This is a genomic window from Myroides injenensis M09-0166, assembly GCF_000246945.1.
GTDB lineage: Bacteria > Bacteroidota > Bacteroidia > Flavobacteriales > Flavobacteriaceae > Flavobacterium > Flavobacterium injenense.
The window spans coordinates 1-43,893 of sequence record NZ_BAEX01000018.1; the positions used below are offsets into that span (position 1 = coordinate 1).

At 31.6% G+C, this 43,893-nt stretch carries 35 protein-coding genes and 1 pseudogene; 19 read left to right on the plus strand and 17 right to left on the minus strand.

Going from position 1 to position 43,893, the window contains the following annotated elements; all coding sequences use genetic code 11:
- The first annotated feature begins 827 nt into the window (after window positions 1-827).
- Window positions 828-1,889 carry a phytase gene (locus tag RH98_RS04520; RefSeq protein ID WP_010250992.1) on the plus strand — a complete coding sequence of 354 codons (1,062 nt, stop codon included), beginning with the start codon at window positions 828-830 and terminating at the stop codon, window positions 1,887-1,889.
- 270 nt (window positions 1,890-2,159) lie between these two features.
- On the opposite strand, the gene RH98_RS04525 is transcribed toward RH98_RS04520, so the two are convergent.
- The 3 genes from RH98_RS04525 to RH98_RS04535 all read right to left on the minus strand — a co-directional run bounded on the left by RH98_RS04525 (window position 2,160) and on the right by RH98_RS04535 (window position 8,009).
- Window positions 2,160-3,632, minus strand: a complete 1,473-nt coding sequence (locus RH98_RS04525; RefSeq protein WP_010250994.1) for an efflux transporter outer membrane subunit — start codon at window positions 3,630-3,632, stop codon at window positions 2,160-2,162.
- A 10-nt stretch (window positions 3,633-3,642) separates the two neighbouring features.
- On the minus strand, window positions 3,643-6,792 hold the full coding sequence (locus RH98_RS04530; protein ID WP_026038742.1) for an efflux RND transporter permease subunit: 3,150 nt from the start codon (window positions 6,790-6,792) through the stop codon (window positions 3,643-3,645).
- 68 nt (window positions 6,793-6,860) lie between these two features.
- Window positions 6,861-8,009: an efflux RND transporter periplasmic adaptor subunit gene (locus RH98_RS04535; protein ID WP_010250999.1), complete on the minus strand. Its 1,149-nt coding sequence runs from the start codon at window positions 8,007-8,009 to the stop codon at window positions 6,861-6,863.
- A 321-nt stretch (window positions 8,010-8,330) separates the two neighbouring features.
- On the opposite strand from RH98_RS04535, the pseudogene RH98_RS04540 reads away from it, so the two are divergent.
- Window positions 8,331-9,869 (plus strand): annotated as a pseudogene (locus tag RH98_RS04540) (YifB family Mg chelatase-like AAA ATPase).
- Window positions 9,870-9,923: 54 nt separating this feature from the next.
- Here RH98_RS04540 and RH98_RS04545 read toward each other — a convergent pair.
- From RH98_RS04545 to RH98_RS04600, 12 genes are all read right to left on the minus strand, one after another.
- Window positions 9,924-10,691: a DUF2189 domain-containing protein gene (locus RH98_RS04545; RefSeq protein ID WP_010251001.1), complete on the minus strand. Its 768-nt coding sequence runs from the start codon at window positions 10,689-10,691 to the stop codon at window positions 9,924-9,926.
- Window positions 10,692-10,728: 37 nt separating this feature from the next.
- Window positions 10,729-11,583, minus strand: a complete 855-nt coding sequence (gene ypfJ, locus RH98_RS04550) for a KPN_02809 family neutral zinc metallopeptidase (protein ID WP_010251003.1) — start codon at window positions 11,581-11,583, stop codon at window positions 10,729-10,731.
- A gap of 114 nt (window positions 11,584-11,697) precedes the next feature.
- Window positions 11,698-12,414 carry a YebC/PmpR family DNA-binding transcriptional regulator gene (locus RH98_RS04555; RefSeq protein ID WP_010251005.1) on the minus strand — a complete coding sequence of 239 codons (717 nt, stop codon included), beginning with the start codon at window positions 12,412-12,414 and terminating at the stop codon, window positions 11,698-11,700.
- A gap of 99 nt (window positions 12,415-12,513) precedes the next feature.
- A complete protein-coding gene (gene gcvT, locus RH98_RS04560; RefSeq protein WP_010251007.1) occupies window positions 12,514-13,596 on the minus strand; it encodes a glycine cleavage system aminomethyltransferase GcvT in 1,083 nt (360 codons plus the stop codon).
- A 226-nt stretch (window positions 13,597-13,822) separates the two neighbouring features.
- Window positions 13,823-14,524 (minus strand): hypothetical protein, encoded by a 702-nt coding sequence (locus RH98_RS04565; protein ID WP_010251009.1) that lies wholly within the window; start codon window positions 14,522-14,524, stop codon window positions 13,823-13,825.
- A 5-nt stretch (window positions 14,525-14,529) separates the two neighbouring features.
- Window positions 14,530-15,216, minus strand: a complete 687-nt coding sequence (locus RH98_RS04570; protein ID WP_026038743.1) for a hypothetical protein — start codon at window positions 15,214-15,216, stop codon at window positions 14,530-14,532.
- Between the two features lie 31 nt (window positions 15,217-15,247).
- Complete coding sequence (locus RH98_RS04575) at window positions 15,248-15,925, minus strand: hypothetical protein (protein ID WP_010251014.1); 678 nt, start codon at window positions 15,923-15,925, stop codon at window positions 15,248-15,250.
- 22 nt (window positions 15,926-15,947) lie between these two features.
- Window positions 15,948-16,556 carry a hypothetical protein gene (locus RH98_RS04580; protein ID WP_010251016.1) on the minus strand — a complete coding sequence of 203 codons (609 nt, stop codon included), beginning with the start codon at window positions 16,554-16,556 and terminating at the stop codon, window positions 15,948-15,950.
- Between the two features lie 18 nt (window positions 16,557-16,574).
- The gene (locus RH98_RS04585) at window positions 16,575-17,276 is read right to left on the minus strand and encodes a hypothetical protein (RefSeq protein ID WP_010251019.1); all 702 of its coding nucleotides are present in this window, start codon (window positions 17,274-17,276) and stop codon (window positions 16,575-16,577) included.
- Window positions 17,277-17,296: 20 nt separating this feature from the next.
- The gene (locus RH98_RS04590; RefSeq protein WP_010251021.1) at window positions 17,297-17,632 is read right to left on the minus strand and encodes a PadR family transcriptional regulator; all 336 of its coding nucleotides are present in this window, start codon (window positions 17,630-17,632) and stop codon (window positions 17,297-17,299) included.
- Between the two features lie 488 nt (window positions 17,633-18,120).
- The gene (locus RH98_RS04595) at window positions 18,121-18,498 is read right to left on the minus strand and encodes a hypothetical protein (protein WP_141629418.1); all 378 of its coding nucleotides are present in this window, start codon (window positions 18,496-18,498) and stop codon (window positions 18,121-18,123) included.
- Window positions 18,499-18,642: 144 nt separating this feature from the next.
- Window positions 18,643-19,608, minus strand: coding sequence for a hypothetical protein (locus RH98_RS04600; protein ID WP_010251025.1), 966 nt, complete (start codon window positions 19,606-19,608; stop codon window positions 18,643-18,645).
- Window positions 19,609-19,961: 353 nt separating this feature from the next.
- Between RH98_RS04600 and RH98_RS04605 the strand changes: the two genes are divergently transcribed.
- The 7 genes from RH98_RS04605 (at window position 19,962) to RH98_RS04635 (ending at window position 29,334) form a co-directional block, all read left to right on the plus strand.
- Window positions 19,962-23,141 (plus strand): phage tail-like protein, encoded by a 3,180-nt coding sequence (locus RH98_RS04605; protein ID WP_141629419.1) that lies wholly within the window; start codon window positions 19,962-19,964, stop codon window positions 23,139-23,141.
- A gap of 173 nt (window positions 23,142-23,314) precedes the next feature.
- Window positions 23,315-24,547 (plus strand): peroxiredoxin family protein, encoded by a 1,233-nt coding sequence (locus tag RH98_RS04610; protein ID WP_010251029.1) that lies wholly within the window; start codon window positions 23,315-23,317, stop codon window positions 24,545-24,547.
- 177 nt (window positions 24,548-24,724) lie between these two features.
- Window positions 24,725-25,126 carry a DUF2262 domain-containing protein gene (locus RH98_RS04615; RefSeq protein ID WP_010251031.1) on the plus strand — a complete coding sequence of 134 codons (402 nt, stop codon included), beginning with the start codon at window positions 24,725-24,727 and terminating at the stop codon, window positions 25,124-25,126.
- A 190-nt stretch (window positions 25,127-25,316) separates the two neighbouring features.
- Entirely contained in the window at window positions 25,317-26,336 is a 1,020-nt protein-coding gene (locus RH98_RS04620; RefSeq protein WP_141629420.1) for a hypothetical protein, read from the plus strand.
- Between the two features lie 56 nt (window positions 26,337-26,392).
- The gene (locus RH98_RS04625) at window positions 26,393-26,989 is read left to right on the plus strand and encodes a porin family protein (RefSeq protein WP_010251035.1); all 597 of its coding nucleotides are present in this window, start codon (window positions 26,393-26,395) and stop codon (window positions 26,987-26,989) included.
- A gap of 228 nt (window positions 26,990-27,217) precedes the next feature.
- Window positions 27,218-27,814, plus strand: a complete 597-nt coding sequence (locus tag RH98_RS04630) for a porin family protein (protein WP_010251037.1) — start codon at window positions 27,218-27,220, stop codon at window positions 27,812-27,814.
- A 125-nt stretch (window positions 27,815-27,939) separates the two neighbouring features.
- Window positions 27,940-29,334 (plus strand): aminopeptidase P family protein, encoded by a 1,395-nt coding sequence (locus RH98_RS04635; RefSeq protein WP_026038744.1) that lies wholly within the window; start codon window positions 27,940-27,942, stop codon window positions 29,332-29,334.
- Between the two features lie 24 nt (window positions 29,335-29,358).
- Here the strand turns inward: RH98_RS04635 and RH98_RS04640 are convergent, their stop codons facing one another.
- The gene (locus RH98_RS04640; protein WP_010251042.1) at window positions 29,359-29,715 is read right to left on the minus strand and encodes a hypothetical protein; all 357 of its coding nucleotides are present in this window, start codon (window positions 29,713-29,715) and stop codon (window positions 29,359-29,361) included.
- Between the two features lie 252 nt (window positions 29,716-29,967).
- Here RH98_RS04640 and RH98_RS04645 point away from each other — a divergent pair, with 252 nt between their 5' ends.
- From RH98_RS04645 to hisIE, 10 genes are all read left to right on the plus strand, one after another.
- The gene (locus RH98_RS04645) at window positions 29,968-31,197 is read left to right on the plus strand and encodes a DUF6051 family protein (protein WP_010251044.1); all 1,230 of its coding nucleotides are present in this window, start codon (window positions 29,968-29,970) and stop codon (window positions 31,195-31,197) included.
- Between the two features lie 204 nt (window positions 31,198-31,401).
- Window positions 31,402-31,539, plus strand: a complete 138-nt coding sequence (locus tag RH98_RS15735) for a hypothetical protein (RefSeq protein ID WP_158427111.1) — start codon at window positions 31,402-31,404, stop codon at window positions 31,537-31,539.
- Window positions 31,540-32,387: 848 nt separating this feature from the next.
- The gene (hisG, locus tag RH98_RS04650) at window positions 32,388-33,245 is read left to right on the plus strand and encodes an ATP phosphoribosyltransferase (protein WP_010251046.1); all 858 of its coding nucleotides are present in this window, start codon (window positions 32,388-32,390) and stop codon (window positions 33,243-33,245) included.
- Window positions 33,246-33,258: 13 nt separating this feature from the next.
- Complete coding sequence (gene hisD / locus RH98_RS04655) at window positions 33,259-34,548, plus strand: histidinol dehydrogenase (RefSeq protein WP_010251048.1); 1,290 nt, start codon at window positions 33,259-33,261, stop codon at window positions 34,546-34,548.
- The gene (hisC, locus tag RH98_RS04660) at window positions 34,541-35,605 is read left to right on the plus strand and encodes a histidinol-phosphate transaminase (RefSeq protein ID WP_010251050.1); all 1,065 of its coding nucleotides are present in this window, start codon (window positions 34,541-34,543) and stop codon (window positions 35,603-35,605) included. Before hisD ends, hisC begins: the two co-directional genes overlap by 8 nt.
- Entirely contained in the window at window positions 35,577-36,668 is a 1,092-nt protein-coding gene (hisB, locus tag RH98_RS04665; protein ID WP_010251052.1) for a bifunctional histidinol-phosphatase/imidazoleglycerol-phosphate dehydratase HisB, read from the plus strand. The genes hisC and hisB overlap by 29 nt, the downstream gene beginning before the upstream one ends.
- Window positions 36,665-37,243: an imidazole glycerol phosphate synthase subunit HisH gene (gene hisH / locus RH98_RS04670; protein ID WP_010251054.1), complete on the plus strand. Its 579-nt coding sequence runs from the start codon at window positions 36,665-36,667 to the stop codon at window positions 37,241-37,243. The genes hisB and hisH overlap by 4 nt, the downstream gene beginning before the upstream one ends.
- Complete coding sequence (gene hisA / locus RH98_RS04675) at window positions 37,240-37,953, plus strand: 1-(5-phosphoribosyl)-5-[(5-phosphoribosylamino)methylideneamino]imidazole-4-carboxamide isomerase (protein WP_010251056.1); 714 nt, start codon at window positions 37,240-37,242, stop codon at window positions 37,951-37,953. The genes hisH and hisA overlap by 4 nt, the downstream gene beginning before the upstream one ends.
- Window positions 37,947-38,699 carry an imidazole glycerol phosphate synthase subunit HisF gene (gene hisF / locus RH98_RS04680; RefSeq protein ID WP_010251058.1) on the plus strand — a complete coding sequence of 251 codons (753 nt, stop codon included), beginning with the start codon at window positions 37,947-37,949 and terminating at the stop codon, window positions 38,697-38,699. Before hisA ends, hisF begins: the two co-directional genes overlap by 7 nt.
- Window positions 38,696-39,289 carry a bifunctional phosphoribosyl-AMP cyclohydrolase/phosphoribosyl-ATP diphosphatase HisIE gene (hisIE, locus tag RH98_RS04685; protein WP_010251060.1) on the plus strand — a complete coding sequence of 198 codons (594 nt, stop codon included), beginning with the start codon at window positions 38,696-38,698 and terminating at the stop codon, window positions 39,287-39,289. The genes hisF and hisIE overlap by 4 nt, the downstream gene beginning before the upstream one ends.
- A 76-nt stretch (window positions 39,290-39,365) precedes the next feature.
- On the opposite strand, the gene purL is transcribed toward hisIE, so the two are convergent.
- Window positions 39,366-43,037, minus strand: a complete 3,672-nt coding sequence (gene purL / locus RH98_RS04690) for a phosphoribosylformylglycinamidine synthase (RefSeq protein WP_010251062.1) — start codon at window positions 43,035-43,037, stop codon at window positions 39,366-39,368.
- Window positions 43,038-43,893: the final 856 nt, after the last annotated feature.

Sequence of the window (43,893 nt, forward strand, 5' to 3'; positions counted from 1 at the left end):
GTATTCACGAGTATCCTTTTGTTTATAAAGTCATCTTGACTTTTTAGTTTTTCGTAAACACTTTAACTAGCTGAGCAAAAAAAAAGCACCTCACTTTTTTTTATCCTAAAAAACTTATCTAATTAATTTACAGTATTTTATGTTTAAAATAATCTATTGGGGCAAATTTGCAATGCTTGCTAAGGCCCGTATTCATAAACATTAGAGCGAAATCCTTCAACACTTCTTCAACATTTCCCCATGATTGCTCCATATAGAGGGCTGGTTATTGAAGCAGTCTTGAAGAAGTGTTGAAGCATTGTTGAAAAAATCATATCCTCTATAGTATTAAAGAGGTATATGGGATACTTGGTTCTACCAATCATTTTAGGCACTTCTATTCAAAAAGATCATTGAATATTTATGTGAGTAATTTTTAAAAGGTGTAAAAATAAAATGGTTGCAATGAACTAGATGAGCGACAATAAGATGAAGACATCAGCAGTGTTTAGTTTTCTTAAACTTCTATATCTCTTAATGTTTTTCTATTTAAATCTTCTTTTTGGAAGTGTTAGGGGCGGAACTATATCTAGTTCTACGCTATCTATGTCGAGTACTTGGTACACGGCGTTGTAGGCTTTGTTTATTTAGCGATACAAATTTCTGTCCCCTTTCTATACTTTTACAAAAATCAAGATGGCCTTAATAATTAAGTTACTTAGCTTATTGATAAAAGGATAAAAGTAAAAGAAAACTTTACACATACTTAAAAGTCTGGTAACCTTAAATGCTCGATAGTAATTTAATTTTGTCATAGGTAGAAATGATAATTAACATACAAGCTGTATATGTTCAAAGGTGCAATTTTAAGAGTAGTAGTATTTGTAAGCATTATTCTAGTTTTTTACGCTTGTAGCCAACGTCTTATTGGTTTAAATGAAGAGAGGATACATCCCGTTTTTTCTTCTGAGTCTACATTTAAAAAAGCTAAAGGAGTTGCTATTTGGGAGAACAAAGCAGATTTTAGCAAAAGTTTGATTATAGGAAGTGATGAAGGAGGCTTATATGTTTACGATCTAGATGGCAAATTAGTTAATAAGCACTTAGGACTAAAGAAAGCAAATAGTATTGATATAGCTTATGATTTTATATTGGATAATCAAGTTATTGATATTGTTGTTATAGGTGAGCTTGAGCGAAAAAAAGTAAGAGTATTTAGCTTACCAGATTTGATACCTATTGATGTAAGAGGGATTGATGTTTTTGATAATGAGGGAAAATCAGAAGTCTTATTCGACTTAAGTTTATTTAAAGATATTGATACAGTAGGAAATGTAAAGCAGTATGTATTGGTAGCAAGTAAAACTAATAATCAAAATGAATATTTTCGACAATATGAACTTATCGATAATGGAAGAGGCAGTGTAGAAGGAAAGTATATAAGAAAGTTTGGTCAACATATTAGTAATAATAAAAATGTCTCTATTAGTGTAAATGAAAAGGATGGCTATGTTTATTATTGCGATAACGGAACGGAAATAAAAAGGCATACTGCCTCACCAGATATTATAGATGAAAAGTCTAATGTTACTCTTATTGATAAATTTGATTTTGAGATTGGAAATATGAAGTTTGTTAATCGTGAAAATGATTATTTACTACTTTCAAATGTTAATAATAATACATTCCTATTTTATGCTAAGGAAGGCAAGGGTGAAAAAGGAAAAGATATAAAGTTTAAACTATTGGAAGAGCTATATTTATTGACTAAACAAAGTAATGACTTTGCAATTTCACTAAAGAATTTTGGTGGGAAGTTTTCAAGAGGATTGTTTATTGGAAAAGGGGATGATAGAAAATATCAGTATTATGATTTAGGTCTAATTAGTGATTATATTGCTTTACAATAATTAAGACCATTGTATTATATAGAGTGTTTAAGAAAAATTTGTTTTTTTTGGTTTTTGTCAATTAATGCCTAAGTAATTGTAAAAGGGATAGGTGAATAAATTAGGCTATTTTGAGTTCTTTACTGTGAAAAAGGCTGCCCTACGGCAGCCTTTTTTGGCGTGTTTTGTTGTTTGAGAGTTTGGCTATTTAGCAACACTATAATAATTTGGCTGTTAGTTGATTGAGAGAATTGAGAGAAACTCTTAATCTATCTATTATAGTATTGTTTTTTATTTCCATCCTCCTCCAAGAGCTTTGTATAATTTCACTCTTGAAAGGAGTTTGTTTTGCTTGAATTTGTTTAAATTTAACTCACTATCAAGCATATTTTTTTGTGCATTAATTACCTCTATATAAGTTGCATATCCACTATTAAAAAGCAAGTTTGACTGTTTTACCCCTAATCTAGAAGTAGATACTTGTTCTTCTGCTATTTCAATTTGTTCATCTACAGTATTTGATTCCACTAATGCATCAGTTACTTCTGTTATAGCAGTATAAACAGTTCTTTGTAAATCAATCTCCGCTTGTGTACGCTCTATTTTTGCAACTTCAAAATCAGTTTTTAGTTTTCTTTTATTAAAGATAGGAGCTGCTAATTTTCCTACCACACTTCCAAATAATGAACCAGGTATGTTAAACCAATTTTCACCTAGCATACTATTTAATCCACCTGCTACATCAATGGATAGAGAAGGATATCTGCTTGTCTGTGTTACTCCAACTATAGCATTTTTAGCTTTTAAATCTAATTCAGCAGCTTGGACATCTGGTCTTTGGCTTAGCATATAAAGTGGAACACCAGTAGTCAAGGTTTCATTAATTCTTACATCTGCAAGTTTTGCGTTTCGTTCAATATTATTAGGAAGTTGACCTGTTAACAATGATAACGCATTTTCTTGAGCTGCAATTTGCTGTTTTAAAGAAGGTATTAATGCTTTAGCAACTAACATCTGGTTTTTTGTTTGTTGAATCGCTAAAGAGGTAATTTGACCAGCATCTCTTTGTAGCTGTACAATCTTCAATGTATTCTTTGTCAATTCGTAGTTAGTTTCAGCAACTTCCATTTGTGCATCAAGCAACAGTAAATTGTAATATCCTTCTGCAATTTGCGTAATTAACTCTGTTTGTACAGCTTTTCTTGCTTCATGCGTTTTTAAGTATTCAGCTAAAGCAGCAGCACTTTGACTTCTTATTTTACCCCAAATGTCTAATTCCCAGCTTAACCCCAATGTAGAAGTATATTGTGCAGAATTGACATACATATTTTCAGGTGCATCTTTTCCTTTATGCTCGTAATATTTAGATGCAGGTGATCCATAATAATTTTTAGATCTATATTGGTAACTTACATTTCCTGCTTCTAGGCCAAGAGAAGGGAGCCACTCTAGCTTTGCTTGTCGTGCTTTCTGATCAGCTATTTCAATATTCTTGATAGCATCTTGCAAATCAAAGTTATGTTCTAGTCCTTTTTCTATTAATGTAATTAATTGTTCGTCCTCAAAGAAAGTCTTCCAATCAATATCTGCTATTCCAACAGAATCATTTTCTGCTCCTAGTGTATCCTGACCTCTGTAAGAGTCAGGAATATCTAGTTTTGGAGCTTTATAATTCGATTGGGGGGCACAAGAGTTTAATAGTATTGCTCCTGATACCAATGAAGTATAAAATGTATATGTTAATATTCTTTTTGAGCTTTTCATTTTTATAGTCTTAATCGTTAGTAATTTTAGCCTTTAGTTTCTCATCCCAAGTTTGGAAGATGAAGAATAGTACTGGAATAATAAATATTCCCGTGATCACTCCGAAAATCATACCTCCTGCAGCACTAAAACTAATCGAATGGTTACCTTGAGCCGATGGTCCTACCGTAAACATCAAAGGTATTAATCCTGCGACGAATGCAAAAGAGGTCATTAAAATTGGTCTTAAACGCATTTTAGCACCTTCTATCGCTGCATCAAATATCGACAATCCTGTACGTCGCTGTTGCAAGGCAAATTCTACAATAAGAATGGCATTTTTTGCAAGTAATCCAATTAACATAATCAATCCTACCTGAACATAAATATTGTTTTGTAGCCCTGCCAAGTTGACAAATAAAGCTACCCCTAATAAACCAGTAGGTACAGTTAATAAAATAGCAACTGGTAATAAATAACTTTCGTATTGAGCACATAGTAGAAAGTAAACGAAGATAATACTCAACGCAAAAATCATTATTGCTTGATTACCTGAATCTTTTTCTTCTAATGACATTCCTGTAAATTCATATGAATAGTTACCAGGCATTTTAGAAGTTACTTCTTCTATTGCTTTCATTGCATCTCCAGTACTATAACCTTGAGCAGGATTTGCTTTTACTGAAATAGCATTGTATAAGTTATATCTTGTAACTGTTTGTGGACCCAATACTTTTTTCAGTTTTACTAATGTATTTGCAGGTAGCATTTCACCATCTTTATTCTTAACATAAATGGATTTAAAGGATTGAGGATTTTCTCTATACTCAATATCAGCTTGCATATATACTCTGTAAGTACGTCCAAAACGATTGAAATCACCCGCTTTTACACGACCATAATAGTTTTTGATTGTAGTCATTAACTCTTTAGCACTAACACCAAGAGACTTTGCCTTAACGTAATCAATTTCTAATAGGTATTGGGGAAAGTTAGCTTTAAAAGAAGTAAACGCATTGTCTATCTCAGGGCGATCGTTTAATTCTTTAATCACTTCATCTGCAGTTTTACTAAATTCATCAAAACCACCTCCCATTCGATCTTGCAATACAAATTCTATTCCACCAAAGTCACCAAAACCTTGAATAGTAGGTCTAGGAAATACGTTAAAAGTAGCTTCATTTATTTGTGATAAATCAGTCTGAATATCAGATATAATCTTGTCAATATTCTTTGTTTTTCCTCTTTGTTTATAAGGTTTTAAGTTAATATAACCTACTGCAAAAGAAGGACTCGCATTACCGTCGATTGTATTATAACCAGATATAGCTGTCATCCCTTCAATATCCGTTCTTTGTTTTAAAATACTGTCTGCTTTAGCTAATACCACTTTTGTACGTGCTAATGATGCACCTGGAGGCATCGCTAAAGAGTATGTAATGAAACTGTCATCTTCTCTTGGTATAAAAGCAGATGGTGTTTTGTATAAAAAGAATACTCCTATACCAATTATTAAAGCTAAACCTGAAATAGCAACTTTTTTGTTTTGTATTAATTTTTTTATTGTTGCTACATATTTATTTGTAAACGCATCAAATGCAGTATTGAAAGAGAAAAAGAATTTTCCACTAACGCGTTGTACTACATTTTTATTTTTATTGGCTACATATTCATCACCAGATGGTTGTTTTAGAAACAAGGCACATAATGCAGGACTTAATGTTAATGCATTTACAGCTGAAATTAAAATAGCAAATGCTAATGTATAAGCAAACTGTTTATAGAATATTCCCGCAGGCCCTTCCATAAATCCAACAGGTAAGAATACTGCTGACATTACTAAAGTAATAGAAATAATCGCTCTAGTAATTTCACTCATGGTAGAAATCGTTGCTTCTTTAGCTTTCATACCCGTCTGATGCATTTTTTCATGTATGGCCTCTACCACTACAATAGCATCATCCACCACAATACCAATGGCTAGCACTAAAGCGAACATTGTAAGAACGTTTATAGAGAATCCCATTAGATACATGAAAAATAATGTACCAACCAATGAAATTGGAATAGCAATAGCTGGGATAATTGTAGATCTAAAGTCTTGTAAGAATAAGTAAACGATGATGAATACTAGAAAGAATGCTTCAAATAAAGTACTTCTTACTTGACTAATTGATTCGTCAATTTGATCTTTTACAGAGTAACTGATTTCATAATGTATTCCTTTAGGAAAAGATGTAGAAACTCGTTCTAATACTTTTCTAACCGCAATATCAATATCCCTAGCATTAGAACCTGCTGTCTGTGTAATATTCATTGTAAGACCAGGATAACCGTTTACACTATTATCACTACCTACATTGGACGCTCCGAATTCAACTCTAGCAACATCTTTTAACATCAAGACTGAACCGTCAACATTCGTCTTGATCACTATATTTTCATATTCCTCCGGAAGACTGAATCTACCTTTGTGTTTTAATGCCGTTTCAAATGCTTCTTCAGAAGTCTCACCGAAATTACCAGGGGCAATTTCAAAGTTTTGATCTTTTATTGCCGCAATTACATCTTGAGGAGTTAAGTTATATAAAGCTAACTTTTCTGGGTTTAACCAAGTTCTCATTGAGTAATCACGTGCTCCAATACGCCCTACTGATGCAACACCAGGTACACGAAGTAATTCACGGTTGATATTAATCTGTGTATAAGCCTGTAAGAATGTCTCGTCATAGATTTCTTCTGGGTGATCACTATAGAAGTTAATCGTCATAATATTACCACTCTGACGAGGAGTAACAGAGATCCCATTTTCGTTTACTTCTGATGGCAAATCACTTGCCGCTTTACTTACACGGTTTTGTACGTTTACTGCTGCTTGATCTGGGTCAGTTCCTGCTTTAAAAAAAACGTTAATCGTACCCGAACCACTATTACTTGCTTTTGAACTAATATAGGTCATATTATCAACACCATTGATTGATTCTTCAATAGGTAATAATACACTCTGTGCTACAGTCTCAGCGTTAGCTCCAGGGTATGAAGTTGAAACTGTTACACTCGGTGGAGCAATTTCAGGGAAACGTGTAATTGGTAATAATGTTAACCCAACTAACCCTAATAATACGAACATAATCGATATTACAGTCGCTAGTATGGGACGGTTTATGATGGTTTTTAACATAATATCTTTTTTTGCAAGGTGAGTTTATACTTGTTCTTTCTTTTTTTCAAATAAAGTAGAGGCATTAATTATTTTATAGGTTTTACATACATCCCTTCAGTTAATTTGTCGAAGCCTGTTTTAATTACGCGGTCTCCTACGTTTAAACCTTCAATAACAATAAAGTTACTGCCAGAAACGCCATCTAATTCAATAGATTGTAGTTTTACTTTATCTTGATTATCAAGTATATATACAAATGTTTTGTCTTGTATAGAAGTGGTAACTTCTTGTGGAATAAGAATTACACTAGGTTTGGTTTCTTTTAATTTTACAGTACCAGTGTTTCCTGATCTCATCACGTCTTTTGAGTTAGGAAAAGAAGCACGTAAAGAAATAGAACCAGTATTTCTATTTACTTGTCCATTGACCATATCTACTTTACCCTTTTCAGCATATTCATGTCCATCTGCTAATATTAAAGTTACCTCAGGAAGAATTTGCCCAGATGAAGTAATATTTGTGCTATCTGGTTTTTTGTCTTTGCTGAAATATAAGAAATCAGATTCACTCATTCCAAAATAAACATATACTTCACTAACGTCTGACAATACAGTTAATGGTTCTTTGTCACTTTTTGAAACTAAGTTACCTATACGCTTTGGGATTCTTCCAATATATCCACTTACTGGTGCTTTGATAGTTGTATAATCTAAATTAATTTGAGCACTAGCAACAGCTGCTGATGCTTTAGCTAAGGAAGCTCTAGCAATCTCATAGTTTGATTTAGCTGTTTCTAATTGTACTTCAGCGATTACTTCATTATCAATAAGAGGTTTTAAACGATCAATCTCTAGTTTAGCATTTTTAAGTTTAGCTTTTTCTACATTTTCAGTAGCAATCATATTGTTTAATATCTCTTGGTAAGGTTGAGGGTTAACTTGAAATAGAGGTTGTCCTTCTTTTACAAAAGAACCTTCATCTATGAAAATTTTGTCAAGTATTCCTTCCACTTGTGGACGGATCTCAACGTTTACTTTACCTTCTATATTTCCAATGTAATCTTTCACTGTTATAGCAGTAGCAGTGTCTACTTTAATTATAGGTAATGCTAATGCATTTTCTTTAGGATCGAGTGTTTTAGAAGAACCAATGTTACAGCTATTGATACCTATTAAAGTTCCAATCATTATCAATGCTGAAATAGCTACTAAAACTGTTTTTTTATTTGTAATCATATTTATTAAATACTTTAATGTGTGAAGGTGAGAAAAAATTTCTACTCTAAGTCTAATTCAATATAAGTGCCAAAGTATGTTTTGAGGTAAATAAATCTATAAAGAATTGTGTGTAAATATTTGAAATTTAGAAATTTAAGCTTGTTTTTGCTGTTTGTAATAATTTTTTCTCTGCAAAAGTAACGCTAATTTAGGTTTTGAAAAAGTGTTGCTTTTCGTGGAGGCGTTCTACACTGTGGATATTGTGGAATTATAGAACTTTAGTAAAATGTATCACTTTGTTCACATTTATTTTGTCTTTTAAGCTAATTATAGAAATTTATGTTAACAAAAGTATTTGGGAGTGCAGTATTTGGAATAGAAGCCACTACTATCACAGTAGAAGTACATATTGATTCAGGCATTGGATATCATCTAGTAGGATTACCTGATAATGCAATTAAAGAAAGTAGTTATCGCATCGCTGCAGCCTTGAAAAATACAGGATATAAACTACCAGGTAAAAAGATAACAATCAATTTAGCACCTGCAAATTTGCGAAAAGAAGGTTCAGCATATGATTTAACATTAGCAATAGGTATTCTTATTGCTTCCAATCAAATAACTCCTGTTAAAGAAGTAGATAAATATATAATTATGGGAGAATTATCATTAGATGGAAGTGTTCAGTGTATAAATGGTGCTTTGCCCATTGCTATAAAAGCTAAAGAAGAAGGATTTAAAGGGGTGTTTATACCTAAAGAGAACCAGAGGGAAGCAGCAATAGTGGAAGGGTTAGACGTATATGGGGTCGAAAATATAAAAGAAGTGATAGATTTCTTGGAAGGAAAAATACAGTTAGAGCCATTTTATATTGATTTTGAAAAATTCTTTAATGAAAATACTGAAGATTGTGATATAGATTTTAAGGATGTAAAGGGGCAAGAGAGCATTAAACGCGCTATGGAGATTGCTGCAGCTGGTGGACATAACATAATCTTGATTGGACCACCAGGTTCAAGAAAAACAATGTTGGCGAAAAGATTAGCTAGTATTTTACCACCTATGACTTTAGATGAAGCATTAGAAACCACAAAGATACACAGTGTAGTAGGTAAAGCTAAAGATTGTGGATTAATGAAAAGCAGACCCTTTCGCAATCCTCACCATACAGCGTCCTCTGTTTCTTTAGTAGGAGGAGGGAGTTATCCTCAGCCTGGTGAAATATCACTAGCTCACAATGGTGTATTATTTCTTGATGAACTACCCGAATTTAAAAGAGAAGTATTGGAAGTAATGAGACAACCTTTAGAAGACCGTGAAGTAACAATTTCTCGTGCTAAATTCACCATTACTTATCCTTCATCTTTTATGCTTGTGGCAAGTATGAATCCGAGTCAGAGTGGATATTTTAATGATCCAGATGCTCCGATGCGTCCCTCACAAGCAGATATGCAAAGATATATAAATAAGATATCTGGACCTTTGCTGGATAGAATTGATATTCATATTGAGGTAAACCCTGTTCCTTTTGAAAAATTATCTGAAAAACAATTGGCAGAACCTAGTAAAGCTATTAGAGAGCGAGTTATTGATGCTCGTTAGATTCAACAATTAAGGTTTAGCGATAACAATGGTATTCATTATAATGCACAGATGACGTCCCCTTTAATACGTAAATATTGTGCATTGGATGAAGTGTCATTAAAATTACTAAAGACAGCTATGGAGCGTTTAAATTTATCAGCAAGGGCTTATGACAGAATTCTTAAAGTAGCTAGAACAATAGCTGATTTAGATAATCAAGCTCAAATATCTGCACAACATATAGGGGAGGCAATCCAATACAGAAGTTTAGATAGGGAAGGTTGGTTAGGCTAGTACAACTAGAAAATATAAAAAAAGGTCGAGCAAATTGCTCAACCTTTTTTTGTATTATTTTTCTTCTTCCGGATAATAACCTATCGTTTGTCTATATAAAGTGAATATAATACAGAACAAGTAGGGAAGTGTAAAAAATATTCCAACTAAGAATATCAATAGTCCTGCGCCTACCAAAAAATAGTTTAGTAATAGAGTGAAAATAATAGCTAAAGGCTGTTTATTAACTACTTGAATACTATTTTTTAGAGCAACAAAAGGAGACTGTTTGCCAAATATAATTAATGGTGTACTAAAAATAATTAGTGTATTTATTAACCAATTAATAGCCATAGCTACAAGATTAAGTCCTTCTGACTGTAATAAAAATATAATAGAAGAGAACAATATAGAAACTACAAATTGCGCAATAAATACATAGAGTCCTCTTATAGAAGCAAAGTATTTAAATGCAACAAACATACTTGAACGCTTTCCAACATAAGCATTTGCTGACATTTTTATAAAACCAGCAGAAAAAACGCTTGTAATTGCAGTAAAGATTGTCATTACAAGTAGATAAATACCCATCCCTTTTAAAGAAAGTGTAAAAGGATTAAAACTTTGTAATTCTTTTAAAACAGCTTCTGTATTTTCTCCATATACTTTTACCAAAATAGAAGATATTAAAAAAGAAGCTAAGAAGGTAATTAGCATTAAACCTGCAGATGCTGAAAAGAATGTTTTTTTGTAGTAAATAAAGGCTTCGGACATCACATTAGCTGTTGTAATATTTATGCCATTTTCCTTTATTTCCTTTAATTGTTCATTTGTTTTATTCATAGTAGAAAACTAGAATTATTCTAGTATTTTTTAATGTTTATTTTAAATTATCAAAAGTGTTTCCTTGCTTGATGTCACCAGTGTTAAATCCTTTCATAAACCACTCTTTACGCTGTTTAGATGTACCGTGTGTAAATGAATCTGGATTTACTTGTCCCGATACTCTTTTTTGTATAGCATCATCACCAACTGCTTGAGCTGCGCTTAAGGCAATGTCTATATCTTTTGGCTCTAGATATTTTTGATTGTGTTTTGCCCAAACACCTGCATAGAAATCAGCTTGTAATTCTAGGCCTACAGATAACTTATTTGCTTCTTTTTTACTTTTGCCTTGTTGTAGTTGATGCACCTTGCTATTTGTTCCTAATAGCGTTTGAACATGGTGACCTACTTCATGGGCAATAACATAAGCAATAGCAAAGTTACCACGCTCTGCTCCAAATCGATTGTGCAATTCTTCAAAAAAGCGTAAATCCATATAAACGGTCTCATCAGCTGGACAATAAAAAGGACCTACATCAGCAGTAGCACTTCCACATTTTGTATTCACTCGATCATCAAAAAGTTCCATTTTAGGTTCGCGATATTGCATTCCATTTTCTTGAAAGATTTTATGCCATACATCTTCAGTATCTGCAAATAAAACAGCAACCATTTTACCCATTTGTTGTTCTTCTTGGGATAATTGTCTTGTTTCAACTTGTTCTGTTTGTTGCCCGGCACCTATTTGTTCAATAACAGGTGCAATTTGCTTTCCTGTTTCACCTCCAAATAAATAAAGCAAAACTGCAATTATTCCAACTAATCCACCACCAAGGGCAGTTTTACCTGCAGCAGATTTACCTCTGCTATCAGTTACGTTTTTACTTTCTCTACGGCCTTCCCATTTCATAATGATTTTTTTAGCAAAAATAGTAAAAATAGTGATGTTTGAAGAATTAATAAGAAAAGGGCTACTTCACATTATGAAATAGCCCTTTTATTCATTTTTATTAAGGTAAGTTAATTACGCCATTGTAGTAAATACACTTTGTACGTCATCATCTTCCTCTATTTTTTCTAGTAATTTATCTACATCAGCTTGTTCTTCTTCACTAAGTTCTTTAGTAACTTGTGGAATTCGATCAAATCCTGAAGATAATATTTCTATTCCTCTGCTTTCTAGTTCTTTTTGTATCGCACCAAAACTTTCAAATGGAGCATAAATCATTACACCTTCTCCATCTTCATCTTCGAATATTTCATCAATACCAAAATCAATTAACTCTAATTCAAATTCTTCTAAATCTCTATTTGGATCAAAAGGTATTCTAAAGTTACAAGTATGATCAAACATGAATTCAACCGATCCTGAAGTACCTAAAGTACCATTGCATTTGTTGAAGTAACTTCTAATGTTTGCTACTGTTCTGTTGTTATTATCAGTAGCACATTCAATAAGGAAAGCGATTCCGTGCGGACCATATCCTTCGAATATTACTTCTTTATAATTTTCAGTATCTTTATCAGTAGCACGTTTTATAGCACGTTCTACGTTATCTTTAGGCATATTAGCTGCCTTAGCATTTTGTATAACAGCGCGCAGACGAGAGTTAGATTCTGGGTTAGGTCCACCTTCTTTAACAGCCATTACAATGTCCTTACCGATTCTTGTAAACGTTTTTGCCATAGCAGACCAACGTTTTAGCTTACGTCCTTTTCTAAATTCAAACGCTCTTCCCATAATAATTGTTACTTAATTTTGTTTGTGCAAAAATATAGTATTATTCAAATATATCATAAAAAAAATGGGAGCTTATTTTTAAACTCCCATCCTCTTTGATTATTTTTTATAAAAAGGTGTTTTTATCACTTTTGCTTCAACATCATTTTTACGAATGCGAATATAAATAGTACTACCTTCTGTTGCGTATTCTACTGGAACATATCCCATACCAATTCCTTTGCCTAATGAAGGTGATTGAGTACCAGAGGTTACTTTTCCAATTACGTTGCCTTCTGCATCTACGATTTCGTAGTCATGTCTTGGAATACCTTTTCCAATTAGTTCAAAACCAACTAATTTATTTTTAAGTCCTGCTTCTTTTTGAGCTTTTAAAATATCAGAACTAATAAAATCTTTAGTGAATTTAGTAACCCAACCTAGACCAGCTTCTAGAGGTGAAGTCTCATCAGTTAGCTCATTTCCATAAAGACAGTATCCCATTTCTAAGCGCAATGTATCTCTAGCTGCTAATCCTATAGGTTTTATTCCCCAATTTGCACCTGCTTCAAATACTTTATTCCAAACAGTTTCTATATCTTCATTCTTAACATATACCTCAAAACCTCCTGAACCTGTATAACCAGTAGCTGAAATAACAACATTTTGTATACCTGCAAAAGTATCGATTACAAAGTTGTAGAATTTAATGTCAGCTAAGTTTACAGAAGTTAAGCTTTGCATAGCTTCTATTGCTTTAGGACCTTGAATAGCTAAAATTGAATAACCATCTGATAAGTTTTCTAAAGTTGCATTTACATCATTATGATTAGTAATCCAGTTCCAATCTTTTTCAATATTAGAAGCATTTACTACCATTAGGTATTCATTATCTTTAACTTTATAAGTAATAATATCATCAATTACTCCTCCTTTTTCATTAGGAAAATAGCAGTATTGTGCTTTACCGTCTACTAGAGTTGATGCATCATTTGAAGTAACTTTTTGAATTAAGCTTAATGCATTAGGTCCAGAAATTTTAAAGATTCCCATGTGAGAAACATCAAATACCCCAACACCATTTCTTACTGTTTCGTGTTCTGCATTAACACCTTCATATTGTACAGGCATTGAGAAGCCTGCAAAAGGAACCATTTTTGCTCCTAAATTCTCATGTATGTGATTTAAAGTTACTGTTTTCATTGTGTCGTTAAATAATATTAATAATTAGGTGCTAAAGTAAGTTTTTTTAGGATATTAAAAAACAACTGATAGGATAAACTGCTTATGAAGAAAGTGAATTAATAAAAAAATCTCTTGGACATAACACAACATGTTCAAGAGATTTAGTGATATTTAAAACATCGACAAAATTAAGTTGATTACGCAGGTTGCCAACTTAGTAATAAGTGTAATCATAATACTGTATTTAGGTGAATTTATAAGATAATAGTGTTTGGTTTAAATGTTTAGTTATTAGTGGTTTAAATACTACTATATTTACAAACGTCCAAAGTCCAAAAAATAGTATAACCACGGAGTAGATAATTATTTGATTAAGTCGTAATTGTCGTTCAAGTATTACAAAAAGCAAGTTTACTAGTGGATAAATACAACCAATGAAAGGTATACTGAACCCTTGCAATGCAATTTTGAATAAGAGAAATTTTTTTGGAATTACCTTTGCTTTCTTTTTTATAGAATAATACCAATGAATACCATAACCCAAATGTAAAATAGAAATTACTATTAAAATAGCTATATAAATTTGAGAGGAATCATTTGGGAATTTTATTCCAATTAAGAATAGCATTGAGAGTAAGGCTACAATGCATATTATTTTAGGGGATGAAAAATAATTTCCAATAGCTTTGAATAACTCTTTGTAATAATACCAAGATAATTGTTTTTCTTTTTTCTCTACAATCTCACTAAATCCAAATATTCCAAACTTTTTGAACTCTATGTTTAATGCTTGTTCAAATGGTAGCTGATTGTCCTCTTCCCATTGCTTTTCAATTCCATTTGCTAAATGGTCGACAAGTTCTACTTCTACATCGTAATATTCAACATAGTGCTTTTGTACAAACTGATGCAATACCTCTATTTCTTGGTTGGTTAGTTTTTTCATAGCAATTAGGTAATTAATCGTCGTTTAATTTTTTCTTTTTCTTTATCAATTAAAGGTGATATAAAGCTTATGCTTAAAAAGCCCCATAATAAAGTAATTAGCATTAATAGTGAAATTGTAAAAATTGATTGATGCATAATTGAAAAAAAGAATCTGAAATAAACAAAAAACATTATTGTTGGAAAAGCTATAAATTGACTTTTAACTTTATTCAATAGCCACCTTTTGTTTTCATTTTTAGCTTCTTTTTTTGTTTGTATATAATTGTACAGTAGCCATGAAATCATGAAAATAAAAACACAAACTATAAATACATCTCCAATATCTCGAACTGCAAAGTTTTGTGACAGATAGTGCATACTAATGTATATAACACCAAAAAGAGCAATTGTTATTAAAATTTTATACCATGAAAAGAACTTCTTAAGCTCACGTAATAATATTTTGATATAGGAAAGGGTGATATTTTGTGTTTTCATTGAAACCAAATCACTAAATCCAAATATTCCAAACTTTTTAAACTCTATGTTTAATGCTTGTTCAAATGGTAGCTGATTGTCCTCTTCCCATTGCTTTTCAATTCCATTTGCTAAATGGTCGACAAGTTCTACTTCTACATCGTAATATTCAACATAGTGCTTTTGTACAAACTGATGCAATACCTTTATTTCTTGGTTGGTTAGTTTTTTCATAATCATTCGTTTGTTTTTTACAATATGGAAACTATGCTGTGAGGTAATTTTTCTTTTCGTTATAGGCTATTATGAATAGTACTCTATCAATAACAATACATGATAAAATGGTATAAGTACTAATTAAACTCCAAAATATCATTTGTCCTACGGATGTTATAAAGCTTATTTCTAGTAAAATATTTATATAAATACCTGTTGTTGATGTTGTTAATAATATTATTGTGCGATTGAATGTCTCATCTATTAGATAGATGCTTTTTTTCTCATTTATATATTTTAGTTTTTTTTGTAAGCGAACTGCAAGTATTGTAGGAAGAATTAAGAAAGCAATATTGATAATTTTAAATAGTAGGGGACTGCAAAATAAAGTAATGCTAAAAAATACTAAGACTAAAGCTAATGAGAATATTATTTTCGGAAAGGTGAAGTAATCAAGTAGCCCTCTCCAAGCAAGTTTTTTATATTCTTTATATTTATTACGTCTTTTTTGTTTAACTAATAGTTTTAAAGTTTTGGACTTATCCCATTTATTAAAAACTATTCTTTTAGCACTATTAAAGTTTAAAGTTGGTTCTGTGGCACATAAATGCTCAATATCACTTGCTATATGGTCAACTATCTCATCAATAATCTCGATATATTGTACATTACAATCAGCTAATGACTGTCTTAATATCCCTAGCTGTTTTATAGTTAGTTTTTTCATAGCAATTAAGTTTTATATATCATTAAACTTTTTGGTATTCTTTTATCTTGCAAGCTTCAAGAAAAAGGTAGCTCTGGTAAATAGCAAATATTAAGACCATTGGAATCATTTTATAATTAGTATCTGATGTCCAGAATAAGCCTAGTATAAATAAGGGAATTAGTCCATAATTAATAGCTTCTTTTTTTATGAATTGCATTCTGTAATTTTGTATGTTTTTGCATTTGAAATACAAAAGAATACTAATGATAATATTAAAGATGCCTATGCTTTTAAATGTAATTTGAGCAATACCATAATCAGTTATATATTCACTTAATAAATAATGACCACATAGTCCAATACTTATCGCTAAAAGAAAACAAAGTACATCTCTTTTATACCACTTTTTGGCTATAAAGCGAGGAACATGATTATATCTTATCCACAAATGAGGAGTTAGTTCTTTGTTCCATTTATTAAAGGTTTGTTTAAAAGCCGCTTCATAGGCAATGCCATTTGTCATTTTGTCTTCTATTTCAGAAGCAATATGGTCTAAAACTTCATCGCGAATATCATCAAATTTTATTTGATAGTAATCGATTAAGAAATTCTCAACTTGCTTTATTTGTTCAAGATTTAATCGTTCCATACTTAATACCTTTTATAGTTATGCAATTTTTTTTCTTAGTTGTTTAAAGCTTTCGTAGTACATGCATAAGACTACTAAAAATTGGTAAGAAGTAATTAATGATATTAATAAGCCTGGTGCTTGTATAGGGCTATTTGTTTTAAAACTTTCGTAAGTAGAAGCACTTATTAAAAGTAATAGACAAAATAATGTAATACCACAATTAATAAGGTTTTTACGTAAATATGTAGCTCTATATGAAGCTTTTTTTCTATAAAACAGATACATTCTAATAGTCAATAATAAACCTAAAGTAATAACTGAAACAGTGAAAAAAGTGACGATATCGTCTTGAATTTTTGAAATAGGTTTATAGAACAAAAATAGTAGAGCTAGTAAAGAGGTGAAAAGCCCAGCAATTCTCCAGCGATAGTCATCTTTTTTCTCCCATGTTTTAGAAATAAAAGCTGGTACTTTGTTATATTTGGATTTTATGTTAGCTTTCAATAGAAAATCCTTTTTAGATTTCTTATTTGGTTTTAGTAAAGGATCCCATTTGTCAAATATATATATTAATGCGTTTTCAAAATTCATATTATATAGAGACACAGCATCTTCAATCTCGCAAATGATATGATCTGCTATTTCATCATTTAAGTAATCATATTTTATATCATATCGTTCTACCTGTTTAAGTATAACTTTTATCTGATCTTTTGTTAATATATTTAATTGATTCATTGTAAAAAGAGTATTTAATTTTACGTCAATTTAAGGTTAACGATGTTTTGCATGTTTCTAATAAAGTTTTCCAGTTCTTCCATTTTGGTATCTGTTTCTTTAATACCTGATTCAGTAAGCTTATAATACTTTCTTACACGACCATCTACGCGCTCCATTTCTACATCTAAGAAACCATCTGCTTCTAATTTATGAAGAGCAGGGTATAGTGCTCCTTCAGTTAGATTCATCTCACCAATTGTTACTTCTTTTACTTTTTGTGTAATTTCATAACCATACATTCTGCCGTTCTGCTCAAGTAGCTTCATAATAATAGCATTGAGACTACCTTTATATAATTGTTGTTGCTTTTTCATACTTAAGTATCTTATGTATGTCAAATGTAACAAAAAATTTAATACATCTATAACTTATGTATTAAAAAATGTGAATAAAAACTTAAAAAAAGTAGGCTTTGTCTTTTTTATTTAAGTTGTTGTTTTTTTAATTAATTGTATTATAAGTATTTGTGTTTTATCGTTGTGTGAAGAAAGTAAGGGTAAATGTTAAGTTTTTTTGTGTAAGTAGTTTGAATTTTTAGTATTGAGAGTGTTTCATACTAATTAATATCGATAAATAGTTATGATGGTTTTGTGAAGTAAGCTGTTTTCTGATTTAAATGGAGAAGTAATGTTTGTATACTTTCTCAAAGATTTGATAGTTGATGATAGAGGAAAGTCATTAGGACAATAACAAAATAAGATATGCTAGCAATTAAACTAAATCAAGTGAAGTATAATATATAAACTATTTAATAGATTATTCTGCTAATAATAGAAGTATAATTAGATAAGTGAAAAGCGATTTATATTGCTTCAATATGAAATTCTCTATACATTGTATCATTGCTGTTTTTAACGGGTTTTGGCAATGATTTAAAGATAAAAGTACCTTTTTCTTCGTCATTTAAAAATTCATAATCACTATTGAAGAAATTGAAGTAGTCTTTACCATTTTCAGTAAAACTGTATTTAAAAATAATGTCTTTTTTATCACCATTATTGAGGTACCCATCTAACTGAAAGAACTTACCTTCGTCAGAATAATACAAGTTGACATTAGACATAAAGAGTTGCTTACCGTATTCTTTATTATTTACATAGATGATTTCGTACGCATTTAGAATTGGTTCAGGATGGGCTTGTCCGTAACTAAAAATGGTAAAAAATAATAAAGAATTCAAAAGTAATTGTTTAATCATTGTCTATGAATAATATAATTGTTTCTATAAGCAGCTAATTTACTTTATAATATGTATTCAAAAAAGAAAGCGAATGAGAATTATTGATCTAACTCCTCTTTCGCTCTTTTAATTTATTACCTATTTCTACTCAATAATATTTAATTGGTATAAAAGAAAAGGTTGTTTTTGATCATCATATTCATTAACTGCATCATTGAAAGAATAATCTTTTGGGTATTTCTTCAAATATTCAGATTTTAATTCACGTAATTTATTACCCATCAGTACTTCTTTAGACCCCTTAGTTGAGTTTGAACCTTTGTCGTTTAACCATTCGTTAAAAACGGCAATATGTTTTTGTAAAGCTTCTTGGTATTCAGTATCTTGGATGTTATGTATTTTAGTTAGAACTATTTTAGTCTTAGGTAGTTCATTATAAGGAGCTTTAGTTTCTAAAAACTCAATATTATCATCGCCAAATTGTTTTAAATAATCTTTAAAATCTTGTTCTCTATATATTTTATAGATTGCTTCTTGAAACTTTCCTGCTTTGTAATTAGGATCATTCTTTAGCTGTCGGTTTCTACTTGTTACTATAGGACTTGATAGTGTTATTCCTTCTGGCATTGGCTCGTCAACATTATATGTCCAATTAAAATCATGTTTATCTATAAAAAGTTTATTTGAAACTTGAAAAGGGACAAAAATAGTTGTGATGCTATCATTTATTTTTAAACGCAGGGAATCACTTTGTGTTTTTATTGCCCAATTTGCAAATTCTTCAGTAGCTCTCTCATCATTAGGATCCATGAAGATTTGTTTGTAGAAAACATAATTACTTTGTGTAGGGTTGATGATTGCTTGCGTACTATTTACACGGCCACCATTGTGAAAAGTCAGCTCTTGTCCATTGTATTTTAGTTGATGTTTTCCATATTCAATACTTACTTCTTTTTTAGTATTTGCTGGAATATCGTATGAAATATTATCAATGTAAACGGTTATTGGTTTATCTGTTGGGTTGTCAATCCAATAATTATTGGAGCTAGAATTACATCCCACAAATAGAAATGTAACTAATAATAAACTTAATAGTAGTGATTTTCTCATTTAATAAAATTTATAATTATGCAAATTTATATATAATACTTTGAGTTTTATTGTGCTTTTATTGAAATGTCTTTTTATTGAATAAGTTGTTTTAATTATGTTTTTAATAAATCATTTGTAGTTAAGTTGTCGTATTAGTTTTTTTAGTTTTAATAATATTATGTTGTTTTTATGTTAAGTTTTTTGAGTAAGAATTATGTTAAATAATGTGTTATGATTTGTTTTTTATATTTTTTAACAAAAATAAAGTCTTTTTTTAATTTTTTAAGTAAAGAATATTATATTTGGCAAGTTGTTTATTAATAAAAAATATCAATAAAAGTGTTAATCTAGTTTTAAATTATATATTGCAAATGAAAAGAAAAAACTTATTAATTATTCTTTGTTGCCTTATTATGTCATTAGGGTTTACTTTGAAATCTAAAGCTCAGATAATTATCGGAGAAGCTACTGTACCAGAAGCTTTCTCTGTGTTAGAATTATCTACTGCTATAACTAAAGGAGGGTTACGTCTTCCACATTTAACTACTGTAGAGCGTGATGCTCTTGGTTTTATATCTAAAAGTGGTACAGTTTCAAATCAAGGTTTAATGATTTATAATACTACAACAGATTGTATAGAGTATTGGAATGATATTAAATGGGTTAGTTTATGTTTAGGGACTGCTAACATTGAGTTGGAGTCTTCTTGTGGAAATTATGATGCTTCTAAACCACCCATTTCTGAGGCTATTAATGCAACAAGTAAATGTATCTATACACCAAAAGATAATCCAGAGTGTATAGTGCCTTCTGGACAAGCCTATCAAGTTTATTTGACTTCTGGAGATGCGTATGTTACTTTAGATGTTGATCCTATTACTTCCGGTTTTTCAGTTTCTTTTATAGACAATAATAGTAGTCAAAATAGAACGGCAATTGTTAGAGTTGTTAATAATTGTTCTGGTGAATTTCAAGATTTTATTTTTGCACAAAAAGGAGCGGATTGTCCTAATTTGCAAAATCCTATTTTAAACGCTAGTACTCTTACTCTTTGTGATGGAGGAAGTGCTTTTGCATATATACAAAATGCTGAGGTAGGAGCAAATTATATTTGGACATATGCTGGAGTTGTAGTACATACAGGAAGCTACTATGAAATTAAACGTGCAGGAACTTATACTGTTTATCCTGGATTAATCGGATGTGGTCAGGAAGCAACAGTAACTGTTGCAGCAAGTAATACGAAAGCGCCTAAAGCTCCGTATATCACAGCTACAAATAGTGGTATTCTATGTGGTGGTGGTAAAGTCTCATTGAGAGCAGAAACTAGTGATCCAGTTATATGGTATCACAATGGTAAACCTACTGGAAATGGTGCCAACCCATTAGAGGTCTCTGGTGCATCTAATGAAGGAGAATGGTTTGCCGCTGTTAGTGAAGGTACATGTTCTTCATCTTCAAGTAATAAAGTTCAATTATTGGATCAAACTACTTCGAGCGTATCTCTTGCTACACCAAAGATGTCTATTGATGGTAAAGAATTAACTGGTAGTGGATCACAAGTATTCTGTGCTAATGGTAGTATAGTACTTGATGTTCTTAATGCTTCTTCTTATCCAGAGGGGGTATCTTATGAGTGGTTTGTTAATGGGAATACTTTGGGAAGATCTGGTAAAGCAAATTATATTTTTAATGTGCCAGCAGGTTTAGATAAGATTTCTATTTCGGTAGAAGTAAGTAATAGAGGTGTAAATTGTCCAAATACGACTATCTCTCCTTCTACAAATATTACTTTTACGGCATCAGGAAATACTAATATTAATAATGGAGATACAAAAGCATTTATTTGTGGAGGTGCTCCAGCATTATTAGTAGCAGGTTTACAAGGTGCAGATGCTTACGAATGGTATGAAAATGAAAAACTAATTCCTGGTGCTAATACAGGAACTTATAGCACCACTAATCTAGGCAGATATAAGGTACGTTATAAAAGTGCAAATGGTTGTTGGAGTAAATTTTCTCCAGATATAACTGTTGAGAATAATTTTCCAATTTCGATGACTTGGTCTATGGCTCCAGGAGACGTAAATAATAAAGTTATTTATGGAGAAACAGAAAGCTATTCAGTAACATCTGCACCTGCAGCAGATAGTTATATATGGAGTGCTTATCGCGCAGACGGAGTAACTGAGATACCAATATATGTCTCTACGAGTGGAACAGTGGGAACTATTACTTATCCAAAATTAACAGTACCTGAAGAAATAACTATTAAAGTGTTGGCTAAAAATGGTTGTGGTCAAACCACATTAAGTAAAAAAGTAACATTAGATTCTGGATGTAATCCTGTAAACTCTGTAAATATTACGCCCAATGGAGCAAAATTATCAGAAGGTAAAGCAATGCAGTTCACTGCGAACTCTGCTGGGGCTACAAATTATCAATGGAAATTAGATGGAGTAATTGTAGGAGCAGATCAAGCTACTTATAATTACTCTCAAGCTACTATTGGAACTCATACTTTAAGTGTAACAGCTTCTGGGTGTGGTGGATCTGCAACAGCAACAATTACAATTCAAGTTAATCCTGATTTTAGCTTGATTACATCAGATAATACTGGGCAATATAGCATTAGTGGTAAAGCGTGTTATGATGTTAGAATGACTGCTACACCTGCTTGTGGACCATTGGAGAGTCGTAATAATGATTTTGTTAATTCAAATACATTTACATATACATTTAACCACTCTACTCCATATACAGAATTAAAGTTCTATATAGCAGATGATAATAAAAATGTAATATCATCTACTTCAGTTGTTAATAAAGATTTTAAAATTGTTTTTAGAGATGATATTAGGGAGTATATTAAAAATAATGATTTGGCAGAGGTAACTATTATTGCTGTATTTAAAAATAATGCAAAAGATATAAGAAAAGTTACAAAATCAATAAGAATTCAAGACTGTTCATGTTGTGGTGCCAAGGTTAGTTTGACAGAATGGAAAGTATTTAAATGTCATAATTTGGGTGTTAAAGAAGATTTAGAACCTTTAGTTCCTTCATTACAATTAATAGGACATTTTTATCAATGGGGAACTAATGAGGCGTTAGTTGCACCTCCTAGTAGTATTAGCTATCCTGGGACATGGCCTAGAGGGACTGTAGCTAGTAGTTCTGCATGGAATGGTTCAAAAGGTCCAAAAGACCCATGTCCTACAGGATTTAGAGTTCCAACTAAAGCTGAGTTTGAAGGTTTATGGATATATAATAAAAAAGAGGAACTTGGAAGTTTTAATGATGAATATCTATATAATAAAGGATATTTATTTGAAGATGTATTATACTTGCCAGTAAGTGGTTATAGACAAAGTGGTGATGGATCTAGAACGCTAATGGCTAGACCATTTTATTGGACATCTACAAGTGCTGGTTCAAATGATGCAGTTATGTTTTCTGTTAGATATGATAGCAAATATAAATCACAGCTAGATATGATAGATGGCTATTATAAGAATAATGCGACACCGATAAGATGTATCGCTGAATAATTTATTATATTTAAAACCTGCTACTTGATGAGTTAAGTAGCAGGTTTTTTTATTTATATATTTCAAATATTAATGTTATTTTTTTAGATTCTGTAGCTAAATAAGCTTTGTATTGTTTTATAATATTATAATTTGATGTTTTGTACCCTTTTTAAAATTAAAAAATTATTTCTATGAGTAGATTAAGAATTATTATTATATGTATATTTTTTTTTAGTTTTCAGTTTGCTAAAGCGCAGAATATTGAAATTGAATTTCCCCATTTTAAAAACCAAGGTTGGTGGTTAATTGTTTTTGAAGGTGAAAAAATTGATACTATTAGTAGTGGAGCCCTTGATGAGAAAGGAAAAATAAAGTTAATTTTACCTGAAAAATACAAAGATTATAGAGGTATGGTGAGTTGGAAACTTACTAATGGAGGAGGTTTAAATTTGATTGTTTCTGAAAAAGGACCTATAACTATATCAAGTTTAGAAAAAGAACCTGCTACTGAAAATATTACTTTTACTAATACCTCTGAAAATACTTATATATCCAAGCGTTTAAAAAAACAACAAGATATTTTTAATAAAGCAGATGCTCTATTTCAAGCTTCAAAATATTATGATAATAAAGATGAAATCACTAATGTATTTAAGGAAGAAAGAAATAGATTAACAAAGGAGTATCAAAAGTTACTTGCTGATACAAGAGAAAGCAATTTATATGCAGCACGTTATGCTGAATTTATGGATATTATAATGGGTAATGGTGAAAGTTTATCACTTGACCCTATTGTAAATATAAAAGATGCAAGAAGGTTTATAGTTGATAGATTAGATTTAGAAGATTTATATACTTCTAGTTTATGGACAGTTATTTTAAGTAAATGGCTAGATTCTTATGCTTATGAAGATGGGAGTGAGGAAGAAGTGAGCAACATAGTTATTAAAGATTATAATAACATATTAAATAGGACTACAAATAATAATGTAAAATCAGCATTTCAAAATACCATTCACGATTTATTAGATAAAAATGGTAAAGCTGAGTTTAATAAGAAATTAGGTTTGATAGGACTCAAGGGCAGTGACTTTAACCTGAATGATGATACAAAATTATCGGATGTAAAAGGAAAGCGTTTAATATTCTTTTATAGTAGCTTTTGTGACCTTTGTCAAGAGCAGTTAAATATTTTAAGAGCTAAGTATAAGGGACTTATTAATAAAGGAATTACTGTTATTGGAGTAGATGCTGATCCAAGTGATCAGAAAAATCAACCATGGAAGTATGATGTAGATGACAAACTCTTTGAATTATACCGTAAATATAAAGTGGAGCAAAGTCCTGTTTTTGTGTTAATAGATGAAAATGGAATAGTGATAGATAGACAAGATAATTTAAATGGTATTGTTTCTAAAATATAAATTTACTTAAAAGACTTAATTATATCTTATTTACAATTAAGTCTTTATTTTTTGAAAAAAATCACTTTATTTGTTGCTGTTTAAAGACTATAAATACTTGTAATATATGCGACATTAGAGCTGTAATAGAAGTAATATTTTAGGAATGAGTAAACTTATTAATACAAAGATTTAAATATGATATTAACAGCAAAAGATTTTGAAACAACGGATTATGATCAAGATGTTTTAAAAGCCGAATACACATATAATGGTACAGAAATTACTATTGCCTTATATAATGGAGAAAATAATATAGATGAGATTTTAGTTGATATTGATGAAGTTGTAAGTAACCTAGCTTCTTATGACGAGAGAGGAAAAAGACTAATAATTGATGAATTATACGATGCTTATAATGAAGATGAGGCACTAACAGAAGAAGAGTTTAAATCTCAAATAGGTCTACTATCTTTATATTTTACTGGTGATAAGGAAGCAGAATTTATGTATGAAGGTGGTGATATATTTGGAGGACATTTTTTAGCAATAGAGTTAAAGGATGGCTTTTTTGAGGATGGTGTAGCTGTCGAGGGATAACGATTTTATTAAATATATATGAAGGCTTTCCGAATAGGAGAGCCTTTTTTATTGAAAACTAATTAATTATCTTATGTTGTTTTAATGTTATTTTTCTCGTAAAAAGAACGGATTAGGACATAAGTACTTTTTTATTTGTTTTAGTAAGTTTAGATTTGTGGATTAGGGGTATTTATATAAGTAAGTTTTTGTGATGTTAATACAAGATATCTTAAAAAGAGTAGTTAAAAGCGATTTAAGTAGAGCAAAGAAGTTTCCTGTCAGAGAATTAGAACTAGATAATACTGGTCGTTATATTGCTTTTGTTGATCAAGGCGAACATAGTTTTGATGTATCTATAGAGTTTTCCGATAATAATGTTGGTGTGATGACGTGTGATTGTGGTAGTGGAGCTGATTTGTGTTTACATAAAATAGCTGTTTTATCTGCATTAAAGAATAATCAAAAATCTAAAAATACTTTAGGTAAGAAGACTAAGAAAACTACTAAAAAAAAGAAATTATCTGAAACTGATGAACTTCTTTTACAGATTAATAAAGATGTATTAACACAGTGGTTAAAGACTGTTTTTAAGAAGAATAAGTCTTTAGAGAAACAATTTGTACTTACTTTTAGTAATAAAGAAATAGAATATACTGCTGAGCAAGTAAAAGAGCTTACTGAAGAAATCATCAGCTCTGTAGCTGGAAAGCGAAAAACACTAGAGGCTATTAAAATTAAACAAATCCTTGATTTATTACTGATAGCCTACGAGCCTATCAATAATTTTGTCATAGTTAATATCTCTAAACCTATCTCACATAAGATTTTTGCATCACTTTTAGATTGTATTTATGCCTTTGACCATCGAATATCGCATCACAGTAAAAAGTTTAGCGAATTTGTAGATAGTTTTGTTGAGCAATTTGCGCTGAATATAAATAATATTCAAGATGAGAAAGAGTGGAGACATGTCGTTGAAATACAGATACAAAGACTATTTACTTTGTCTTATCGTGCTAATAAAGAGTACGATTATATGCTGGTACAGTTTATTTATCTAACTGCTCCTCCTCATAAGGTAACTATTTACATGGAATTATTGAAAAATATTTTAATAGAGAATGCTCAAATAAAATATCTATTTAGAAACGACTTTATTCAGTTCTTATTAAAAGTAACTGCCAAACATAATATTTATCAAGATGTAAGAACTTTTTTCGATAAATAATTTAATACTAAGTTGCATTATAATATTATCTTTATTAGATATTTGTCAAATATTTTATGAAAAGAATTATTACACTAAGTCTTTTATGTTTATTCTGTAATCTAGAAGGAATAGCACAAGAGAAAAGCAACAAGAATACTGTTTTTGGTGCTAAAGCAGGTTATAACCTTTCATCAATAACCTCATATGAAGATTTTAATGTGAAATCAGGATTTCACATAGGAGCAGTGTCTGAGACTTTTATGTCTTCTAAATTGGCATTACAAATAGAATTACTATTCTCTACACTTGGAGCTGAACTAGAAACTGTAGATTATTTACCTAATAATTATACAGGTAAGTTTACCCTGAATTATATCAATATACCTGTGATGGCAAAGTATTATTTAACTAATAAGTTTACTATACATTTTGGTCCTCAAGTTGGTTTTCTTGTGTATAAAAAATATGAATTAGATGGAACAAAGAAAGATATTAATCGAATTATTAATAATGCTGATTTTGGCTTAAATGCAGGTTTAGGATATGAATTTAACAATAATATTTTTATAGAAACTAGAGGAAGTTTTGGCGTTACCAAAGTATTGAGTCAAGATTATGGAAATAACAGAAATATTGCTTTTCAAGTTTCCCTAGGCTACAAATTTAGATAATGTCATATATTTTCCAATAATACTGTAACTATATGAATAGCTAAAATAATCAAATTCTGTGTTATATTTGTTTATATTCTTTTAAATATATTGTTTTATTCCATTTATGTCTTTTTTATCCTTGTTAACCTTGGTTTTTATTATAAGTTGTAATAGCAATTGTCTCTTTCTTACATTATGATATATTTGCGAATTAATATTTTTTTATAATTTCATTAAATATATTTTATGAATAGAGTATGGGTAACTGCAATGCTAGCACTAACTTTAGGGTTATCTGCTCAAGCGCAGGAAAAGGAAAAAGAATTACCAGCATTGAAATATGGTGGTAAAATAGGTTTTAACCAATCTATAATTACTGGTGCAGAAGATACAACTGGTAAATCAGGGTTCCATATAGGTGCAGTATTAGAAGTATTTGTTAGCGAACGTATATCAATACAGCCAGAGTTAGTTTACTCAACTCAAGGAGCCAAATTAGAAGGAGTATTTCCATATAGTTATTCTGGAAAAGTAAAAATGAATTATATTAATATTCCTGTGATGGCTAAGTTTTTTGTATCACGAGGTTTTAATATTCAAGTAGGACCACAAATTGGATTTGCAGTAAAAACAGATATGGAACTTGAAGGTCAAACTGCGGATATTGGTAGTGTGGTAAACAAAGTTGATTTTGGATTTAACTTTGGTTTAGGATATAATTTCCCTTCTGGCGTTTTCTTAGAGACACGTTATAATGTGGGGACTACTAATGTACTTAAGAATGTAGATAAAAGTAATAAAAACGGGACATTCCAATTTTCATTAGGATATAAGTTTAATTAAAATAGTGATAAAGTAATATTTATCGATAATGATGATATAACTAAAAAAGGATAAACAATATTGTTTATCCTTTTTTGTTATCTATTGACAAAGTTAGTAACTTACTAGCTTTAAACGACAATATTATGTTCAGTACAGCCACATATAAAGATAGAAGAAACACTTTAGTAAAAAATGTTCAAGCAAAAGGGCTTTTGTTATTCTTTGGGAATATGGAAAGTTCAATGAATTTTGAGGACAATACTTATCATTTTAGACAAGATAGTACGTTTTTATACTATTTTGGAATTCAACAACCTAGATTAGCCGCAATAATAGATTTAGATGAAAATAAATCAATTGTATTTGGTGATGAGATGTCGATAGATGAAATTGTATGGATGGGGCGACAGGAAACTTTAAAAGAGAAATGTCATAAAGCAGGAATATTTGATGTAAGACCTTATTCCGATTTAGCTACTTATTTAGCTACAGCAATGAGTGTCAAAAGACCTATTCACTATTTACCCCCTTATCAAGCCTACAATAAAATATTATTGAGTGAATTGCTCCATCTATCTTTAGGTGATTTTAAACCTTCAGTAGCGATGATTAAAGCTATTGTTACTCAGCGTGAGGTTAAGGAACCTCAAGAAATAGCCGAAATCGAAAAAGCATTGAAAGTCACTAATGAGATGCATTTATTAGCGATGCGAATGGCTAAAACAGGTATTAAGGAATACGAGATTGTCAGTGCTATTCAGAATGTTGCAGGAAGCCATAACTGTGAACTTGCTTATCCTTCAATAGTAACTGTAAATGGAGGTATTCTGCACAATCATTATAAACTTAATACACTGAGATCAGGAGAATTAGTATTAAATGATTCTGGCTGCGAAACACCGATGGGATATGCATCTGATTTAACGCGCACTTTCCCAGTTGATAAAACTTTTACTTCTATACAGCGGGATTTATATAATGTTGTTTTAAGTGCATTTGAAGGGGCAAAAGCTGATTTAAAAGAAGGTGTAAAATATAAAAATGTACATCTAAAAGCGAGTGAAATATTAGCACAAGGTCTTATCGATTTAGGTTTTATGAAAGGAAATGCACAGGATGCTGTGGCTAACCATGCGCACACTATGTTTTTTCAATGTGGTTTAGGGCATTTGATGGGCTTAGATGTTCACGATATGGAAGATCTAGGGGAACAATATGTTGGCTATACAGAGAAAGAGCCTAAGGAAAAAAAACAGTTTGGTCTAAAGTCACTGCGTTTAGGAAAAGCGCTTAAAGCAGGACATGTACTTACAGTTGAGCCTGGTATTTACTTTATCCCTGAGCTTATTAAGATGTGGGAAGCTGAAAATAAGTATTCAGAGTTTATCAACTACGATAAAGTAAAAGAATATCAAGATTTTGGAGGAATTAGAATTGAAGATAACTTTTTAATTACTAAAGAAGGTTATCAACATTTAGGTCCTGAATTAATTAAAACAGTCGAAGAGATAGAAGCTTATAAAGCTAATCATTCATAAGAAAATTTTAAAAACTGATAAATGCTAAATGTGTTTATCAGTTTTTTTTAAGTAGGTAAAAAAGGAGTAATATTTTCGGCTCTTTAAGTAGTGGAGATTGTACTCATTTTGATAAGCTTCTTTTTCAAAAGATAAATTGAGATAAGCTTTCTGTTTGTTTCTTGTTATTAATAATCGAATAATAAATTCTATCCCATACCATAAGTAAAAAGGCAATACTAGTAGTTCTAATTGCTGTCTTAGATGGATTTTTTCATGATTGATGAATATCTTATCGTCAATATCTTCTTTATTTCTTAATATTATAAATGGAAATATCGCCATTCCCGAAAATCGCTTCGGAAATAAATTAGTACAAATGATAATAGTATTAAATGGCATTATTTACAAAAGTTAAACAGTAAAATTAATCAAAAAAAGAGTGTCGTTTTTATATAAATGTAGATTAATAACTATCTAAACGATAAACAAAGCCTCATACAAATTCACTCTAATTTTTGAAATGTGTAATAAGAAGTATTTTTTGTTAATCATTTGAAGTAATTATTACAATGTTTTGTATTTTTATGAGTAATAAACTAATAGTTTATAGCGTTTTATCTTTTAAGACTAACTACTATCTATCATTATATTATGAATTATTATCAACTTCATGAAGAACTGAAAAACCTTTATCAGTCAGCTGAAAATTATGTTGTAGATGCTGACTTAGGTATTGAGATTTATAAGTATGATTTTGTATCAGAAAAAGGGGATGGCGTATTACACGGATCACCTGTACTTTGTTGTAGTGAGCACAACCACCTTTTTGAACGTAATTTTATAAAATATACTGCAGATAATGATCATGTTTTAGATATTCCTGATTATAACGTAAAGGAAAATTTACAGTTTAAAATTGGTATAGTAAAGCCAATAGGTCAAGCTCAATCAAAAGAAGTTATCATAATGTTTCACGGACTTAATGAAAAGAAATGGGACAAGTATTTGCCTTGGGCTACTGAGATAGCTAAACAAACAGATAGAGCTGTCATATTGTTTCCAATTAGTTTTCACATGGATCGAACTCCTAAAGAGTGGTCAGATCGTAAACTAATGTTTGCTGTGGCTCAGGAAAGAGCAAAGGCTTGGGAAGAAAATTCTGATACAAGTTATGTAAATGCAGCTATAAGTACTAGAATGGAAGCAGACCCAAAGCGTATGTTTTGGTCTGGATTACAGACTTATTACGATTTTATCCAATTAGAGCAAGAGATTAGAGCTGGTAAATATGCCTGTATATCATCTGATGCACATCTTGACTTATTTGGTTATTCTATTGGTTCATTTCTTTCAATTATTTTAATGATGGCAAACCCACACAATATACTTACTAATTCAAAATTAGTGTGTTTTTGCGGTGGTATGACTATCGATAGAATGTTTCCGGTATCGAAGTATATCATGGATGGAAAAGCGACTATAATGATGCAGAAAGTTTTTGCTCAATTATTGACGACTAAGTTTATCGCTGACCCTAGATTACATCATTATCAGTGTAATGATATGCACCCAGGAGAGAGTTGGTTTAAAACAATGTTGCGTTATAATCATCACCAAGAAGAAAGAGAGGATAGACTAAGAGAATTACAAAATCAGATTTATTCTCTTAATTTAAAAGAAGATGAGGTAGCCCCAGCAGTAGAAGCATTAAATATGTTACAAGGACCTTATCGAGATATTCCTATAAAAGTCGATATAATAGATTATCCCTTTCCTTATACTCATATGGTACCTTTTCCGTTAACTATAAAGAATGCGGAAGAGGTAGATAATAGCTTTTATATGACTATGAAAAAGATGGTGGATTTCTATAAAAGTTAATCACTATTTGACTTTTATAGATTGAATTATGAGAATAATAAAAAGCTTTTAAAAAGAGATATTACACTATTTGAGAAGTTGCTTTAAATATTTGGTTTTCAGTTTGTTATTTTTTGTTTTTTAGATTTTTAATTAAGAAATTAGTAAGTGAAAAAGAATTCTTTATTAATCTAAAATAATAGAGAAGAAACAAAATTGCTAGTTATGAAAAGGACATTTGTAGCGGGATTGCTCTTAATTGGAAGTACAGTTATATTGAAAGCCTGTGGAGAAGGAAAGAATACAAAGTATTTTAAACAAGAAGAAAGAGACTTAAAAACGATTAAAAAGAAAAAGGCATAAAATAGGATTCTACAAACCCCTATTTTATGCCTTTTTCAGATTTAATCTGAAAAGCTATATTTATATAGATTTTATGCAATTAATATAGAATTAGAATAACAATAGTTGAGTATCATGAGTGATGTTAGCAGGGTGCTAGCATAATAATTCCATAATGCCTCCCTTAATTTCCCTTGTTTTAATAGAGACACTATGGACTCACCATGGAGGTATTGGCTTGAATTCCCCTGTAAATAGCTATCTGTATGTTAAATAGTTCATTTAATATTTAGATGTTATTATTTGTGCTATACACCATATTAGTGTTTGTGTAGAGTTAGTAATTTAGAATTCTTTGCCTATCGATTTCAGATGAACTGCGCTATAAGATAATATTGTTTTTGTTTAACTTTTTATGTTTTGTCTTCTTCTATTAAAAATTGAAGTAGGATTATCTTTTTAATTTAGATAGGGGTATGTAATTGCTATAATGTATAGTTTGTACTTAGCCTATTGTATTAAAATATTTTTACAGCTTGAACCTTTACTATTGCTGTCGTGAGTTAAAGTTATACTGTGTTTAATTTTTTATAATTGTAAAAAAAGTAAATAATTGTTTTGTTTTTATGGATTTATTTATACTTTTGAAAAATAATAAACAATAAGAAAGAAATGAATTTCAATCAACTACATCATCATCATCATACTTGCACTCAAGCGAGCTGGTAATGATATGATGTAATTGAAACATAAAATAATATCTAATTATCCCGTTTGAGTAAATCAAACGGGATTTTCTTTTTTATATGGTATTATTATATTCATAATCTCCTACAAGGTTTACTCAAACATAACAAAATGTATATAAAATGAGTAAACTAAAAATTGCAATTCAAAAAAGTGGAAGACTTAGTGAGAAGTCTCTTGAATTATTAAAAGAGTGTGGTATTAAGTTCCCTAACGGCGGCGGTAAACTAATTGCTGAAAGTAAAAATTTCCCAATAGAAGTGTTATTTTTAAGAGATGACGATGTAACCAAGTATGTGGAACAGAACGTTGCCGATATTGGTATCGTAGGGGAGAATGTCTATTTAGAAGCAAATCTACCAGTTAATATCCTAGAGTACTTAGGGTTTGGTAATTGTCGTTTGAGTTTAGCTGTTTCTAAAGAAGTTGATTACAATGATATATCTTATTTTGAAGGTAAGAAAATAGCCACTTCCTATCCGTTTGTCTTAGAAAAATATTTAAAACAGAAAGGTGTTTCTGCTACGATAGAATTCATTTCGGGTAGTGTAGAGATAGCACCTAGTATAGGATTGGCAAATGGAGTGTGTGATATTGTGAGTAGTGGCTCTACGCTCATGTCAAACGGGCTTAAAGAAGTAGAAAAAGTGTTGGACAGTCAAGCGATTTTAATTGGTAGTCAAACACTATCTGCTGAAAAGAAACAATTACTAGATAAATTATTGTTCCGTATCCGCGCAGTGCTCAATGCAAAAGAACGCAAGTATATTTTATTAAATGCTCCTAACGATAAGTTAGAACAAATTATCTCTATTCTTCCAGGGATGAAAAGCCCTACAGTCTTGCCACTTGCAGATGAGGGATGGAGCAGTTTACACTCAGTTATTCAAGAAGATCAGTTTTGGGAAATTATAGATGAACTTAAAGCACAGGGTGCTGAAGGTATTTTAGTCGCTCCAATCGAAAAAATGATTTATTAAAAAAGTAGAAGTTATGAAAGAAATATACCAACCTAATAAAGAACAATGGAAAGCGCTAACTGCACGTCCTATACTATCTACTGATAGTCTTAATGAAAGTGTAAGTACAATACTAAAAGAAGTTAGAGAAAAAGGGGATCAAGCTATACAGCGTTTTACATCCTTATTCGATGGTGTGCAATTAAGTTATTTTTGTGTAAAAGAAAATGAAATAAGCGAGGCAGTACAAAGAGTTTCACCACAAATTAAAAAGGCAATAGCAATAGCGGCTAGTAATATTAAACAGTTTCACCAAGTTCAATTGGTAGATGAGATAGAAGTAGAGACAATGGGTGGAGTGCGCTGCTGGAGAAAAAGTGTAGGAATTGAAAAAGTTGGTCTTTATATACCGGGAGGTACAGCTCCTTTGTTTTCAACTTTATTGATGTTGGGTATCCCTGCTCAATTAGCAGGTTGTAAACAAATTGTTTTATGTACACCATGTGATAAAAATGGTAAAGTGAATGATGTTATTCTTTACACTGCAAAGTTTTTAGGGATAACAACTATATTTAAAATAGGGGGAGCGCAGGCTATCGGTGCATTGGCATACGGTACGGAAACTGTTCCTCAAGTTTATAAAATATTTGGACCTGGAAATCAATATGTCACTAAAGCAAAAGAATTAGTACAAACGCAAGGAATAGCAATCGACATGCCCGCTGGACCTAGTGAAGTTTTAATAATAGCAGATCAGAATGCAGATGCTGAATATCTAGCTGCAGATTTATTGTCGCAAGCTGAGCACGGAGTTGATAGTCAGGTTGTATTGCTTAGTACTAGTAAATCGAAAATTGAGCAGGTAAAGGTAGCATTGAGCAATCAATTGCAAGACTTACCACGTAGAGAATTAGCTGAAAAAACATTAGAGAATAGCATGCTTATAGCGTTTGAAACACTGAATGAATGCATTGAGTTTAGTAATGAATATGCTCCTGAACATTTAATATTAAATATAGATAATGCAGAGCAGTATGTAGATGCTATTACTAATGCAGGTTCTGTTTTCTTAGGTGCATTTTCTTGTGAGAGTGCAGGTGATTACGCTAGTGGTACCAATCATACTTTGCCAACTAATGGTTTTGCTAAAAGTTATAGTGGGGTATCAGTTGATAGCTTTGTAAAGAAGATTACTTTTCAAACTTTGACAGCTCAAGGGTTGAGAAATATTGGGAAGACAATTGAAATTATGGCAGAGGCAGAACAGTTAATAGCTCACAAAAATGCAGTTAGTATTCGTTTAAAAAAGATCGGTAATGAATAAGAATATTGATATCAAAACGTTAGTCAGACCAAATATTGAAAGACTATCCCCTTATACTAGCGCAAGGGACGAATACAAGGGGAAAGAAGGAGTCTTTTTAGATGCTAATGAAAATCCTTTTGGAGTTGTTAATCGCTATCCTGACCCTTATCAAAAGGAATTAAAAGAGGTAATCTGCAATATTAAGAATGGGAAAACAAGTCAGCTATTTCTTGGAAATGGAAGTGATGAAGCCATTGATTTAGCCTATCGTATTTTCTGTGAACCAAAAAGAGATAAGGCAATTGTGTTTTCTCCTACTTATGGGATGTATGAAGTTTATGCCAATATTAATGAAGTAGAATTAATTGATATTCCTCTAGATGGTAATTTTCAGATAGATATTGAAAAGGTAACGCCTTACTTTAAGGATCCACAGGTAAAGCTGCTCTTTATTTGTTCGCCTAATAATCCTACTGGAAACCTGATAAATAGAGAAACGATATTCACTCTGTTAAATCAATTTAAAGGAATAGTGATTATAGATGAGGCGTATATTGATTTTAGCAATGAGCCTTCTTGGATTAGTGAAATTGAAAGGTATAATAATCTTATCGTTTTACAAACACTATCAAAAGGTTGGGGTATGGCAGGACTTCGCATTGGTATGGCATGGATGAAGGAGGAGGTACTTTACTACTTTAATAAAGTTAAGTCACCTTATAATTTGAGCAGTATTAATCAGGAAGCAGCTATTAAACAATTAAGCGATATAGCATTATTTAATAGCAATATTAATGTGCTACTTGAAGAGCGTACACGAATGATTAATGAACTTAATAAGCTTAGCATCACTAAGTTTATTTATTCATCGAATGCTAATTATCTATTAGTTGAGTTTGAAGAAGCGGACCAGCTTTATAAAGCTTTGATTAATCAGGAGATTATCGTTAGAAATAGAAGTAAAGTAGTCGATAACGCTTTGCGTATTTCGATAGGTTTACCCTCTGAAAATACTAAATTATTAAACGCACTAAAAAACATTGAAAATGAAAAAGAAAGTATTATTTATAGATAGAGATGGAACAATTATAAAAGAACCTGAAGACTTTCAAATAGACAGTTTTGAAAAGCTAGTATTCTTACCTAATGCGATTTCTAATTTAGCAAAGATAACAAGAGAACTAGATTATGTTTTAGTAATGGTGAGCAATCAAGATGGTTTAGGCACGAGTTCTTTTCCAGAAAATACCTTCTGGCCAGTACAGAATTTTATTGTCAATACGTTAGCAGATGAAGGAGTAAACTTTACTGATATTTATATTGATGGGTCATTTGAGTATGAGAATAAAGATACTCGTAAACCAGGGGTGGGAATGCTAGGTAAATATTTATATGGAGAATATGATTTGGCAAACTCCTTTGTGATTGGTGATCGACTGACAGATATACAGCTAGCAGAAAATATAGGATGCAAAGCGATTTATATTAATGATGATAACGATGATCGCGCAGTGCTTTCTACTTTGGATTGGGAAGAAATATATCAGTTTCTAAAGCAAGAACCTCGCATAGGAAGAGAATATAGAAAAACAAATGAAACGATTATTGATGTAGAGGTGAATCTCGATAGTGCTAAGCTATGTGAGATAAGTACAGGTTTAGGTTTTTTTGACCACATGCTAGAGCAAGTAAACAAGCACGGTGGTATAGGTTTAAAGATTGAAGTACAAGGAGATTTGAATGTGGATGAACACCATACTATTGAAGATACTGCTATTGCATTAGGGACTGCTTTTAAACGTGCACTTGGAAATAAAAAGGCAATAGAGCGCTATGGTTTCTTATTGCCAATGGATGAGTGTTTAGCTCAGGTAGCTATTGACTTTGGTGGAAGAGCTTGGCTTGTTTGGGAGGCAGACTTTAAGAGAGAAAAGGTTGGAGATATGCCTACTGAGATGTTTTTTCACTTCTTTAAGTCTTTTTCAGATGCAGCAAGCTGTAATTTGAATATCAAAGTAGAGGGAGAGAATGAACACCACAAAATAGAATCTATTTTTAAAGCATTTGCAAAAGCTATTAAAATGGCTGTTAGCAAGACTAATAATTATAACATCCCTAGCACAAAAGGAATTATATGATAGCAATAGTAAAGTATAATGCAGGCAATGTACAATCGGTTCAGAATGCCATAGAACGATTAGGATATTCGACTATAGTGACTGATGATGCAGAAATATTAACATCAGCTGCCAAAGTGATATTTCCAGGTGTAGGAGAGGCTTCATCAGCGATGAGGTATTTAGAAGAGAAAGGATTAGATCAAACTATCAAAGAATTAAAACAACCTGTTTTAGGGATTTGTTTGGGAATGCAATTATTGTGTCAATCTAGTGAAGAAGGAAACGTAAGAGGGTTAGGAGTATTTGATAATGAGGTTAAGTTATTTCCTGCTAATGATATTGTTCCTCACATGGGATGGAATAATCTTAATCAGCTTACTGGACCTCTTTTTGAGGGGATAAATGAAAGTGATGATTTCTATTTTGTACACAGTTATTATGCAACATTGGGAACAGATACGATTGCTGTAAATGACTATATATTGCCCTTTTCAGCAGCTTTGAACAAAGCAAATTATTACGCAGTACAGTTTCACCCAGAGAAATCAGGTAAAGTAGGAGAAGTAGTACTTAAAAACTTTTTATCATTATGAGAATTATACCGGCAATAGATATTATAGGTGGTCAGTGTGTACGTCTTTCTAAAGGCGATTATGCTACTTCAAAAGTGTATAATACTAATCCAGTAGAAGTAGCAAAACAATTTGAAGATGCAGGGATAAAATATTTACATATAGTGGATTTAGATGGTGCAAAATCAAATCAAATAGTAAATGCTAAGACTATAGAACAAATTGCTAGTCAAACGAATTTACAGATTGATTTTGGAGGTGGGATTAAAACAGATAAGGATATCGAAATTGCTTTTAATAGTGGTGCTAAGCAAGTAACGATAGGTAGTATAGCTGCTAATAATCCTGAATTGTTTTTAAAGTGGCTTTTAAAATATGGCAGCGATAGGGTGATATTAGGTGCAGATTGTAAGCAGCGAAAAATAATGACGCAGGGATGGTTAGATTCAGCAGATGTTGAGGTTATTGAGTTTATAAAGTCTTATGTTGAGAAAGGAGTATCCTATACTATTGTAACAGATATTGAAAAAGACGGAATGTTATGTGGTCCAGCATTTGAATTGTATCAAGAAATTATAAGTGAATGTAAAGTCAATCTTATTGCAAGTGGAGGAATCTCAAAGTTTGAGGAGTTGGTTAGACTAAAGACACTAGGCTGTGAGGGAGTAATAATAGGAAAGGCAATTTATGAAGGAAATATAACCTTAAAACAGTTAAGTACGCTATGTTAAAGAAAAGGATTATTGCTTGTATGGATATACAAGATGGAGAAGTGGTAAAAGGCATTAACTTTATTGATATACAAAGAGCTGGCGACCCTATTGCATTAGCCAAGCGCTATGCAGTAGAAGGGATAGATGAGTTAGTCTTTCTCGATATCACTGCTACAATAGAAAATAGAAAAACGCTTATTAGTTTGGTCAGTAAAATAGCAAGCGAAATTAATATCCCCTTTACTGTAGGTGGTGGAATAAGCACAAAAGAACAGGCGGTGGCTTTAGTAAGAGCAGGTGCTGATAAAATCAGTATCAATTCGGCAGCAATTAAGCGCCCTGCTTTGATTACTGAAATAGCAGAGGAATTAGGTAGCCAATGTGTGGTTGTGGCTATTGACACAAAGTTTGAAGACGGAAAATGGTGGGTGTACAGCGCTGGTGGACGAATTAAAACATCTTTGGAAACAGAACAATGGGCTGATGAGGTAGCCAGATTAGGAGCAGGTGAAATATTGTTGACTTCCATGAATAACGACGGAACCAAAGAAGGTTTTGCCCTTGATATTACAAAACAAGTAGCAAATAAGGTAACTATTCCTGTTATCGCTTCAGGGGGAGCAGGTGAAGTTAGACACTTTGAAGAGGTCTTTGAAAACACAAAGGCAACAGGAGCACTTGCAGCTAGTATTTTTCACTATGGTGAAGTAAGTGTTTCTGAATTAAAACAGACGTTGAAAAATAAAAACATAGCTATCAGATGAAATTAGATATTGATTTTAAAAAAGGAAACGGATTAGTTCCTGTTATTATACAAGATTATAGTTCGCTACAAGTTTTGATGCAGGGTTATATGAATGAAGAGGCATATCAAAAAACAATAGAAGAGGGCAAGGTTACTTTCTTTAGTCGTACCAAAAATAGATTGTGGACAAAAGGTGAGACATCAGGCAATTTTTTATTAGTAAAGAATGTAAGCATAGACTGCGATAAGGATTGTCTATTAATTCAAGTTGTCGCTATTGGCCCTACTTGTCATACGGGGAGTATTTCATGTTTTGGAGAGGTTAATGGTGATAAGGGATTTGTATATGCATTAGAGCAAATTATTAGTGATCGTATTGATAATGATGTAGAGTCATCTTATACTAATCAATTGTATAAGAGGGGAATTAATAAAGTAGCTCAAAAAGTAGGAGAGGAAGCAGTTGAGGTTGTTATTGAAGCAAAAGATAACAATGATGAATTGTTTAAAAATGAAGCTGCTGATTTATTATATCACTATTTAATATTACTGAAAGCGAAGGGATTTGCATTCAGTGATATTGAGGCTGTACTAAAAGGCAGACATTAATACTGTATTAAATACTTGACAAAGAAAAAGAGGTCTCAAACACTGTTGAGACCTCTTTTTATATCTACGACTAAAATTACTTAGCGTTATTTTCTTCAATCCACTTACGTGCATTTACAAATGCTTCCATCCAAGGAGAAACTTCATCTTTTCGTCCTTCTGGATAGTTAGCCCAATGCCATTGGAATAATGAACGCTCAATATGAGGCATCATTACTAAATGACGACCAGTAGCATCACACATCATTGCTGTATTATAAGCAGAACCATTTGGATTTGCTGGATAAGCATCATAAGCATATTTAGCTACAATATTGTATTGATCTTCTGATTCAGGTAAATTAAACTTACCTTCTCCATGTGAAATCCAAACTCCTAGGGTACTTCCTGCTAATGTTGATAACATTACAGAATTATTGTCTTGAATTGTAACAGAGGTAAAGTTACTCTCGTGTTTTTGAGAGTCGTTGTGTAACATCTTACCATGTACTTTGTGCTCAGGATTGATTAGTTCTAATTCCATGAACAATTGACAACCGTTGCAGATTCCAACAGATAAAGTGTCTTTACGAGCAAAGAAATTTTTCAGTGCAGTATTTGCTTTTTCATTGTATAAAAATGCACCTGCCCATCCTTTTGCAGATCCTAATACATCTGAGTTAGAGAATCCTCCTACAGCACCAATAAATTGAATGTCTTCTAAGGTTTCTCTTCCTGATATTAAATCTGTCATATGGACATCTTTTACATCAAATCCAGCTAAATACATAGCGTTAGCTACTTCTCTTTCTGAGTTACTTCCTTTTTCTCTAATGATAGCTGCTTTTGGTCTTGGCTTAGCGTTGTCAATAGCAGGTTTTTTACCATCAAATTGAGATGGGAAGTTAAAGTTTAAAGGTTGTACTTTATAATTGTCAAAGCGCTCTTTTGCTTTATTGTTCTTTGTTTGTTTTTGGTCTAATAAGTACGAAGTCTTCATCCAAGTATCTCTTAGAGCAGGTACACTGAATTCAAATGAATCAGAACCATTAGTGAATTTCACAATTTCATCTGTTGTTACAGTACCTATTTTTACAGCTTCTACACCTTTATTTGCTAATGCTTTTTCAAATGTAGCATCGTCTTTTGCCTGAACGATAAGAGCAATGTTTTCATTAAATAAAGCTTTTACAGTATCCTTTTCATTAAGAGCAGTTAAGTTATAGTCAGCACCTAATTGCGTATCTGCAAAAGTCATTTCTAAAAGAGAAGTGATTAAACCACCACTACCTATATCGTGACCAGCAGCAATTTGTTCATTCGCTACTAATTCTTGAATAGCGTTAAATGCATTTTTAAAATAAGTAGCATCTGTAATTGTAGGAACTTCTTGACCAATTTTATTTAAAATTTGAGCAAAAGAAGAACCTCCAAGTTTGAAGTTGTCTTTAGACAAATTGATATAATAGATAGAACCAGTATTCTTTTTAAGTGTTGGCTCTACAATTTTTGTAATATCTGTACAGTTTGCAGCTGCTGATATAATAACTGTTCCAGGGGCAATTACTTCATCATTAGGATATTTTTGTTTCATTGAAAGAGAATCTTTTCCAGTTGGAATATTAATTCCTAATTCAATAGCAAAATCAGAACAAGCTTTTACTGCTTTATAAAGACGAGCATCTTCACCAGCGTTATTACAAGCCCACATCCAGTTTGCAGATAGTGAAACATTTTTAATTCCTTCTTTAAGCGGAGCCCAAACAATGTTAGACAATGCCTCTGCTATCGCATTTCTACTACCTGCAGCAGGATCTACTATAGCTACGATAGGTGCATGACCTACAGTAGTAGCAATTCCCTCTTTTCCTTTATAATCTAAGGCCATTGCTCCTAAATTGTTAAGAGGTAATTGCAGTGGCCCTGTACATTGTTGCTTAGCAACACGACCTCCTACACAACGGTCAACTTTATTAGTTAACCAATCTTTTGAACCTACAGCTTCTAACTGTAATAATTGGTTAAGGTAATCTTCTACTTTTGATACAGAGTAATCCAGGTCAGCGTAGATGCGATTGACTGTCTTGTCATCCATAATTGTTTTTGGAGAACTACCAAACATATCTTCAATAGCAAAATCCATTGGCTTTTCACCTGTTGTTTTTGATTCTATTGTAAAGCGATTGTCATTAGTAATCTCACCAACTGTGTACATTGGGGCTCTCTCTCTCTCTGCAATCTTAGCTAGAGTATCAATATCTTTTTGACCAATTACTAATCCCATTCTTTCTTGAGATTCATTTCCTATGATTTCTTTTGCAGAAAGGGTAGGATCACCTACTGGTAATTTATCTAAATTAATATGTCCTCCTGTTTCTTCTACTAGCTCTGATAGACAGTTTAAATGTCCTCCAGCACCGTGATCGTGAATAGAAACAATAGGATTGTGTTCAGCTTCTACCATTGCGCGAATAGCATTAGCAGCACGTTTTTGCATCTCAGGGTTAGAGCGTTGAATAGCATTTAACTCGATTCCAGAACCAAAAGCACCAGTATTAGCAGAAGATACTGCTGCACCTCCCATACCTATTCTATAGTTTTCACCTCCAAGTATTACTACTTGATCACCTTGAGATGGTTTATGTTTTAATGCTTGATCTAGTTTTCCGTATCCTATACCACCAGCTTGCATAATTACTTTGTCAAAACCAAGTTTTCGAGCCTCTTCTTCGTGTTCAAAAGTTAGTATCGATCCTGTAATTAATGGCTGTCCAAATTTATTACCAAAATCAGAAGCTCCATTTGATGCTTTGATTAAGATATCGATTGGCGTTTGGTATAACCATTCTCTCTCGTTCATTGCTTTTTCCCAAGGGCGATTCTCTTCCAAGCGAGAGTAAGAAGTCATATAGATAGCAGTTCCTGCTAGTGGCAATGACCCTTGGCCTCCTGCTAAACGGTCACGTATTTCACCTCCTGATCCAGTAGCTGCACCATTAAAAGGCTCAACTGTAGTAGGAAAGTTATGTGTTTCCGCTTTTAGAGAAATCACAGAATCAAATTCTGTCTCTGCGTAGAAGTCTGGTTTATCTGCTGATTTTGGAGCAAACTGTGTTACTCTAGGTCCTTTGACAAAAGCAACATTATCTTTATAAGCTGAAACGATATCATTAGGGTTCGTCTCAGAAGTCTTTCTAATTAATTTGAAAAGAGAAGTAGGTTGTTCTTCTCCATCGATAATGAATGTACCATTAAAAATCTTGTGACGACAGTGCTCTGAGTTAACTTGAGAGAATCCGAATACTTCCGAGTCTGTTAACTTGCGTCCTAATTTTGTAGATAATTCATTAAGATAAGTGATTTCTTCTTCATTTAACGCCAAACCTTCTTCTTGATTATATTTTGCAATATCATCAATGTAGTTAATTGCTTCAGGAGCAATATTGATTGCAAATATATCTTGGTGTAGTGCATCAAACTCTTGTAATAACATTGGGTCGAATGTATCGCAATCTTCTGCTTTTACAAACTCTTCAATGCGAATAATACCATTGATCCCCATATTTTGAGTAATTTCAACAGCATTCGTGCTCCATGGTGTAACCATTGTAGCGCGCGGTCCGATAAATTTAGTGTTGATTGTTTTTTCGTCGATGTGCTTGGCATTGCCAAATAACCAATTTAATTTTTGGATATCATCAATAGATAAGTTGTTCTCCACTTGTACAGTGTAAAACTTTCTCGAAGGGTTTTCGAAGAAATAAATCATTACGTTAAGTATATTAGTTGTTGTTGTATTGCACAAAAATAGGTTAAAAAATAAGAATTTAAAAATTAATATTTCGCTGTCTTTATTCTCTGATTTTTATTGTTAATCTCCTAGAAAATACAATTTTTATAGTACTCTATTTAGTATGCTGATTTATTAATCTAAAATTAGTTCAAAAGAGAGTGATGTGTATTTATATGCTTGATAGTCTTTTATTTATTTCTATTAGGCAAGTTGTGTATTATTATAATGAGTTAGAAATACAGTATTTATTAAACATTAGTAATATTATAGTGAATTATAGTCATTCACCCACATTTTATTTTATCTGGACTATAGTATAGAATGACTAGTTTTTTTATTTCATAGAAGAAGTTGCTATCTCTTTTTTTGAGATGCTTTATCTCTCTATTTCTCATTTAAAAATATAGAATTGAGAGAGTATGGACTTTTGGCTTATTAACGAGGATAGGCATGAATAATTTAGGGAGTTGAGCAATTGTAATGGTAATATGAAATTTAATGACATGTCACACTAGGAGTTTTTTTAAAAATTACAATTCACTTACTATTTATTAAGAGCTATAGGTATTTAAAAATTTCGTACCTTTACATTGTTATTCAGTGTTCTAGCTGATGTTTTTAGACAAAATTACACAAATCAAAGTCCGTGTTTTCTTCTAAATTGATTGTAAAAAAGTCAATTTACAATCCCCCTTTTTTCAAATTTTTAGGTATCTAATTCGGGTTTAATCCCAGTGTTGTTCGAGGACGGTTGCAGTCTTGTTCGGGAATACCCCTGTTTTTGCTATGCGTTGCTGAGTAATTCTCGAACCCTTCTCGAACCAAGTCCCTA

Coding starts and splice junctions, on each gene's coding strand:
- hisIE (WP_010251060.1), top strand. CDS start 38,696: ATGAAATTAGATATTGATTTTAAAAAAGGAAACGGATTAGTTCCTGTT.
- RH98_RS04520 (WP_010250992.1), top strand. CDS start 828: ATGTTCAAAGGTGCAATTTTAAGAGTAGTAGTATTTGTAAGCATTATT.
- hisC (WP_010251050.1), top strand. CDS start 34,541: ATGAATAAGAATATTGATATCAAAACGTTAGTCAGACCAAATATTGAA.
- RH98_RS04585 (WP_010251019.1), bottom strand. CDS start 17,276: ATGAATCAATTAAATATATTAACAAAAGATCAGATAAAAGTTATACTT.
- hisG (WP_010251046.1), top strand. CDS start 32,388: ATGAGTAAACTAAAAATTGCAATTCAAAAAAGTGGAAGACTTAGTGAG.
- hisD (WP_010251048.1), top strand. CDS start 33,259: ATGAAAGAAATATACCAACCTAATAAAGAACAATGGAAAGCGCTAACT.
- RH98_RS04580 (WP_010251016.1), bottom strand. CDS start 16,556: ATGGAACGATTAAATCTTGAACAAATAAAGCAAGTTGAGAATTTCTTA.
- RH98_RS04525 (WP_010250994.1), bottom strand. CDS start 3,632: ATGAAAAGCTCAAAAAGAATATTAACATATACATTTTATACTTCATTG.
- RH98_RS04590 (WP_010251021.1), bottom strand. CDS start 17,632: ATGAAAAAGCAACAACAATTATATAAAGGTAGTCTCAATGCTATTATT.
- RH98_RS04570 (WP_026038743.1), bottom strand. CDS start 15,216: ATGAAAAAACTAACCAACCAAGAAATAAAGGTATTGCATCAGTTTGTA.
- RH98_RS04610 (WP_010251029.1), top strand. CDS start 23,315: ATGAGTAGATTAAGAATTATTATTATATGTATATTTTTTTTTAGTTTT.
- RH98_RS04635 (WP_026038744.1), top strand. CDS start 27,940: ATGTTCAGTACAGCCACATATAAAGATAGAAGAAACACTTTAGTAAAA.
- RH98_RS04615 (WP_010251031.1), top strand. CDS start 24,725: ATGATATTAACAGCAAAAGATTTTGAAACAACGGATTATGATCAAGAT.
- RH98_RS04625 (WP_010251035.1), top strand. CDS start 26,393: ATGAAAAGAATTATTACACTAAGTCTTTTATGTTTATTCTGTAATCTA.
- hisA (WP_010251056.1), top strand. CDS start 37,240: ATGAGAATTATACCGGCAATAGATATTATAGGTGGTCAGTGTGTACGT.
- purL (WP_010251062.1), bottom strand. CDS start 43,037: ATGATTTATTTCTTCGAAAACCCTTCGAGAAAGTTTTACACTGTACAA.
- RH98_RS15735 (WP_158427111.1), top strand. CDS start 31,402: ATGAAAAGGACATTTGTAGCGGGATTGCTCTTAATTGGAAGTACAGTT.
- RH98_RS04605 (WP_141629419.1), top strand. CDS start 19,962: ATGAAAAGAAAAAACTTATTAATTATTCTTTGTTGCCTTATTATGTCA.
- RH98_RS04565 (WP_010251009.1), bottom strand. CDS start 14,524: ATGAAAAAACTAACCAACCAAGAAATAGAGGTATTGCATCAGTTTGTA.
- RH98_RS04640 (WP_010251042.1), bottom strand. CDS start 29,715: ATGCCATTTAATACTATTATCATTTGTACTAATTTATTTCCGAAGCGA.
- hisB (WP_010251052.1), top strand. CDS start 35,577: ATGAAAAAGAAAGTATTATTTATAGATAGAGATGGAACAATTATAAAA.
- hisH (WP_010251054.1), top strand. CDS start 36,665: ATGATAGCAATAGTAAAGTATAATGCAGGCAATGTACAATCGGTTCAG.
- RH98_RS04575 (WP_010251014.1), bottom strand. CDS start 15,925: ATGAAAAAACTAACTATAAAACAGCTAGGGATATTAAGACAGTCATTA.
- RH98_RS04600 (WP_010251025.1), bottom strand. CDS start 19,608: ATGAGAAAATCACTACTATTAAGTTTATTATTAGTTACATTTCTATTT.
- RH98_RS04535 (WP_010250999.1), bottom strand. CDS start 8,009: ATGATTACAAATAAAAAAACAGTTTTAGTAGCTATTTCAGCATTGATA.
- ypfJ (WP_010251003.1), bottom strand. CDS start 11,583: ATGAAATGGGAAGGCCGTAGAGAAAGTAAAAACGTAACTGATAGCAGA.
- RH98_RS04555 (WP_010251005.1), bottom strand. CDS start 12,414: ATGGGAAGAGCGTTTGAATTTAGAAAAGGACGTAAGCTAAAACGTTGG.
- hisF (WP_010251058.1), top strand. CDS start 37,947: ATGTTAAAGAAAAGGATTATTGCTTGTATGGATATACAAGATGGAGAA.
- RH98_RS04645 (WP_010251044.1), top strand. CDS start 29,968: ATGAATTATTATCAACTTCATGAAGAACTGAAAAACCTTTATCAGTCA.
- gcvT (WP_010251007.1), bottom strand. CDS start 13,596: ATGAAAACAGTAACTTTAAATCACATACATGAGAATTTAGGAGCAAAA.
- RH98_RS04545 (WP_010251001.1), bottom strand. CDS start 10,691: ATGAATAAAACAAATGAACAATTAAAGGAAATAAAGGAAAATGGCATA.
- RH98_RS04530 (WP_026038742.1), bottom strand. CDS start 6,792: ATGTTAAAAACCATCATAAACCGTCCCATACTAGCGACTGTAATATCG.
- RH98_RS04630 (WP_010251037.1), top strand. CDS start 27,218: ATGAATAGAGTATGGGTAACTGCAATGCTAGCACTAACTTTAGGGTTA.